The following is a 44,681-nucleotide window of genomic DNA, read 5'->3' as shown; positions in this document are numbered from 1 at the left end:
CGCGCCCGAGAGGAGTCGAACCCCTAACCTTTTGATCCGTAGTCAAACGCTCTATCCAATTGAGCTACGGGCGCAAGTCTTATTTAATATGCGGCCGAGAGGACTTGAACCTCCACGGGGTCTCCCCCACTAGGCCCTCAACCTAGCGCGTCTGCCATTCCGCCACGACCGCGCGATTAACACGACAGATTATTATTTTACTACTTTTTCTTAAATAAAGCAAGAGTTTTTTTAAAAATATTAATATCAGCAATCACTTTCATCTGACAACACAGCTACATCTTTAAGTGGTGAGCCATGAAGGACTCGAACCTTCGACCCTCTGATTAAAAGTCAGATGCTCTACCAACTGAGCTAATGGCTCGAAAAATGGCTGGGCTAGCTGGATTCGAACCAGCGCATGACGGAGTCAAAGTCCGTTGCCTTACCGCTTGGCTATAGCCCAATGATACTTTTTTGATAAAATTTATAAATGACCCGTACGGGATTCGAACCCGTGTTACCGCCGTGAAAGGGCGGTGTCTTAACCGCTTGACCAACGGGCCAATGTGGCGGAGAAGGAGGGATTTGAACCCTCGCGCCGGTTACCCGACCTACACCCTTAGCAGGGGCGCCTCTTCAGCCTCTTGAGTACTTCCCCAAATATATGGCTCCGCAGGCAAGATTCGAACTTGCGACCGATCGGTTAACAGCCGATTGCTCTACCACTGAGCTACTGCGGAATAATCAATTCGTCTTATCGACAATTTATATTTTATTCAAACTAACTGACAAAGTCAATATATTTTTTAAAGATAACAGAGATTTTTTAAAAATATGTTTTTCCGTCTATGTGCCAAATAAAGTTACCAATAAATAAATGGAATGTCAACTAGCAAATCATTTCTGTTCAGACTTTTCTCCTTTCAAAACGAGTGAACCTTTACATTTTCCACAAACGTAACGAGATGTATTCACTTGTCTAGCACGAATATAAATGAAAGAACAAACCGTACACTGATAAATTAACTGGCGGATTTTCCGTTTTGTTTTCTTGTTTGGTAATGGTGTACAGTATCTGGGAGCGTTTACTTCTTTCAGTAATCTCTTAAAATCTCGATCGCGATGCTTATAGCCTTTTCCAAGCAAATGCAAATGATAATGACATAGCTCATGTTTAATAATCCCGATCAGCTCCTCTTCTCCAAATACCTCTAAATACTGTTTATTGACTTCAATATTATGCGATTGCAGCAAGTATCTGCCCCCTGTTGTTTTCAGGCGATGATTGAACACCGCCTGGTGGAGAAAAGGGCGGCCGAAAACATCGCTTGAAACCTTCTCAACTAAGTTTTGTAGTTCTTCATTCGTCATTTTCTGCCACCCTGTTCTATTTATTCTTTCATATCAATCATCGTTAATGAAACTCGTCCTTTGTTTTGATCAATTTGCTCGACCCAAACGGTTACAACATCCCCTACTGCTACAACGTCAAGCGGATGTTTAACAAAGCCCTTTTTCAATTTGGAGATATGGACTAGCCCATCTTCTTTCACTCCAATATCAACAAATGCGCCAAAATCCACTACATTTCTCACTGTTCCTTGCAATTCCATTCCCGGCTGCAAATCTTCAAGTTTTAATACATCCGTTTTTAATAATGGCTTTGGCAGTTCATCACGCGGATCGCGTCCCGGTTTTTGTAACGCCTCTATAATATCTTTCATCGTCAAGATACCAAGCCCTAACGTTTCAGCCGTTTTCTCTATATCTAGTTCATTGAGAGCCGCACTCAGTTCATTTGTACCAACATCCGCTGTCGAAAATCCGATATTTTGAAGCAGTTTTCTCACTTGTGGATAATTTTCCGGATGAATAGCAGTTCGGTCAAGCTTTTCGCTTCCTGTTAGTATTCTTAAAAAGCCAATACTTTGTTCAAAGGTTTTCGCTCCAAGCCGCGGCACTTTTTTCACTTGAGAGCGCTGAGTGAATTTGCCGTTTTCCTCTCTAAATTTAACAATGTTAGTAGCTACTGTTTTATTGAGGCCTGCAACATATTGTAAAAGGGAAGCAGAAGCCGTATTTAAGTTCACTCCTACTTGGTTGACAGCCGTTTCCACCACAAAAGTTAATGAATCATTCAGTTTCTTTTGAGACACATCATGTTGGTATTGGCCGACACCTACGGATTTCGGATCAATCTTTACTAACTCAGCTAATGGGTCTTGTAGTCTGCGGGCAATAGAGACCGCACTTCTTTCTTCTACTTGAAAATCTGGAAATTCTTCACGCGCTACGTCTGACGCAGAATACACACTGGCCCCCGCTTCATTAACAATCATATAAGCGATCTGTTTTTTGCTTGATTTAATCATATCAGCAACAAATTGTTCCGTTTCCCTAGAAGCTGTCCCATTCCCAATGGCCACTAGCTCTATTTCATATCGATCCAATATTTGCTTAAATAATTTCTCTGCTTCTTCTCTTTTCGCTTTAGGCGGATGCGGGTAAATAACGCCGATATAGAGCACTTTGCCCGTTTCATCAACAGTTGCTAGCTTGCACCCTGTCCGATAAGCTGGATCGACTCCTAATACTGTTTTCCCTTTCAACGGCGGTTGAAGAAGCAGTTTTCTTAAGTTCTCTGAAAAAATATGAATTGCTTGATCTTCCGCTTTTTCTGTTAACTCATTTCTTACTTCCCGCTCAATCGAAGGCTGGATTAATCGTTTGTAAGCATCTTGCAACGCTTCTAATACAAAAGGAGCGGCAGGACTCTGTTCATTTTTAATGTAGTGTTTTGTTAAGTAACGGATGATTTTGTCGACATCCACTTGGATCGCAATTTTTAGTACCCCTTCTTTTTCTCCCCGATTGAGAGCAAGGGTGCGATGAGGAACGATCCGAGCAACCGGCTCTTCATACGAATAGTACATTTCAAAAATATTTTTTTCATCTTCTGCATCTTTTTTTAAAGAAGCTTGAATGACACCTGTACGAAATGTTTCTTTTCGAATCCATTCACGAATTTGTGCATCATCTGCTGCTACTTCTGCGATGATATCAGCAGCTCCTTGAATGGCTTCTTCTGCTGAAGCGACTTCCTTCTCTACCGAAATGTACGTTTTCGCTTCCTCCAAAGGAGAGGAAGCTGGCAACGACATCATCCATTCAGCGAACGGCTCTAGTCCTTTCTCTTTAGCAATAGACGCTTTTGTTCGTCGTTTTTGCTTGTAAGGGCGATATAAATCTTCGACTGCCTGCATTTTGTCAGCGGCTAAAATTTTATCCTTCAGTTCCTTCGTCAGTTTCCCTTGTTCTTCAATTGAACGAATCACTTCTTCTTTTCGCTGAACGAGATTTTGTAAATATGTATAACGGTTCATCAAGGTACGGATTTCCACTTCATCGAGCGCTCCCGTCATTTCTTTGCGGTAGCGTGCAATAAAAGGAACGGTACTCCCTTCTTCAATTAAAGAAATAACCGCGCGCACCCTCTTTAACTCAATATGTTCTTCTTGAGCGACTTTTTTTAAAATACTTTCGCGGTCATGGATTTTTTTTTCAGACATACTTTCGCCTCCAGTTCTTCCTTACTTTATTTTACCAAACCTCAAACATTCAACACATAAAAATGAAAAGAAAACAGCCTGCAATGACTAAAGCAGGCTGCCAACGATAAATGTACAGTCGTCATTTGATTGCATCGATTTCTCTTCAAGAGTATCTGCAATTTGCGCAAGATCTTTATGGCTTAACAACATTTTCACATTCATCAGGCTCAGACCATCGGAATGCAAAATAAATTTACAATTGGGTTCGTAGACAAATCTTTGAGTCCGATATCGTTGAACTCTTCCAGATAAAAACCCTCTGACTGGAAGAGGATACGTTAATTGCCCCTCTTTCGTGTATAAATAAAAGCGAATATTGCCTACACAGCTGTATTCAAACTCTAGCCTATCGAAATAAACCTTCAAAATGGCAACCGCCGCCCCTCGTTTGTTACGAAGAGACTCGTTGCTTAAACGCATTAATTCATCCACGTGCTCATGATGACTTCGAGCTACTGCTTCCGTCACCGCATCAGCCGATTCGTTAGCCCACTCACCGCTTCCTAATCCATCCGCCAACACACAAATGAAATAGTCCGTTGCTACATAGATAAAGTAACTATCACCGCACAATGGGTTACCACTTTTCGCGACTTGGTTTGCATATACTTGAAGCTGCTCACTGTGGTGATAAACCATTATGATAATCTCTCCGTTGAGAGAGAGTCCTTCTCAATCGCTTCTTTCAGTTTTTTTATCGCCTTTCTTTGCAAGCGAGATACATGCATTTGTGAAATACCGAGCTTTTCACCTGTATCCTTTTGACTCATATTATCTATGTACGTACATTGAATAATTTGCCGTTCTCGATCAGATAGCACATGAAGAACTTTATGGAGCACAAGACGCTGGTCCACTCTTTCATACCCTTCATCTTGATTGCCTACGATATCAAGAAGAGTAACTGTGCTTCCATCAGAATCAGCTTCAACCGAGTGATCGACAGATAAAGCTTGATAGCTTTTTCCCATTTCCATCGCTTCAAGCACTTCCTCTTCCGATATTTCAAGATGGCGAGCAATTTCCTCTACTTTTGGTGACCGTTGCAGCGTTGTCGTTAGCTCTTCTACTGTAGATTTAATTTTAGGACCAAGCTCTTTAATTCGTCTCGGGACGTGAACACTCCATGTTTTATCCCGCAAAAACCGTTTAATTTCTCCTACAATCGTAGGAACCGCAAACGCTTCGAAACTTTTTCCATATGAATCATCATATCTCCTAATTGCACCAAGCAGCCCTAGCATGCCCACTTGCACAATATCTTCATGATAGCTTCTTCCTTTTGAATACTTCCGCGCAATCGATTCTACAAGCCCCTGATAATGTTTCACTAGCTTTTCTTGTGCTTCCTCATCGTTATTTTGCTGATACGCTTGAATCCATTCAATTGCTTGCTGTTTTGATTGCGAGTTAGGTTGAGATGGCTTGAACATCCCTCTCCACCTGCTCTCCTTCAAGATACTTTGTCATCAGCAAAGTGATCCCTTCATTTTGCTGCACCTTCACCTCATCCATTAATGTTTCAATGAGAAATAACCCCAAGCCTCCTTCACGTAAAAATTCAACAGAATGATCCGTATATGGACCTAGAGACTGCTTAGTGTTTAGGAAGTTAAAGCTTTTGCCGTGGTCCGCTACCATGACTTCTAAGTGGTCGCTGTATAAAGCGAAGCCAACAATCACTTCCCCCTCTTCATCATCTTGGTAAGCATGCTGAACAGCATTCGTGATCGCTTCACTTGTCGCTATTTTTAAATCTTCAATGACATCATATGTAAAACCCATTCGGCTGGCGATCCCGGATAATGTCAGTCTAATCACTCCTACAAATTCTGGCTTGGCAGGGATTTTCATCTCGATGTATTCAAAATCTTTCATTGTTATACGCCACCTTCTACTTCAGAATGAATGTCCATAATGTCAGATAGCCCTGTAATATCAAACAATCGTTTCAACCTTCCAGATAATCCAACTAATCGAAGTGTTCCATTTTTGGCATTTAAACTTTTAAATAAGCCGACAAAAATCCCTAAACCCGTGCTATCTAAATAAGTAACTTCCGTTAAATCAATGATTAGCGTTTGATCAGGTTTCACATGCGGAAAAACAGTTTCTTGAAGTTTAGGTGCTGTATATACATCGAGCTCCCCCGCAATATAGATCTTCGTCAGTTGGTCTAATTCTTCTACATTAATCGTAATATTCACTTTATCCACCTCTTTTGGGACACATAATCGATGTCGCGTCTTAAGTTTCTACCCGATATTACTTGATCTAAACCTCTCTTTACTTGACTCGTTTTAAAATGATCAGTGTAAAATCATCACGTAATTGGAAGTCTTGCACATATTCTAAATCCCGATATACACGATTAGCTATTTCTTGTGCATCTAATTGAATGTACTTCTCGATGCATTCAATTAACGTTTCCATTTCAATGAAACCTTCTTTCGTCCGGCACTCAGTGACACCGTCAGACATCAGAAGAATAACATCCCCTACTTCCACTCGTTTTTCATACTGACGATATCTCGTTTTTTTATCAATACCGAGCACTAGACCTTTTGCGTATAATTCTTCAAATCTCTTTGTTTGATGATTGTAAAAGAACCCCGGCTCATGTCCTGCAGATGAATAGTAAAAGGTATGATTAAGCATATTGTACGTTCCGTAAAACATCGTAATAAACATCGTTGGGTCTACATTTTGTTCCACTACTCGATTCAGACTTTCTAACACAAGATTCGGCTCTAGACTACCTTCGGGCAAGCTATCCATCGCATATTTGATCATCGACATACATAACGCAGCTGGAATTCCCTTTCCAATGATATCTGCTATTGCTACACTGACTGTATGAGTTTCATCATGAACAAAATGATAGTAGTCTCCGCTCATTTGCCTAGCTGGTACACTAAGCGCACCAATATCTAAGGAAGGAACATCAGGAATTTTCGTACCTAATAATGTTTGCTGCATGCTAGCAGCCACTTCAATCTCACTCTGCAGCTCTTGCTGAAAGGTTCGCAAACTTTGATGTTCCCGATAAGCTAAACCATAGCTAATCATCACTTCTAATAAGATATCTAAGGAGAGAAGAACAGATTGAGGAATGTTAGATTCTAACTCCATTATGGCTGTCTTATGAATATTGATCATTTCTTCTGGGGATATTTTATGCTCGATGGCTTTTCTGCTGAATTTTTGACTGAAATATAGCGCATGTTCATCTTGTTCTTTTATATAGCTTTTCAAAAGCTCTTTATACTGTTCCTGAACACTTTCTTTAAATTCCATGTTTCCCCCTCCTAACGGAGCCACTTAATTGCCCTGATCACTGTTCCTTCTCCAGGATTTGACTCAATTGAAAATTCGTCCATTAACCGTTTCACACCTGGCAAACCAGCTCCAAGCCCTCCTGAGGTGGAAAAGCCATCCTCCATTACTTTTCGGATATCAATAATTCCAGGACCTTGATCTTTGGACAAAATAAGCAATCCAATCTTCCCCATATCCTCTGCCTTTTCTATTCCAATCTCTCCTTCTCCTGCGTACAAATAGATATTGCGGGCTAACTCACTAATTGCAGTCGTAATTCGAGCTTGATCTACTGTGCCAAAGCCAAGGTCTTTCGCCACATTTCGCCCAAGTTGCCTTGCCGCTACAATGTCCCATTCACTTATAATCTTGACGCTAGAATCCATAGATTAGTCCTCCAATTCCTGTTGAAGTTTCTCTAAACCTTTTTCTAAATCAAGAGCGGTCAAGACATCTTCGAGACGAATTCCCAATTCAATTAAGGTAATGGCAACGGCCGGCTGAATACCTGTTACAACTACTTTGGCGCCCATCAGTTTAGACATGCTAATAACATCTCCAAGAACTTTGGCAATGAAAGAATCAATAAAATCAATAGATGTAAAGTCGATGACAACGCCTCTAGCACTTGTTTCATGAATTTTCCGAAGAAGGTCCTCCTGAAATTGCAAAGCTGTTTGATCATCTAATTCCCATTGAATTGAAATCAACAGACAATCATATAACTTTAAGATAGGTATTCTCACATCCCTCCCTCCACTTCAATAATTTTTCTGTCTGTTAATGCTAATGCTTGCTCAATCCCTTTCTTCAGTGTGCTTGTTGTCAGTACCTGCTCTAAGCTAATACCTAAAGTAACGATCGTTTGGGCAATTTCCGGACGAATTCCAACAATCATACATTTGGCTCCTACTAAGTGAACAGCATCTGCCGCTTGAATAATATGATGAGCAACCATTGTATCAACAACGGGTACACCTGTAATATCAATTAACACCACTTCAGAACGGTATTTGACCACACCGTTCAGCAAGTTCTCCATAATTAGCTTAGCTCGTTCTGTATCAATAGTACCGACTAACGGCATGACTGAAATTTTTTCAAATACAGGAATTAACGGAGCCGATAGCTCTTGTAAAGCAATTTTTTGTAAAGATAATGTCCGTTCCCAAGAATCGGAATAGGCATCAATAATTTTATTATTCATGGGAAACATCCAGCGATTGAATTCTAATGAAAACTCAATATAGTTCTCTTTATCAATGATCCCTTGCTCTTTCATGCCGTTAGAGACAATTTGACTAAAAGTGTTCAAACCTAGGTTCACAACGGTTAAAGGCCAGCCTAAGTGGACAATCTTTCTAGCAAACTCCTCTACTCTCGATTGAAACTCTTGCTCCGTTTCCACAAAGTTAGAAATCAGTAATTCAATAAATTCTCTGCTCGTTTTTGTAAACATTCGATCCGACATCATCGTAACCGCTCGATCATCTGTTTCCTTTTTCATCCCAACGATCCATTGATCTAATATTTCACTTTTATTTAATTGTACATAGTTAAAAATCAGTTTACGCATACAAACATCTCCAATCTACCAGATTTAGCGCTTACCGAAGCGCTATATTCAAGGTCAAGACAACTGAGAGTATATATAATCTTCCTTTTTTATCACGTATTGCATGCTACATAATCATTATAATGTTTATCGGACTAATAAAAAAGCAGAATCCCTCTTTCTAACTGGCATCATCTATGGGAACAGCTCTGTTCAAGCATACAAAATGGCTATTTTGAACGAATGAATCAAAAATTATTCACACCAACACTATTGTTTAACAAGACCCATAAAAAAAAGACGTCTACTAGATTGTTCTAGTAAACGTCTTTCTAAAATTGAATAAGGCCTAAGCTAATTTGCAAGGCATCATCTACTTTTTCCATCATTTCTTCATCAAGCTGAGTGATTTTGTCCGTTAACCTTTGTTTATCAATTGTTCGAATCTGTTCAAGGAGAATAACGGAATCTCGTTCAAAACCATAACGCTTTGCGTCAATTTCAACATGTGTAGGCAACTTAGCTTTTTGAATTTGTGCTGTTATAGCAGCAACAATAATAGTGGGACTAAACCGATTCCCAATGTCGTTTTGAACCACTAGCACAGGCCGCATTCCGCCTTGCTCTGAACCGACAACAGGGGACAGGTCTGCGAAATATACGTCACCACGTTTAACTATCACACGGATTATCCTCCACTTACTAAACGTTCTACAGTATTACCTGCTTCATACTCCGCTTGCATCGCTTCAGAGGCAATAGCTAAATTGATCTTCGCCATTTCCATGTAACCGCGTCTCATTGATTCTGTAATCTGACGCTTCTTTCTCTCACGAAGATACATTTTGGTTGCTCTGTAGATAAATTCACTGCGGTTAATATTTTCTTGTTCTGCAAAACTGTCTAATTCTTTCACAAATTGCTGCGGTAAGCGAATAAACACCTCTGTTGTTGCGCTAGATTCAGACACGAACTACACCTCCACCAATCACTACACCCGTCTCCTTAACTGCCAACTTTATAATAACATCTTTTCACCCTCGATGGAAGATGAAATCCAAATTCCTGCTAATTTCTTAAAACAATTGCAGAAATTTTTCGAAATTTATCAATCATTCCATTAAATCCATACAGAATATTATCCAATTAGCGGATTAATAACTTGAACAATTTTCCCCTGTTGTCGATACACCCTTGGAACACGCGCAGTAATCACGCAAGGCACTTCATAATTAATTGTCTCCAATTGGTCAGCAACTTCATCCATGGAAATTTCTTCATTTCCTTGTCTGCCAATTAAAGTCACGACTGTACCTATAGGCTTTTCACTAGATAAGCGAATCATACATTGATCCATACACACTCGTCCGACAATCGGAGCCCGCTCTCCTTCCACCAGTACATGCTGACCTTGCAGTTTCCTGATCCAACCATCTGCATAACCGATCGGTAAAGTAGCAATCCATTCTTCCTCTTGTGCTTCATACGTAGCACCGTAGCTGACTTTTTCACCTTTTTGGATTTTTTTAACATTAACAATTTTAGTATGAAGAGAAAAAGCTTGCTTTAAAGGAAACGGCAAAATGGATTTCATCTCTTTAGAAGGTGCTAGTCCATACATAGAAATCCCTAAGCGAACCGTATTAAAATAGGCTTTTTCATGCCGTAACGTCGTAGCACTGTTGGCGCAGTGAATATAAGGCGGCTTGTCATCTAACGATTCAACCATAATATTAAACTGAGCCAATTGTTGCTCAAAATAGGTTGTATCCAACTCATCAGCTGTTGCGAAATGCGTAAACATACCTTCAAATATAAATTTAGACGATTGGCGAATGAAAGAGACGATCTCCTGCAACTCCTCGACTGTTTTCACCCCTAATCTCCCCATACCTGTATCACATTTAATATGAACATGTAATATTTGATCATTAGAGAGGTGCTTCTCTGCTTCTTGCAGCCATTCCAGCTGATAAACCGTTACTGAAATATGATGTTCAGCTGCCAAAGCGGCATCCGTTGGCCGGCTAGCCCCCAACACTAAAATCGGCACTTCCATCTTTGATTTTGTTAAAGATAAAGCCTCGTCTAAAAAAGCCACTGCCAAACCGTGAGCTCCTGCTCGAATCGCTGCCTCAGCTACCGGTACATCTCCATGGCCATATGCATTGGCCTTCACAACCGCGAATAACCGTTCATCAGCAGGAAGTAACTTTAACGTCTCTTTTACATTATAGTCAATATGATCCAAATTTATTTCTGCCCAAGTATCTCGATAAAAACCCCTATCTGTCCCCACTAGCTGTCTCCTTCTTTCCCATGTTTGTTCACAATTCCATACAATCCCTAATTTTAAACATAAACCCACCCATGTCAACAACGAAAAGCGGAAGGCACCTTTTAGCGACGTATGAACTGGAGCGAGCCGTATGAGATAAAGGAAACACGATGAACGTCAGTGAATCGATGTTGACTTATCGTAAGGAGGTTCGTGGAAGTTCACTAGTCGCTGGTGCCTGCAGCTGGACAACAACGAAAAGCGGAGACGACTGTTTAGACACGACAAGTTCACTCGGACAAAGAAAAAAGGAACGCTGACTCCGTTCCTTCACTCAAATAACTTTCTATACCTCCGCAGCACTCGTTACACTATTTATTTCTCCATCGCTACTTTCATAGAACGCGCCACTTCAATCATTTCAGCTTTAGAAAGATCTTTAGAAGCTATCATAAAGTCCACACCTTCATGCGACCAAGAAAGAGAATGCTCCGATATCACACCGAAAGAACCTCCGAGATCCGCTATTTCCCCGCTCACTTCATGAACCTGCATAGAAGCAGCTGGAAGAACTTCTGCCTTTTCTTGAACAATGGTGAACGATTTATCTCCCCCATACGTCAGAACCACTCTTGTACCATTGGCTGTTATAATCTCATTTTCTTCTGATAAGCTACTTCCTGTCATTTTTGTATCAGGGTATCGAACGGCCAACTCTTTGTCCTCCGGCTGAGCCATCACTGGCATTTCTAATTGCGCGCCTGTCATATTCTTCTTTACATCAAAGGACTCTTTATCGATTTTTGCATCAAATTCCATTTTGGAAAACTCCACTGTTACAAGCGGCTTATGATCAGGATCCATCACTTTGACCGAGACTGGAGTTAAATCTTTCTTTTTAAATCTGATTTCTTGGAACGGTAACATATGACTATTCGGGTATCTAGTTTTTGTTTCAAAGACGAAATGCTGATCTGTTTCTTTAAATGAAGCCTCTTTATCAGCCAAGATATCTTTTACTAAGGACTCGTACAAATAAGCTTGGCTGCTATTTCTCGGCCAATCACTTTGAAATTTGAAGCTTTTATTCAGTGCTGGAGTTAACACATAAACGCCCGTTTCATTTTTTAAAATCATTTGATTCTGATCTTTTTTATCAGTCGATAATGCCACTCTATAAAACTGGTGTTCCCGATTCCAAACATCTACATTGTAAATCTGTTTTTCTTCCCCCGCTTGCAAAGTCATCTTCGCTTTCGCTTTATAACCAATCACTTCTTCTGCTTTTTCACTTAAATCTGCCGTTACCTCCTCTTTTGATTTTGCCCCACAGGCCGAAAGAATGACTAAAGCACACAAACACATAAGCCAAACTAGCCTTCTATTCTTCATCGCTTCACAACCCCTTTCGCACTAAAATATATGAGACAACCATTCAGATTATGATTGTTGCAAAAGGAAGTGAAATTGTTTATGTTTCAATAGGACAAAGGAACAGAAATCAACATAGGCGGATTCAACTTGATTGTTTAACGCAGTTTTTCAATAATGACTTGGGCAGCAGCATATTCTTTGCTGTGGCTAATAGATAGATGGACACCTTCAGAAATAGGTGCCTTTATATAAGGCTTTCCTCGGTGGTCAGTAGCCGTTTCAATCTCTTGAAAAGACAGTTCTTTACCAATACCAGTCCCATATGCCTTAGCAAAAGCCTCTTTAGCAGCAAAGCGGCCAGCGGCGTATTCAAATTGACGTTGACCACTCCGATTGTGAAACACTTCCTGTTCAGCCGCCGTTAATATACGCTGAAGAAATTTTGGCTGCCTCTCGATAAGCTTTCGAATTCGCACAATCTCCACAATATCCATACCAATTCCTTGTATCATTGCTTCACCTGCATTTCGTGTTGATCTTCTCTTTCGTACCACCGATACACACAAGACGCATCTGTTAAAGATGCATCAATCACCTTCGCTTTCTTTCCTGCTGCTCCGCTTTTAATCACAGCAGAAAATGAAGCCAATCCCTTCTTTTTTTGCCAAGGAGCTTGCGTAAGCTCTACCGATTGTATATGCGATTTCTTCATCATGACTGTGCAGCGATCTAAGCGCCGATAGCGAATCGTTAACTGGTCGTCTATTACTATCCAGCCAGCTGACCGATAACAGCTGATCCCATAAACAGCAGCAAGCAATAATAGGACGAAAGACCACAAACCACTCGGCCACAAATACCAACTAATCCCAACAACCGGAATGATTACATAATATATTTTTCTGAAAATATACCTTCTCATAGCTTTTTTAGGCACTGAATGAAACTCCTTAGGAAAAGAATAATCCGGGAAAACTTCTTTCAGTAAAGTAAGAGCCGATTCTTTTTTGATCATCGGCAACATTACATTGCTCGCACCTCTCTCAGAAGGATCTGCTCCCCCGGCACTCTCTAGCTGAACAGAGCAGTAACCAGCAATCTGACGAAGCGGATTTTCTACAATGGTCATACCTTGAATCCTGCTAAAGGGAAGCATTATTTGTCTTTTCTCTAGCAACCCTCTTCGAATCACTAGATGTTCATCATTCATCTCTAACGTAAAATCATGGTACTTCAACAAAGTTAAAACAACAGAAATAATCCACGCAATACATAAAATAATAAAGACAACAAGCGAAACGATAATCACACCGTATTCAATAAAGCGGGAAACTTCTAGAAATACTTTTTCATAAGGGATGAGTTCATCAAATTGAGATAAAAAAGCGATGACGGCAGAAATCACTACCCCTATACCGCCCGATGTCGCTGCTAATAACAATAGCTCTGATAATTTCGCTTTGTAAATGACTGTGGCCGTTTCCTTTGCTTCCTCGTTGCCATCCATTTGTTCCATTTCTTCACTGAACCTGTTTTTTTCACGGCTAATCATCTCTTTCAGTGCATCAGCCTCTTCTTTCGTAATAGCTGTCAGTTCAGCTTCAGACTTCATCGGATCGCTAGAACCAGCCGTTTCAATTTTGACCTTTACTAAACTAAACATTTGCTGTAAAAGCCCTTCTGAAACATCTATACTTTGAATGCGTTCTATTGGTATATACCGCTTCTTTTTGACAAAAAGACCATGCTCGATTCTTAATTCGCTTTCTTCTACCCAATAAGTAAAACGGATCCATTTAACGACTCCGCTTATCAGTAAAAACAAAATTAAAACACCCATACCGATCATCGGCAAGTAATCCCAAACATCCACTTTTTCTTTATTATTTACAAAGAAAACCAAAACCAGCGGAAAAATCAGGTTTTTCAACTCCTGTAAAACATTCGATACAGCCGCGATCGGATGCAGTCGTTTCGGCTTAAACATCTTCTGTCGCCACCCTTGCTAAAGCAGAAATCATCTTCCGCATTTCTTCCGCTTCCTCCATCTCAACGGCAGGAATTTCATGAATAGTGGCAGCTGTTGAAACCTGAATAGCAGCTAAACCATATCTTCTTAAAAGAGGTCCTTGCTCTGTATCGACATGTTGTACACGAATCATCGGAATTAACGTCCGCCGAGTAATAATGACTCCATGCTGCAATTCAATTTCCTGTTCTCTCACCTCATATCGCCAACGGTTCCATCGCAGTTTTGGTAAAAGGTAAACAAAAAAATAGACTATCAGTATTCCCGTTAAAGCTAATATACCTATCACCCATAACGGTCCATCTTTTATAAGGGTGAATACTCCGCCTCCAATCAATAATAACCAAACAATGACGGTACTAATCATCCCCGATATTCTCCATACTGTCAGAGCTTTTTTCGAAATTCTCTTTCTCGGTTCTATCATTGGATGCTCACGACCTTTTTACTTTTTTACTGTTTAACGTTTAGGATGAACTAAAAGTTTCATTTATGGTAAAAAAAGCACAGGAGAATCCTGTGCTTTTTTCGAATTTATTGCGAAGAGTATTTTCTTCTTGTATTTTTGCGGTCTCTATTGTAAGAACGGTTTCCTTGACGGTTGTTGTTCTTTCTGCTGTTTCCATTTTTAGAGCGGAAGCTATCTCTCTTTTGCGGAAGAGATGCTTCACTTGAGATACGCACAGGTGTGCGATCTGGCTCTTTCGTAATCAATTTCAATGCAGCTGCTACTAATTCCTCTGCCTCATATTGATCAAGCAACTCTCGAGCAAATGTTTTGTATTGAGAAAGATCATTTTTCGCAACGCTGTCTTCCAATTCAGTTACGGCTGCACGTTGCTGACCGATCAGTGCATCATCCCATGTAGGCGCACTCATTGGTGTCATGCGTTTCTTTGTTGTTCTTTCTACTTCTTTTAAATAGCTCATTTCTCTTGGCTCAACAAAAGTAACGGCCATTCCTTCTTTTCCAGCACGTCCTGTACGGCCAATGCGGTGTACATAGCTTTCTGGATCTTGAGGGATATCATAGTTATATACATGTGTCACGCCAGAAATATCTAAACCACGAGCCGCTACATCTGTCGCTACAAGAACATCGATTTTCCCTTCTTTAAAACGTTTCAGCACAGTTAAACGCTTCGCTTGGCTTAAATCACCATGAATGCCTTCTGCTTGATAACCACGAAGGCTTAAAGCATTAGCCAATTCATCTACGCGTCGCTTTGTTCTTCCGAAAATGATGGCAAGTTCCGGAGAATGAACATCAATCAAACGAGAAAGCACATCAAATTTATCACGCTGCTGCACTTTCACAAAATATTGATCAATGTTTGAAACCGTCATTTCTTTCATTTTCACACGAATCGTTTCAGGTTCATTCATAAATCTTTCAGCTATCGCACGAATTTGCTTAGGCATTGTTGCTGAAAACAACAATGTTTGACGTTCAGCTGGCACGTGAGAAAGAATAGCTTCAATATCTTGAATAAAGCCCATATTTAACATTTCATCCGCTTCATCTAATACAAGAGTTTGCAGCTGATCTAACTTTAACGTCTTGCGATTAATATGATCTAAAATCCGTCCAGGTGTACCTACAATGATGTGTGGGCGTTTTTTCAACGCGCGGATTTGACGTTGAATGTCTTGTCCGCCGTAAACCGCTAAAATACCTACTCGTTTACCTCCGCCGATCTTGTATAGTTCTTCAGACACTTGGATCGCTAGTTCGCGTGTAGGAGCAATAATCAACCCTTGAATAGAGTGATCATGCGTATCAATTTTTTCGATCATCGGAATACCGAAAGCCGTTGTTTTACCTGTACCTGTTTGCGCCTGACCGATAATATCTCTGCCTTCAAGTCCTACTGGAATTGTTGCTGCTTGGATGGGTGTTGCTTCCTCAAACCCCATTTTATCAATAGCTTTTAAAGTGGCTTCACTTAAATTCAAATCTTTAAATTTCGTCAATAGTTTTCTTCTCCTTCTATTTCAGCTACCGTATCACACAAAAAATACTCTTCACAAGAAGAGTAAAAGTTATTGTTATCATACCATCTGCATTATTCAAATTCAATGGATATTTAAATAACTTTACTACTTCTATTTAAAAAAGTAAAGATCTTATTAAACAATTCTTCTTTATCGCCTGTGTGGCAAATATGATGCTTCGCTTCCTTTGAATAGTAAAGCTCTTTTTCCTTAGAAGAAATCTTTTGATAAATAAAATCAGCACTTTTTGGGGGTACAATGCCATCAGCCAGGCCTTGTGCGATGAAGGTAGGAATATTAATTTTTTCAATCAGCGGTGTAATCTGCTTCACCATTTTTCTAAATTGCTGCGTAGCTGATAATGGTGTAGACAACACTTTGTCTTTATAACGTACAAACAATTCATTTTCGAAAAGTTGTCCCGATCGGGCGTCTTTTAGCATTTCGCGTATATCTGTAAACAACTGTCCAACATTAATATATTTGGCAGCCGCACTCAATAATATAAGTTTTTCTACCGGATATTTTTCTGCTAAATACAAAGCAATCATCCCGCCCATCGAAAAACCAATCATGTATACATGCTCACATTCAGACAATAGCAGTTGGAGCTCTTTTTCTGCATGTTCAAGCCACTGCTGATACGTCACACCTTTTAAGCTCAGCTTCTCCCCATGCCCAGGTAAAGTAGGCACTACTACTTTCCAATCTGTTTTCTCTTTTAAATATTCCGCAAGCGGTTCTACTTCATAAGGAGCACCGGTAAAGCCATGAATACATAAACAACCGATCATACTCTCACCTGTTCTTTTTACTCATTCATCGTTAGTGTGGATAAATCATTAGCTATTATTCATGTCATGCTGCTTCATCAAGCGCGGGGAGTGTCCATTGAAATGGATGAATGAAAAACATCGAGGAAACTTTTTCACCTCGATGTTTTTCCATTCACTCACTAGCTAAAGCTTGAACAATTTCCTCTAGTCTCATTCCTCTTGAGGCCTTGATGGTAATTAATTCTCCGCCAGTAAGAATAGAGGATAATTTCTCCAGCAATTCTTGCTTGTCAGTAAAAGCAAAGATACGATCTTCGCCGAGCGAATTCTTTGCACCAGCGGCGATAAATTGACCGAGCCGTCCAAAAGTGAAAAGATAATTGATAGCCTCTCCATTTATCGTTTGTCCCACTTGATAGTGAAAAAGCTCCTCATCTAAACCAAGTTCTAGCATATCCCCAAGAACTAATATTTTCTTTTCAAATCCAGGCATTTGCGCTGTTAATTCAATAGCAGCCTTCATGGAAGTAGGACTGGCATTATACGTATCATTAATGATTTTTACTCCACGAACACCTTCTACCCATTCCATCCGCATCTTTGTTAATTCAACGGATGCTAAACCAGCTTTCATCTCTTTATACTCAATGCCCATTTCGTGAGCCACTAGCATCGCAGCCATCGCGTTCGATACATTATGACGACCGAGAACTGGCAAAGTAAAATCGATACCCGGAACTGCATTAACCGTAAAGCGGCTCCCCGTTTGTAACGCTTCAACTGTCAACGGATATAAATCATTATTTTCCTCAAAACCGAATGTCTTCGCTTGAAGCGTCTCCATGTTCTCCACACGCTCTCTTAATAGCGGTTCATCACCTTGGTAAATGAGACATCCCTCTTCAGATAACCCGTTAATAATCTCCATTTTAGCTTCAGAAATGGCTTCTCTTGAACCAAGATCTTGCAAATGAGACTCGCCAATATTTGTAATGACAGCAACATCCGGAGAAGCTAATTTCGTTAATAAGTCTATTTCACCTTTGCCGCTCATTCCCATCTCTAAAACGGCCACTTCTGTTTCTGAACACAAGGACAAAATCGTTAAAGGAAGACCAATATGATTGTTGTAATTGCCTTCTGTTTTTTGCACTTTATACTTTAATGACAACAGGCTCGTCACCATATCCTTTGTTGTCGTTTTCCCATTGCTTCCTGTCACGCCCACGACTTTAACGGAAAGTTCATTACGGTACGCTTTCGCTAGCTGTTGAAGAGCGATGAGCGTATCTTCTACAATCAGAATAGGTAAATCTTCAGGCGGATTAGGTACATCTTTTTGCCACAAAGCTGCACCTGCTCCTTGTTCAATGGCCTGCCTTACATAGATGTGACCGTCTGTGTGCTCACCTTTGAATGGTATAAACAACTGACCATTCGTTGCCTTTCTTGAGTCAATGGTCACACCTTCAATCACTCGATCTCTAAAAAATATAGGGTCATTTTCCACTTTCATCATATTTAACAGTTGCTCTATGGTCTTTCGAATCATGAAATGAATGTCCACCTTTAAAAAGTATATTTAATTTGTTGTTTCTCTGTATGTCGTTCAATCGCTAGTTCAATTAATTTTTCGATCAGCTGAGGGTACTCCACACCTGTATGTTTCCATAACAGCGGAAACATACTAAATGGAGTAAAACCTGGCATTGTATTGACTTCATTGATGAGCAATTCACCATTCTCCTTTAAGAAAAAGTCTGCCCTAACAAGACCAGAACAATCCAAGGAATGGAAGGAAGTGATCGCCATCTCTTTCATTTGTTTTTGAGTCGCTTCAGGCATTTCAGCCGGAATAATTAAAGCTGTATTTCCATCTTCATATTTCGCCTTGTAATCATAGAAATCTTTTTTCGGCACAATTTCTCCGATCACTGAGCATTGAGGATCATCATTACCGAGTACTCCTACTTCCACCTCGCGAGCTGTGACGCCTTCCTCAATAATAATTTTGCGGTCAAATTGGAACGCTTCCTCAAAAGCTTGATCGAGCTCATCACGATTGGTGCATTTGCTAATTCCAACACTTGATCCTAAATTAGCCGGTTTTACAAAGCATGGGTAACCAAGTTCTTGCTCGACTTTCTCATAAGCAGCCTCTTTATTCTGTTGCCATGCTTTACGAATAAACCATACATACTTGACTTGCGGAAGCCCTGCTTGTGCAAAGATGTTTTTCATAATCACTTTATCCATCCCTGCCGAAGAAGATAATACACCATTCCCAACGTAAGGAAGGTTCATCACTTCAAGCAAGCCCTGTATCGTTCCATCCTCGCCGTTTGGTCCATGCAAAAGTGGAAAGATTACGTCGTATTTCCCTGAAGAAAGACTTTCTGCTGCCACAGCGGATACCTCTCCCTTAGAGAACTGTAGATCAGCAATATCCTCCACTGGCGCTGTTAACGGCTCTCCTTCAATCCAATTACCGTCGATCGTAATATATATTGGGTAAATATCAAATTTATTTAAGTCGAGGGCACTTATTACCGCTTTTGCTGTATGCAGCGATACTTGATGCTCAGCAGATTTGCCCCCATATAATAAACATAGTTTTGTTGTCATAGTAACCTCCTGATAAATATATAAAAGAACTGCCTTATCTTCTATTTTACCATGCTTTCATTAAAGAAAAACAATAATTCCCTAATACTATTCTCTCGATTATCTTCCTATTCATTTCAAAAACGATAAGCTAGCAAGCATACACCGTATTTTTCTGAATTATCTTTTATATTTTTCACCTATTAACATTCTTTCCAAACACATGTATAATCCACTTATAAAAAACAAATGTATTCTTCGGGAGGACACAACATGAAACGTTTTGGTTTACTGCCTCAAATTATTTTAGCCATCACGGCAGGTATCATTACAGGCACCTTAGCTCCTGACTGGTTAATAAGAGTGTTCGCTACGTTCAACGGGTTATTCGGTAACTTCTTGAACTTCGTTATTCCACTCATTATCATCGGTTTTATCGCACCAGGAATCGGGGCAATCGGTAAAGGTGCTGGTAAATTACTAGGAATGACAACAACTATTGCTTATATTTCAACGATTGGAGCTGGATTACTTGCCTTTTTCACAGCTCAAACGATCTATCCTATGATTTTGGCCAATCAAGCATCAAAAGCCTTTGATGATCCATCAAAAGCCTTACTGGAAAGTTATTTCGTCGTAGAAATGCCTCCTGTTATGGATATTATGACTGCTCTTTTACTCGCTTTTCTACTGGGACTTGGTATAGCAACTATAAAAGGTAATACATTAGAACAAATGATGAATGAGTTTCGCTCCATTGTGGAATTAGTCATTGAAAAAGTCATTATTCCACTCTTACCTATTCATATTTTTGGTATCTTCGCTAATATGACACAAGGCGGACAAGTAAGTGCGATTATGAGCGTCTTCGCAAAAGTATTTATGATGATTATTATTCTTCATATCATTTATTTATTCGCTCAATACTCTGTTGCCGGTACATTAAGAAAGCAAAACCCGTTCAAAATGGTTAAAACGATGGCTCCTGCTTATTTTACGGCACTAGGAACGCAATCTTCCGCTTCCACCATCCCAGTTACACTCGATCGCTCGAAAAAACTTGGGGTGAAGGAGCGAATCTCAGACTTTTCTGTTCCGTTATTAGCGACCATCCATCTGTCTGGAAGCACGATTACTCTTGTTAGTTGCGCCATGGCTGTTATGCTCATTCAAGGACAAGCATATACATTCGGAAGTATGTTTCCTTTCATTTTAATGCTAGGTATTACAATGATTGCTGCTCCTGGTGTTCCAGGCGGTGCTGTTATGGCTGCTACTGGACTGCTTGGTACAATGCTTGGCTTTGATTCAACGATGATTTCTTTAATGATTGCTTTGTATCTTGCTCAAGATAGCTTTGGTACAGCTTGTAATGTCACTGGAGACGGTGCGATTACAGCTATTGTGGATAAATTGAATAAAAGCGCATAAACAAATCCCCGGATCCTAAGTGATCCGGGGATTTGTTTAGAAATGGCTACATTCCCTGTCTGCGTCCATAGAAATTATACCAAACGCTTTTCGGCTATGCCGAACCGACATGCCTCCCCTCCCTTCCGCTCCTTGAGGAAGGGAATTCTCTCGGATTACGTTAAAAATAAACGCTCCACTCATGTGCTTTTTTATCGAATTCAAAATGACCATCAGGCCCATTTCGAAAGTTAACTTTATAATCGTCAAACATCTCATCCATATTAATGTAGTCGCCAACGACCCACACTGGAATATCAATTTTTGTCCGACTTTGAATCGTCTTTGCTAACGATACAACCATTCCTTCTTTCATTTTCTCTCCAAAGGAGGCGATCATTTCTTTTGGAATAGGAGGAAAGGGAGTACCTTTTCTTAAAGCAAAGAACGAACGTTCACTTCTAAAATGACCTAGTTTTAAAGCAATCGCTCGGCCAAGCATAAAATAAAAGTCTGACATATTCCGATAATATGTTTTATTAAACCACTCGTCATCATGAGAAAGGTACACATAACGATTATCTAATTTACTATAAAAGGGCACACGCAGATGATCCTTACAATGACCTAAATAAAGCAACTCAGCAATTTCCTGACCTTCTAAATCGTTCAGCCCATCTATTTCTTCAAAGTCCACCCAACAAAAATCACCGTATTCTGCAATAGGCTCTTTTAATAGTTTGCTTACATCCTCTGCCTCTACAAAATCAAACCTCGAGTGCATATTAAAATCCGCTCCATCAAAGCGATGTTTTAATAGAAGAAGGTGATTTAGCTCCCTTGGAAGACTACGCGCAAATTCAATAAAATCAATCCCGTAAGAAATTGTATACTGATGCGATGTATTTAAGTGAACGTAGATCAACTCTTTCATATTCCCGTGGCTTTTCATATATATCATTACCTCCGCATCATCCCAAATTACATGACGGTCCCCACATCATTTTGTTATACTATCTATTTTAGCAAATTAAATCGAAAACACGAATCTAAAAATCAGATTATTTTCATATTCTTTTTCACTTTTTTTACATTTTCGTTTTATAATAGTACTGATTTGCTGTTTTCACCAAGGAGGGGATTCAGATGATGCAAAACTTAACTGAAGATCAAATGACTTTACTCATTATAAAAGCTTTGAAAGACGGGAAAAAAATCGAGTTACAAAAGTTATTAGATGAATTGCACCCATACGATATGGCAACGATATATACAAGCTTGCCTGAAAAACATCAAACTCGTTTCTTGCTGCAGCTTAGCATACCGGTTTTAACCGATATGATTCAGGAGCTAGACAATGAGGATCAGCTAGCTGTACTAAAAAAAGTAGGGAAAGAGCGTTCTCGAAAAATTCTAGATGATATGGACAATGATGACTTGGCTTCCCTGCTTGATGATATGTCCCCAGAAAATATTAAAACATTTCTTGCCGGAATGAAAAAAGAAGAATCAACCATCATCGAAAATATGATGACTTATCCACCTGAAACAGCTGGTCGCTTAATGACAAACCGTTTTGTCTGGATCAAGGACTATTTTACAGTTCGCGAAGCTGTAGATAAGCTGAAGTCCTTTGCTGAATACGCTGAAACGATCAATTATTTATACGTAACCAATGACCAAAATAAACTGGTTGGCGTTGTTTCTTACCGCGACTTGTTAATTGCCGATATTGATGAAAAAGTGCAGGATATCATGTACGCTCGGGTTATATCCGTTTCTGTCTATACAGATCAGGAAGAAATCGCGCGACTCATTGAGCGGTACGACTTTCTTGCTATTCCCGTAGTGGATGAAGAAGGCGTGTTAGTCGGGATCGTGACGTTTGATGATATTCTCGATGTTGTTATTCAAGAAGCCAACGAAGATATTGAAAAACTATCCGCTTCAGGTAAATCCATTGATTTCGACACAAAAGCAGGAGTGGCTGCTTTCCGCCGCCTTCCATGGCTGATTTTACTTTTATTTATCGGTCTTGTATCAGGCAGTATTATCTCGGGATATGAAGAAACGTTACAGCAAGTAGTCGCACTCACCTTTTTCATGCCCATGATTGCAGGAATGACGGGAAATACCGGCACTCAATCACTGGCTGTCGTCGTTCGAGGACTTGCTTCACGCGATATTGATATGAAAACCGTATTAAATCTTGTTGCTAGGGAATTTGGCGTTGGTTTAATTATTGGAACGATTTGCAGCGTCCTTATTTTCTTTATTGCCCTACTATGGCAAGGTAGTGCTACTTTAGGTATTGTTGTTGGCGCCTCTTTACTGCTTACATTAATTATTGGAACACTAGCTGGAACAGTGATTCCTTTGATCCTATATAAATTAAATATCGACCCTGCTGTAGCATCCGGTCCGCTTATTACAACGATTAATGATATTTTATCGCTCATCATTTATTTCACCATCGCTTCATGGTTTTTACAGCAGCTCATGTGATCGTTTCCTTAGAACATATCAGCTTTCAAGCCATCATATAATATAGCATTCTCTATTTGACTGAATAATCTGTCTTTAATATAATAAAGAGTATCAAGCTTACAAGCGATAAGGGGTGATTCGATGGGACAGTGATCGTTCAATATAACTTCTCCCATAACCCTTCTCTTCTTAACAAAGAACAGAAGGACAGTAAATGAAGATGGATTTACCCGATCAGGTAACTTTATTTTACAGGAGGTGACTCCTATTTCATTGCTTTAATGAGATAGGGAATTTACTTGGACATATTTAACCTGGTGCTCGTCGTCATCCTTATTGCTTTAACTGCGTTTTTTGTTGTTTCTGAGTTCGCTATTGTCAAAGTTCGCAGTTCTCGTATTAACCAGCTAATCGAAGAAGGACATCCGCGAGCCATAGCTGCTAAACAGGTGATCATGGGGCTTGATGAATATTTATCTGCTTGTCAACTCGGTATTACCATCACTGCTTTAGCCCTTGGCTGGATTGGAGAACCGGTCGTTGCTGGCCTCTTATATCCACTCATGGAAATGCTAAATATTCCAAACTCACTCTCTCACGTTATATCTGTTGGAGTTGCCTTTACAATCATTACTTTTCTTCATGTAGTGGTTGGGGAACTGGCTCCCAAAACATTAGCCATTCAAAAAGCGGAAACTATGACTTTAACCGTGGCAAAGCCGTTAATCTTCTTTTATAAAGCGATGTATCCTTTTATTTGGATGCTTAACAGCTCTGCTCGCGTCGTAACTGGTCTGTTCGGCTTAAAACCGGTTTCAGAAGGAGACATTGCCCATTCTGAAGAAGAACTGCGAATCATTTTATCAGAAAGCTTAAGAAGCGGAGAAATCAACCCTTCTGAATTTAAATACGTCAATAAAATCTTTGAGTTTGATGATCGAATTGCTAAGGAAATTATGGTTCCGCGCACAGAAATGGTGACTCTTTCTAAAGATGAAACCATTGATTCCTTTATAAATATCGTTTGTGAAGAAAGATTTACTCGTTATCCAATTATTGATGGAGATAAGGATCATATTATTGGATTAATTAATTTTAAAGAAGTTCTTACCGATTATGTCAAAAACAAAGAAACCGGACAGCTTCAACTGGAACAATACGTGCGACCAACGATTCGAGTAATTGACTCTATTCCCATTCATGAACTGCTCGTGAAACTGCAAAAAGAAAGAATCCATATGGCCATCTTAATGGATGAATATGGCGGAACGTCTGGGTTAGTCACAATAGAAGACATCCTTGAAGAGATCGTAGGAGAAATTCAAGATGAATTTGACCTCGATGAAGTGCCTCTCATTCGAAAGCTAACAGATTCTCATTTCATCGTTGATGGTAAAGTACTCATTTCTGAAATCAACAACCTCCTCAATCTCGACATGCAAGATGAAGACATTGATACAATTGGCGGATGGATGTTAACCGAAAATTATGAAGCGGCTCAAGGTGATATTATTGAATATAACGGCTATTTATTCCTTATTAAAGAAATGGAAGACCGTCAAGTTAAATATGTGGAGGTACGAAGAAAACCACAAGTAAGTGAAGGTTCACTATCCAAACCATCTTCGCTTCCATTGGCAGAATCAAAAGCATTATCTTGAAAACCACATAATACTTACTAATATCCACATGTGATCAAGAGGTCACATGTTTTCTTTTGTTCACTCATTCAAACGTATCAGGGCCCCCCCTCTTTCAAAACACCTCCAACATCCCACTCTTTTTTTCTTGTGATTCTTTTGTCCCTATGATTTAATAAGCGAGAAATAAAAAAAATTCTTTGACTTTCGCAATGAAAGAAAAGGAGTCAAAAAATGATTGCTATTCTTTGTCTTATCGGGGCTATATTGCTTTATACAGTGGGCCCAACTCTATTTATTCGTCTAACAGGAACAGGTATTTATCAACGCGGTCAAGGGCGTCAGATGGTTGCCTTAACCTTTGATGATGGACCCGATCCTATATATACGCCTAGGCTTTTGGATTTGCTTGAGAAATACGAAGTGAAAGCAACTTTCTTTGTCGTAGGAGCTAAGGCGCGTGTTTATCCGGAAATCATTCAAGATATGCATCGACGGGGGCATACTGTCGGTGTACATAATTATATTCATTTATCTAATTGGTTGCTTCCCCCCCTCTTGTTTCGCAAGCAACTAAGGAAAGCGGTCGAGGCAGTCGAAACCATTACAGGAGCAACAACTCAGTATTATCGGCCGCCATGGGGGCATTTTAATTTATTTTCCTTACCCGCATCAAAACCATTGCGCACGATCATGTGGACGGCGATCCCGGGCGATTGGAAAGAAAAGGTTCAACCAAAAACATTGGCTAAGCGCATTCAATCCGCTTGTTCAAGCGGAGCTATTATCACTCTTCATGACAGTGGCACTACGTTAGGTGCTGATTTACATGCACCAGCAAATACAATTGAAGCATTAGAGCTTTTTCTGTCCGACCCTGCATCTAAAGAATATCAATTCGTGACGATTCCTGTCCTTCTTCAAACGACAGTTAAAAGTGAGGGGTAAAATGGAAACACAAATACTTGAATACGTATCACAATACGGCTATATCCTTTTATTTATTGTCGGTTTTTTCGGAATTGTCGGAATACCTGTTCCAGAGGAGAGCCTGTTTGTCTATGTTGGTCTATTAGCTAAGCAAAGCGGAATTGCTTTTGTACCCGCTTGGCTGTCGATTGGTTGCGGTGCGTTTATGGGGATGATCACTAGTTATGTTCTGGGCCGGAAAATCGGTAAACCTCTTCTTGATCGATACGGCAAGTATATAGGGATGAACAATGGAAAGGTAAAAAAACTCATCCTTCATTGGGATATGAAGAACTCGCTAGTTGTTGGGTTTTTCATCCCTGGCATACGTCAATTCAATCCGTATTTTGCAGGGATATCCAAGTTTCCGTTTTTATTTTTTATTGTTCTTTCTGTTTTTGGCTCATTAATTTGGGTATTGATTTATATGCTGATCGGTTTTGTCATTAGTTCTTATATCGATATTCACCCTGTCTATTTAACTATAGCCGGAGCTGTTTTCTTTATTGGATTTATGGTCCATCTTCTGATCAAATCATTCCAATCAAAAAAAAGTTCCACTCATACTCAGCGCTAAAGGAGTTATATCTTATGAAGATTTTGTTACTTCCCTTATTTCGTATGCCTTCTGGGCACCATAAAGCGGCTGAAGCCATTATTGACCATTCAAGAACGATCGCAAATAATGTAGAAGTACAAACAGTCGATCTTTTAAGTCATTTTCATAGCGGGCTGGAATCCATCATTTCCGGCATCTACTTGAAGTGGATTAGTAAACAGCCCGCATCTTACAGCCGATTTTATCACTCGTTTATGTATACAAATAAGCAAAACTCAGCGTCTTGGTCCCCGATTGTCTTGTGGAATAAATATTTTGAATGGAGAATGAACCACTTTATCAAAGAAGAGAATCCTGATTTGATCATTTGCACTCATTGTTATCCTTCGAAGCTACTAAATAATTTAAAGCGACAAGGAAAAGTAACAACGCCTGTTATAAATGTTTACACTGACTTTTTCATTAATGATGTGTGGGGAAAAGAATATATTGATTATCATTTTGTTCCACATCAAGAAGCGAAAAAACAGCTTGTTGAGCAATTCCAATTGAAAACAGAGCAAATATTCGTCACAGGGATTCCTGTACACCCTTCTTTCTATGAACGTAAAGAATCATGCCAAAAACAGTATATTCTCATTGCTGGCGGAAATAGCGGTCTTGGGAATGTACAAACACTACTGAGCCAACTCATGACTGAGCGCAATCAATATTATTATAAAGTGTTATGCGGAAACAATCATAAACTGCATGAATGGATCTCATCATTAAATCACGATCATATTGAGCCCATTGGCTATACAAGCTGCCGCCAACAAATGAATCGTTACTATAATGAAGCCGCCGCCATTATTACTAAACCCGGAGGTATTACGATCACAGAAGTACTAGAGAAATCACTGCCTACTTTTATTTTAAGCGCCTTGCCGGGACAAGAAGAAATCAATATTCAATATTTGAAAGATAAACGCTTAATTTATGAACTAAACGTGTATCAAGCTATTGAACCGCAACTAAGCTACATTCTTAATAATAAAGTAGAATATAGCAAGTGGAAAAAACGCCTGATTCAGTATCACCAAGAAAAAGAAGATAGTATTAACAACTGCCTCATAAATATAATAGAGAAAAACATCGACTCGTTTATTCACTCATATAAAACATCAGCCCCTATGTAGGGCTGTTTTTTTGTTTCTATGCTCCCAGCTAGTGTGACTAAGTAAATAATGCTATAATTTCATGTGTGGATTTTAAAAATTAAAGGAGACTATTTGAACATGTCTGATTTAATTCATCAGTTCGAAATGTGGTTATTAGAATATGGAGTATGGGGATTGATTGTTGTCGCATTCACTGAATCATCATTCTTTCCCATTCCGCCAGATGTTATATTGTTACCCTTAGCGATTGCTGATCCAGACCGCGCTTTATTATTTGCTTTGTATACAACTATCGCTTCCGTTCTCGGAGCTATTCTTGGCTGGGTCATTGGCCGAAAGCTTGGACGACCCATTTTAAAAGCATTTATTTCTGAGGAAACTATTCTTAAAGTAGAAAACTATTTTAAAAAATATGGGGCGCTTGCCATTTTAATTGCAGGCTTTACACCAATTCCATTCAAAGTATTTACGATCTTTTCAGGAGTAGCTAGAATTCGACTAAACGTCTTAGTCATCTGGTCGTTAGTAGGCCGCGGACTTCGCTTCTTCCTTGAAGGTATGATTATTTTTTGGCTTGGCGATCAAGCAAAACCATTTATTGAACAAAATTTTGGTATTTTAACAGCGGTTGGAGGGCTTGTTATTATCATCGGCTATTTTATTTACCGGTCGATTCAAAAAAAGAAACAGCAAAGTGTAGTTTAACAATAGAATAGTTATCAGTGATGGTCTCATCCTTTCCTTTTAAGGATGAGCACTTGCTGTTTAGCTGGACAAACTCAAAACAGCTCTCCGTTTAAGGCTTCACGTAAATCACTTGTTTTAAAGAACGATATACTTCTAGACGGGACTTCGTTTTCGACACTTTTATCCCTAACATAGATAGACGATCAATTATTTTTAATACCCGTTGATTATTGCTCATTTTTCAACACTCCTTTAAAACTATTGTTCCCTTTTTTACGTTTAAACTAAACAAAAGGTTTCAATTTTTTAGATGAAACAACAACATTGCTTTCAACTGTTTTTGACCTATTCATGTAAAATAGCCAATTTTAAAAAATAGATCAAAAAAAGCCGGTCTCCCGGCTTTTTTTAATTATAAATAGTTTCATCTTGCGGCTGTTTATATATATCTGTATCTAACTCTTTCGTCACACGACTCGTTACAAGACCCGCTGTCATGCTTCCGCTCACATTGACCGCTGTACGCGCCATGTCAATAAGAGGTTCTACTGAAATCAATAACCCAGCTAATGCGACTGGAAGATTCATCGTTGATAAAACAAGAATGGCTGCGAATGTCGCTCCTCCACCTACACCCGCTACCCCAAATGAGCTGATCGCTACAACAACAATCAAGGTTGCGATAAAAGATGGTGAAAGCGGATCAATACCTGCAGTCGGAGCAATCATCACTGCCAGCATAGCTGGATACACCCCGGCACAGCCATTTTGTCCAATGGATAACCCAAATGATCCAGCAAAGTTGGCAATCCCTTCAGGAACACCCAATGCTTTTTTCTGAGCTTGAATATTTAATGGCAGCGTTCCTGCGCTTGAACGAGAGGTAAAAGCAAACGTCAACACAGGGAATGCCTTTTTCACATATGTCATCGGATTGAGCCCGACAAATGTTAAAATGACTAAATGAATCAAAAATACAATCGCTAATGCCACGTAAGAAGCAAGCACGAATTCTCCAAGCTTAGCGATCTCTGAAAAATTACTCATCGCTACCGTTTTAGCCATAATCGCTAAAATTCCATACGGTGTTAACCGAAGAACAATTGTTACAATACGCATCACAATGCTATATAAAGCATCTACCATTTTTTTGAAGAAATCCGCTTGTTCTGGCTCTTTTCTTTTCACTCCTAAGTAAGCCATCCCAACGAAAGCGGCAAAAATTACAACAGCAATCGTCGATGTTCCTCTTTGACCAGTAAAATCAAGGAATGGATTGGCTGGCAATAATTCCACGATTTTTTGCGGAAATGTCTGACCTTCAATTTCTGTATACTTCTGTTCAATTTCCAAACCGCGGGCTTGTTCTGCCTCGCCGCCTTCTATTTGTACAGCTTCTAAACCAAAGCCCAAAGAAGTGACGACTCCTACAGCCGCTGCGATAGCTGTTGTTCCAACTAAAAGTCCAATAATTAGCGCAGCAATCTTTCCTAAATTATTGGTAATCGTCAGCTTTGTAAACGCAGAAACAATGGAAATAAACACAAGCGGCATCACGACCATTTGAAGTAACTTCACATACCCCGTGCCGATAACACTAAACCATTCAGTAGATTGAAGTAGCACCTTCGACTCTAAACCGTATAGTAGCTGTAATAGGAAGCCAAAAGCAATCCCTAGTCCTAATGCAATAAAAACGCGTTTAGAAAATGAGATATGTTTTTTTTGCATAAAGTATAAAACGCCCACTAATATAAGCAGAGCCGTTACATTTAAAATAATTAAGGTCGAACTCATTCTTACCTTCCTCCTTTTGTCTATTGAAAAGACTATACCACAAATACCTATAAGTCAAGTAGGTTTTATTAGAAAAACGTTATTCTTTCTCAACTATATGGATCTCCTCTTTTCTACATAGTAAAATGGTTTGCAAATTGGTAAAATAAGATATGTTATGCTGGGCAAAACCCGACATTAAAATTTATGATTGAAAAGGTGGATACCATTATGGGCATGGATGTATGGGGGTGGTTAGCAACCGCTCTGTTATTGTTAAATATCGCTTTATCTTCTATTGTTATTTTTCTAGAAAGAAAAGATGCCTCTGCTACGTGGGCTTGGTTAATGGTATTATTCTTCATACCTATACTCGGATTTATTCTTTATTTAATTTTTGGACAAAATTTAAGCAGGCAGAGACTATTTGATTGGGATGATAAAAAGAAAGTCGGAATTGATACAACAATTAAGAGACAAATGGAAGAGATTCATCTCGGTCAATTTGACTTTCGCAATCCTCAAACCGAAGAACATGAAGATTTAGTATCCATGTTTTTAAGAAATAACGATGCGATTCTAACAGAGGATAATGATATTACGATCTATACAGATGGAAGGGAAAAATTTAACGCTTTAATGAATGATATGCAGCAAGCAACGGATCATATTCATCTGCAGTATTATATTTTACGGCTCGACAATCTCGGTTCTGAAATCCTCAAACTATTAATCGAGAAAGCTCGCCAAGGCGTTGCAGTAAAAATTCTATATGACGAAATGGGGTCACGAGGCGTTCGTAAAAAAGATTTTCAAGCATTAATGGATGCCGGCGGATGTGTCGAAGTCTTTTTCCCTTCCCGCGTTCCTTTAATTAATTTACGCTTAAATTATCGGAATCACCGCAAGCTTGTCATTATTGATGGAAAAATTGGTTATGTTGGCGGATTCAATGTCGGCGATGAATATCTTGGTTTAGACCCAAAATTCGGTTATTGGCGCGACACTCATTTGCGAATAGAAGGAAGCGCTGTTCATTCCATTCAAACGCGCTTTATTTTAGATTGGAATCAAGCATCTGAGACCCATGACATCGACTATTCGGACCGGCTCTTTCCTCACCACCCTAGCCAAAACGATATATCGATGCAAGTTGTCACAAGCGGCCCTGATTCAGAGTGGGAGCAAATTAAAAGCGGCTATATTAAAATGATCTCTTCCGCCAAAAAATCGATTTATATTCAATCACCTTACTTTATTCCTGATGCCAGCTTGCTTGACGCGCTACGAATTGCGGCTCTTTGCGGAGTTGATGTTCGCATCATGATCCCGAACAAACCTGACCATATGTTCGTTTATTGGGCTACTTATTCCAATGCAGGTGAACTCATTAAAGCGGGAGCAAAAATTTATATTTATGATAATGGATTTATTCATGCAAAAACAATCGTCGTTGACGAAAAGCTTAGTTCTGTTGGTACAGCTAATATTGATGTTCGCAGTTTTAAACTGAATTTTGAAGTTAATGCTTTTATTTATGATTATGACACCGGCAAAAAATTGGCCCATATATTTGAAGAAGACATGAAATTATCTTATGAGCTCACAGAAGAAAAGTATCAAAACCGATCCAATGTGATCAAGTTTAAAGAATCCATCTCGAGATTGCTTTCACCCATATTATAAGACAGCAGAAGGTATCCACTTAGGATGCCTTCTTTTTTGTGAAGCGAGATTTTGAACCATTTCAAGTACGACGTGGCTCATTGTTCTATTTATGCAACTCATTGAACGAGGTCGTTCACCCCATCTAGATAAACGCTAAAAAAAATGTAACAATTTATTAAAAATATTTTGAACTTTCTGTGACAATATTGTATAATCAGTTTACAAACAATTAACGAGGTGATAGATATGGATCGTGTACTAATGAAAAAGTTAAATAAACAAGGATTAATCTTCGCCGCTCTTCACTCTATTTTCTTCTTAAACTTAGCCTTCGAATTTATTCAATTTTATTAAATAGATAAAAAGATCAACCAGCAAATAGGTTGATCTTTTTTATATTTATCTCTTTATTTTGCGCAGACTGCCTTGCAATACTTCTCCTACTTCTTTTTCTATGAGTCTGATTAATTGTTCAGCTGTTTGCCGTTTACTTAACCGCGGACTTTGTCCAGACCAAAGTGATAAATAATCGGCTTTATTGAGCTTGGCTGCTTGTTTTCGAATTCCAGCAGTCAAAGTGTTTTGAACCGGGTAAGGAGGCAACTTCGCTTCGTGTGCCTGCATCTCTTGCAAAAATCGATTAGTAATGCCTCTTGCCGATTTGCCTGAAAAAGCTTTTGTCAGTACAGCGTCTGTTTCACTCGCCGTCAAAATCGCTTCCTTATGAAGCGGATGAGCGCCACTTTCTTCCGTAACTAAAAAAGCAGTCCCCATCTGTACCGCTGATGCTCCTAAACAAAGAGCAGCTGCTACCCCTTGACTATTCATAATTCCACCTGCTGCAATAACAGGAATTTGCACCTCCTGCACAACTTGTGGCAACAGTGACATCAAACCGATTAAACGTTCTGGTTTCTCAAAACTCCCGCGATGCCCTCCTGCTTCGCTTCCTTGCACAACTACTGCATCCATCCCTGCTTTCTCGACAGCTATCGCTTCTTCTACCGTCGTAGCCGTTCCGATAACAATTGTTCTATTTGCTTTTAAACGTTGAATCACTTCTTCTTCAGGTAATCCGAAAGTGAAAGAACAAATCGGTACTCTTTCTTTTAACACTACTTCAAGCTGCTCCAAGTATGTGGACGGAACGGTTATCTTTTCTGACGTATCTCGTTCCATCCCTAGCTCTTGTCGATAAGAAATAAGCAGACTTTGAGCATATTTTACTCTTTCTGTATCCTCTTCGATTGGCTCAGGTACGAAAAGATTGATGCCGAATGGAGCATCTGTTAACTTTTTTACTTGCTGAATAAATTGTTCTGTCTGTGCGCCCGATAAATAACCAGCTCCGATATTCCCAAGACCGCCTGCATTAGAAACAGCGGCTACTAACTCTGGCGTCGTCACACCAGCCATCGGTGCTTGCCATACAGATAAATAACTAGATGAACTAAACATAAAACACTCCCCTCCCTTTTTTTAGTTTAAAAGAATTTTTGTTTTATTGAAATGAAAAAAGGGGAAATTAGCCAAATTACATAGAATTCAAGGCGCAATTTGTATAAAATATTCTGTATACATAAATAGAAAGGAATCATGTGATTTTTATGAATATTTATGAGGAACTGCTAGAAAGATTCGGCAAAGAAAAGGTGTCGATCAATGAAACGATTTTAGAACATCATAGTAAGGATGAATCTTACTTTGAGCCTGCACTTCCCGATGTGGTCTTTTTCCCCACATCAAAAGAAGATGTACAAAGCTTGCTTGTTTATGCCAATGAAAAGCGGATTCCGGTCGTTCCATTTGGCGTTGGTTCAAGCCTTGAAGGTCATGTCATCCCGATTCACAAAGGGATTTCTGTTGATTTTTCTCAAATGAACCGCATCATCGAGTTACGGCCAGAAGATTTAATAGTCAAAGTACAGCCTGGAATCACTCGACTGCAATTAAATCAGGAATTAAATAAACACGGACTGTTTTTCCCTGTCGATCCCGGAGCGGATGCGACCATTGGCGGAATGACAGCGACAAATGCAAGCGGCACTCAAGCTGTCCGCTATGGTGTAATGAAAGATCAAATTTTAGATCTTGAAGTCGTGCTAGCGGATGGGCGCGTGCTGCATACAGGCAGTCTAGCCAAAAAATCTTCATCTGGTTACCATCTAAATAGCTTATTCGCAGGCTCAGAAGGAACACTTGGTCTGTTCACAGAAATCACATTAAAACTGCATGGAATTCCGGAATCTATTATGGCGGCTCGCGCTTGCTTTTCTTCCGTAAAGCAATGTGTAGAAACAGCGGTATCGATTTTAAGAGCAGGCATTCCAATCGCTCGCATGGAGCTTGTTGACGCACGTTCTATTTCCCAAGTGAACCATTATAGCGACACAAACTTTAAAGAAACACCTTCTTTATTTTTAGAGTTTCACGGCAATGAAGCAGGCAATCAAGAGGATGCTGAATTTGTACAAGCGCTTTGTGAAGAGCAACATTGTGAGGAATTTATTTTTGAAAAAGACAGCTTAAAAAGATCACAGTTATGGAAAGCACGGCATGATCTTTCTTATGCATTCCGACATAGCGATCCAAAACTGAAAACAATCGGAACCGATGTATGCGTGCCGATTTCTAAACTTCCGGAAATGGTGGAATATGCGCGAACTCGAATTGATGAACATGGACTAGATGGAGCGGTCCTCGGCCATATCGGCGATGGGAATTTCCATACACTCACTTTATTCAATCCAGAAGTTCTGGAACAGGTCACAAAAACTCATTTGTTAAACGAAGAAATTGTTGAGTTTGCCCTTTCCTTAGGCGGCAGCTGTTCAGGGGAGCATGGAGTCGGGATTGGAAAAATAAAATACCAGCAACAAGAACATGGGGAAGCCTTATCAATTATGACTGGTATTAAACAACTGCTTGATCCGAATCAGATTTTAAACCCTGGGAAACTGCTTCCTATGGAAACAAACAATTAGCGAAGAAGGAGGCTGTCTCGTATCGAGCTAGCCTCCTTTCATTAATAATATTTCCAAGATTTTTCGTATACTTCAATTAAGTTTGGACGAATTAATGTATTCGGTTCTATGGGTTGAACCGTTCCATCTTTCCCTTCTATTCGTGCATCTTCATCTTTTCCAAAGTAACTCAATGATGGCAATAAACCCGTTGTTAAATAACGGGTGTTGCTATGAATCTCCAGCGTTTTTAGGTCGATCGACTCTCGAGAAGCAAGAACAAATCCCCATCCCCCAAAGCTTGGAATATCTACATGCAAATTCTCCGTTTGTAACCCTGCAGCAGCGATCGTTCGATCAATCGTCCAATATACTTCAGGAGCAAATACCGGACTTGTTGCTTGCACGACTATTGCACCACTAGGCGATAAATGATTGCGCAGCAATGAATAAAACTCCAGCGTGTACAATTTATTTAAAGATTCATTATTAGGATCGGGCAAATCAACAATGATGACATCATAAAAACCTTTCGCTTGCTCCATAAATTGAAAGGCATCTTCATGCACGATGTTTACTCGGTTATTTTTAAGCGAACCTTCATTTAAATCGACTAAAAAATGATTCTCGTCTGCTAACTTTACCATTTGAGGATCGAGATCAACGAGCGTAATATCAGATACTTCCTTGTACTTCAGCAATTCTCGAACAGCTAATCCATCTCCGCCACCAAGTACTAAAATCCGCTCTTTTCGCTCAGCAGCTGCCATAACAGGATGCACTAATGTTTCATGATAGCGATGCTCATCTGCTGAACTAAATTGAAGCTGTCCATCTAAATAAAGCCTCGTATCTCCATCTTCTCTCGTTAAGATAATCTTTTGATAGGCAGTTTGTTCTGAATAAACGATAGGATCTTTATACAACTTCTGTTCAAAATGAAAGGCTGCTTCTTCTCCAAATAAGATCCCAGCCATAATAACTAAAAGAAACACGATTCCAGCTCCAAGATGAACCGTATACTTTGTTAGTTCACACCGGAATTTAACGGTGATCCAAATCGCTGTCAAAATATTAATAGCAGCTACAATAAAAGCGGTTTTCACAAGCCCGAAATAAGGACGGAGAAGAAATAAAAACAATAACCCGCCAATGAGCCCACCGGCATAATCAGAAAATAATACTTTTGCGGTGCTTTTATGTAAAGCAATGCCGATCTCATTCGCCTTACGAATTAATACTGGCAGTTCGACCCCTGTCAATGTTCCAACAATCAGCGTGATCCCATAAAGAAAGAGAGCATCTGTGCCTTCCGGTAAATAAGCGGTTACACCAAACAGCAAAAAGGCTGATAAACCACCTATTAATACAATACTATACTCAATCCAAATGAATGATAAAACAAGCTTTTTTGTAATTTTTTCACTAATAAAAGCCCCTATACCCATACCCGTTAAAAAAAGAGAGATGGTTAGTGTATACTGCTTAACCCCATCTCCTAAAATATAAGAGCCAAGAGCACCGAATAGCACTTCAAAGATAATGCCGCAAATAGACACAATTCCGGATGCCCAATAAATACTCTTGCTCTGACTTAATCGTTGTTCATCAACCATTTCTCTCACCTTTTCATTGCCTCTTGCTGTTATTAACTAATAGAAGCGCCGACCACACAAGCAAAGCCAACTGATACACAAAAAGAGATTAATCCTACAGCGATATTGCGATTCTTCAGTTGCTCTTCTACTGAAAAGCCTCGTGTCAATAAGTCAAACAATAGATAAGCAATCAGTTGCAAAGCAATGCCATAGGCTCCCCAAATCACCGTTTGGATAATCGTGTCATTATGAAAAATAGAGAACATTAAAATGATACAAATCCCTATAATTTTTCCACCAATCGACAGCGCGACAGCCGCATTTCCTTCGCGAATCTCTTCCCAATCTTTATATTTTTTCGTCATCATTTCAAATAAAACCAACCCTACAACTACCACACCAATGGCAATGGCAAAGTAAAGAAATGTTAATAAAAACGGATTCATTATTCTTCCCCTTTACTAAATAATCTCATTATTTCCCTTCTCCAGGGCCACCACCTCGGAACGTCGAACCTCTTCCAGAAGAACTGGAGCCCCAATTGCCATAATAGCCGCCCCCCGAAGAGCCATACCCCTCGTAACAATCTTCATTATGAGTCGGACCGCAACGATTTCGCTGTTTGTGATCCCAATCTTTCCCGAACATATTAGTAAGCACATGACCTATCAGCATCCCTTGGAAAAAGCTTGGACGGTAATAATCTCGAACAAAACCTTCTGTAGCAACCTCAATCAAGGTATCTGCTTCATTATCAGGATCTTTCGTTAAGATGATTAAATGATGATCATAAATAAGGACTTGTTTACCATTGACATACTTCCCCGTCTCTTCCGGCTTTTCCACCCCAATTAACTCTTTTGCCACATCAGGCACTGACTGATTTTCAGCTTGATAAACATAGGAATTGTCCTTGTCAGAAGACGGACTTTGAACGACATCAATCAGCATATACTGCTCAGAAATATATTCTTCCACTTTGCCGTTCCCGCAACCGGAAAGGATCGCTATGAGAGCAGCCAACAAAACGGGAATTAAACACATTCGCTTCTTCATGAGAAACACTCCAATAAAAACGGGAAAGAAATTATTCTTTCCCTAATTTTTTCTTTAACGCAGCCAACTCATCATCAACAGCACTTTTAGCTTTCAACGCTTCTAGTTCTTCATCAAGGCTTCGTGAGGAAGAACGCAAATCTTCCGACGTCTCCGCTTCCGCTTCATATTGTAGCACTTTCTCTTCCATCCGCTCAAACCCGCGTCTCGATTCATCGCTGCCAACAGAAGACATGGCACGATTCATCTTCGTTCTTGTTTTCGCCGATTCTGCCCTTGCTTTTAATGTATCCTTCTTCAACTTCATCTCTTGATACTCACGCTTCATCTCATCTAGCTTCTCTCGTAACACCTTCGCATCAGTAGCTGCCTGCTCATAAGCTGAACGCATCGCCTCCGCTTGGCCTTCATGAACTTTTTTGTCTTCAAGCGCCCGGCGAGCCAGATCCTCATTGCCTGCCTCTAGCGCCTCGATCGCTTGCTGCTGACGCTTTTCCGCCATTTGGGCAGCATCGTCAAATTTCTTCTTTAGCATTTTTTCATTAGCAATTTGCTTCGCGACAGCTGTTTCTGCTTCACGAATATCAGCTTCCATTTCACGCATAAATTGATCAAGCATTTTCACCGGATCTTCCGCTTTATCAAGTGCCGCATTTAACTCAGAACCTACATAAGTTTTTACTCGTTTAAAAAATTGAAACATGCTTGCTCCTCCTCAACTTCCCGCTAAAATTTTGATTTCATATTCATCAATGGCATAACCATAACTTACTTCTACTTCACTGCCCCAAACTTCCACAGATAAGAAATGTTCTTCAGACGCGTCTTCAAAGTCATAATACTTCATTTCTTTTCCATTCACATTTTGACTGCGACCTTCTCCAGTTACATAAGCTTTGCCATTCTCCTCTAATCTGTACTGCCGCCCCTCATAAGTGACTTTTTTCGGAATCGGTGACTCTAACGGCAACTTCACTGTTTGATATATGCCAAGCTCCAGTTCATCGTCCAGCTCAACGCTGAGCCAAACCGCTTTTCCATCTCCTTGCAATTGATACGCAGCCCACGTATACCCATGATCATTATAATGCAGTTTTCCAATCACTTGAAAATCTTGCAGATCATACGTAACAATGTCGCCTACTTGTAAATTGAATACTGTCCGTTCTTCTACTTTAGTTTCCGCTTTTCCGCGGTTAAATAGCCGGTTAAAGAAACCCAATTTAATCACCTCATCTTTCTTACTCAATTTTTCATACGCACCATTTAGGTAAAAGTTTCAATTTTTTATATTTTATTTAAACAGTTTGGTTAATTTCAATTGCCAACAAGTAAAAATCAAAAAGTATAGTCTTCTAATTTTTACACATAATAAGCTTGAATTCTTTTTGGAGGTGCAAGATGAAAGTACGTGAAATTATGTCTAGAGATGTAGCTTACTGTACAAGTCAAGATTCAATGGAAACTGCCGCAAGTAAAATGGAGTCCTTAAATGTCGGTGCGATTCCAGTAGTAAATAATGGGCAAGTCGTTGGAATGGTCACTGACCGCGATTTAGTCGTACGTGGATTAGCCAACCAGCAAAATAGCAAAGTTTCAGAGGTGATGTCCAATAATATCGTATCCATTTCTCCAGATGCCTCTCTAGAGGAAGCTGCTGCTCTTATGGCTCAACATCAGATCCGCCGATTGCCGGTCGTAGAGAACGGACAATTAGCTGGAATTGTCTCCCTAGGTGATCTATCTGTTAGAGAGCAAGCAAATGAAAGTGCTGGTTCTGCCCTAAGCGATATTTCTAAAAACTTTTAATCCCGAAAAGAAGACTGGCAATTACAGCCGTCTTCTTTTTTTACCTCAATCATCCTCCTCGACAAAACTATTAACTAATCAACAAAACTAGTGAAAGGAGCTTTCTATTAAGCATGGAATCTATTATCTATGGCAAAAAATACGGAGGGGATTTTCTAATGGGATAATCCTCTTACTGCGGAGGGATGAAAGATGGAACAGGCTTATTTCAGTTCAGAAGTTGCCAAAAGTCTTGGAGTCGGAGCTAGCACATTACGCAAATATTCACTGGCCCTAGAAGCAGCAGGCTACCATTTTGATAGAGGCATCAATAACTCCCGCGTTTTTTATCAAAAAGATATTATTGCAATGCAACGCATATTCAAAGCAGTTCAAGATCAAAACATGTCTATGGAAGCAGCGATTGAACTAGCTGTCAAGCAGCAGCAGGAGGACCTCCCTGCTCAAATAAATCATGAACCTGTCATACACGATGAGCCATTATTAAGCAAAATTGCCAAGCTTGAGGAGCAACAGCAAACATTAATCGAGGTCAATAAGGAATTAGTGAAAGAGCTAGCTCAATACCAACGATGGATGAGGGAAAAGATTGAAAGCATTGAACATAAAGACATCGAAATTCGCGATCGGCTGTTGTTAGCTAATCTGCAAAATAAGCAAGTAAAACGGGAAGTACCTGTTTACCACCTTTCGTCTTTCTTCGCCTGGTTTAAACGAAAAAAGAATGCAGCTTCTTTTAATTAATGCTCTCTTTACTTTCCCTCTTATCTCAGAAGGATTTTGTTTAGTTTTGTCGAATACATTCCTCATCACTATTAAATGAGGGAGTTTATCGAATGAAAAAAGCTGTATTTTTTGATTTAGACGACACATTATTAAATGACCGCAAAAGCATCCAAACTGCTTTTGATATCACATGCCAAGAGTTAGCAGAACAATACGGCATTGACGCAATAACAATTGAAGAACATGTAAGAGCAGCAGCTCGAGAACAATACGAAACCTATTCTTTTTTCCCAATCACCGTTCAAATTGGCATTAATCCATTTGAAGGACTTTGGGGAAACTTTGGGGATGTTCATCATCATCAGTTCAGGCAAATGGGCGAACAAATTAGCGACTACCAACTGAAATCGTGGGAAAACGGTTTAAAGAAATTAGGAATTGAAACAGCGGCTGCTTGGGCAAAAGAACGATTCCGCGAAGTTCGCCGACAATCCCCTTTCGTGTACGAGGAAACTTTCCAAGTACTTGATACATTAAAAGATAAAGGTTATCGCCTCTTACTTTTAACAAATGGTGCCCCATCTCTACAATTAGAGAAATTAACGATGACTCCTGAACTTGTTCCTTATTTTGAACACATTGTTATTTCCGGAAATGTCGGATTCGGCAAGCCAGATCCTGTTATTTTTGAACATGCTTTAAGATTAATGGACTTGTCACCGCAAGATGTGGTAATGGTTGGTGATAATTTAAGCACGGATATTTTAGGGGCAACACGAATGAAAATGGATTCTGTTTGGATCGACCATAAAGATGGAAAACACGTCGAGGAAGCCAAGCCTACTTATACAGTGAATAAACTGCAAGAATTGCTGGGTATTATTTAAGAAAATAGTCGATTAAACAAGCGTTCTTCCTATACAGAAGAACGCTTGTTGATTATTCTACTGGCCCTTCCCAACTCATCATACCGCCAAGTAAATTTGTCACTTGGAACCCTTTACTGGACAGCCATTCACAAGCTAGAGAGCTGCGATTACCGCTTCGACAAATGATCAAATATTCTTTGTCTGCCTGAAATTCATCCATTCGGGCTAACACTTGGCCTAACGGAATATTAATCGCTCCTGGAATCGTTCCGCCTGCCACCTCGCCAGCTTCTCTTACATCGACAACGACTAAGTTTTTCTTTTCCTGCAGCATTTGTTGAGCTTCAGTTGATAATACGTTAGAAAACATCATTTTAGCCTCCATATACCTATAAGGGTATTTTTATATATAATAATATACCCATAATGGTATGTCAATTGTTAAATTTTCATGATACGAATATTCGACATGTTTCACGTGTAACATTTTGTCGTAACAATTAGCAAAAAAGACTGACTCAAGCACTTGTTGAGACAGCCTTTACTTTCGCTTCTTCATTCTATATGGCAACAGTTGCAATAAACCGTTCTCTTTTTTATTGGTTGTTTCAAAATCACTATACTGATTTTGAAATAGTTGACAACTGAATGGTTCGCTAAGCCACTCTTTGACAATTTCTATGGAACAAAGAGGTGTATGCTCTTGAGATGATAGCACCTCACAATAAATATCCATCGCCATCTGTTCATTTAACCATGCAGCCATTTGTTTAACGGACATAAATGGTTGATAAGCTGTTCCGCAATATAATGAACATAATAACATTAGCTGATAGTCTGTTTTTAGCAATTCTGCACACCACTTCTTTTTTGTATCACTGGTACCATTCACGAGTTGATGATAAATCTTATTTGCATCTTCATATAGCCGTTTCATGCGATTTTCCATATACAAATAACTATCTTCAAAATATAGTTTCTGACCATATTGGTTTTCATTTACTTCAAACATATAATACCCTTTATAATCCTTATCAATCTCTCCTTGCTTATACATCCGATGCAGATCAATCGTTTGATATTGTCGATTTTGTCTCAACTTATGAATGGGCAAACAAAATATCTGTTGGACACCGCTCATCTTTACACCTGCTTTATCAATGATCTTCTTACTTGAATTATCGTATGAAAATAAAAAAATGCAAATTTCAATACGCTTTCAGGAACTTATTTCCTATCTCATTATATAAAACAGCCCTTGCTCTACGTTTAAGCAAGGGCTGTTTTACATCATTAATAATTATCAATTTGCGCTCTTTGAATTTTGCCGCTGTAATCTACATAAACAGACTTCCATTCTGTGTATACATCTAGCGAGGCTACCCCCGAATCTCGATGTCCATTTCCGGTTCCTTTCGTTCCTCCAAATGGCAAATGAATTTCCGCTCCCGTCGTACCGGCATTAATATAAACAATACCTGTATCTAAATCTCTCATCGCTTGGAAAGCTCGATTCACATTAGCGGTGAAAATGGAGCTAGATAGACCAAATTCCACGCTGTTATTCACTTCAATGGCTTCCTCTAAGCTTTTCACGGAAATAATGGAAGCCACCGGTCCGAAAATCTCCTCTTGCGCAATTCTCATATGCGATTGCACGTCGGTAAATAATGTCGGTGCATAGAAGTTTCCTTTGTCGAGACCATCCTTTGTGACAATCTCACCGCCGCAAAGCAATTTAGCTCCTTCTTGTTTGCCGATTTGGACATACTCATTTATTTTCTCTAAAGACGAACGATTGATGACTGGTCCCACATGAACTGATTCGTCAAGACCATCACCAAGCGTTAATGTTGCGATTTTCTCTAGCAGCTTCTTTTCCAGCTCTTCTTTCACCGCTTCATGAACAATAATGCGGCTGCAAGCAGTGCAGCGCTGTCCACTCGTTCCAAACGCACTCCAAACAATCCCGTCTACGGCAAGATCCAAATCAGCGTCTTCAAGCACCGTCACTGCATTTTTCCCACCCATTTCAAGAGAAGTCCGCTTTAACATGCCGCCTGCACGAGCATTGATCATCTTGCCGACTTCATTGGAGCCTGTAAAAGAAATCAGGTCAATATCCGGATGATCCACCATCGCGTTTCCTACAACACTACCAGATCCATGAACGAGATTAACTAACCCTTTTGGCAGGCCTGCTTCGTCATAAATTTTCACAAACTCTCCTGCTAATATCGGCGTTTCTGAGGCTGGTTTCCAAACGACTGCATTGCCAGACACAAGAGCCGGAAGTGATTTCCACGCGGCAATCGCAATGGGGAAATTCCATGGCGTAATCAGCCCAGCTACACCGACAGGCACACGGATACTCATCGCAAACTTATTACGAAGCTCCGATGGAACAGTATCACCGAATAAACGGCGTCCCTCTCCCGCCATATAATAGGCCATATCAATTGCTTCTTGAACTTCTCCTCGTGCTTCCGCAATCACCTTTCCCATTTCTTTCGTTAAGATCTGCGCGAGCTCTTCTTTACGCTCTTTTAATAAAAAAGCTACTTTATATAACACATCTGCACGCTCTGGAGCCGGTACATTGCGCCATTCCTTTTGCGCCCGCTTCGCTGCAGCCACCGCTTGATTGACATCCACTTTTGTAGATTGAGTCACTTCCCCAAGTACTTCTCCATTAACGGGATTCGTATTTGTTTTGAACTTTCCAGATTCGGACGCTACCCACACACCATCAATGAAATTGACATACTTCTTCACATGGATGCCGTCTTGCATATGTTCTGCCATTGTTTCGTTTTTCATATAAACATCTCCCTTCCGTTATTGGAAATCGTTCACTCAAAATGAAGGCCATGCATCGTTTCACTTTATCTGCTTTTCTTCTAATAAACTATGGTTTTATTGTACAAAAATTCTACCTATTTAACATGATCCGAGAGAAGTCCCCTTCCTCAAGGAGAGTGAAGGGCACAGCCGAAAAACGTTGTATGGAGGACCTTCCGAACTTTGTCGAAAGAAAAAAGGATGATCGTATCCATTTGCTCTTTNCGCACGTTGAAAACAAGCTTTACAGCGCCACGGTCTACGCTTCAAGAGTTATTTCACCTACGTCGGATTTGCGGAACGATTTGGAATGACTGCGTACAGCTGGCTCGGTATTACTACCGAATTCATGGCCAATGGATCAACAAAAGTGACCTTCAATCGGAACTCAAAGGCTTGTATCCGCTTCACAGTCAGACGATCCAAGCGGTGTGCCATAAGTTTTTGCATGCCCGGGAAGGCGTTCGCCAAGCGCGGAAAACGAACAAGTCTATCCGCTATCCATACAAAGAAAAGTTCGTGTTTCCTCCCAAATGGGTCGACCAATCCTTTGTACTTAAAGGACGCAAGTTGACACTCAGTCTAGGCCGGTGGAAAGGAAAACAACAGAAACCACTTGTGTTGAAACTCTCCTCGGCTCCAGCTAGTGGTGTGGTCAAAGAAGTGGAACTCATCTACGATGGTCGGTGGCATGCCTGTTTGTCGTATGAAGACGGCATCGAGCCCGTCCCCGTGTCAGACGGTCAGACAGCCGCGATCGATCCAGGAGAAATTCATACCATTGCCGCTGTTAGTACTCATGGACAAGCGCTAGTGATTTCGGGCAGAAAGATGCGCAGTGTTCACCGGTTGCGAAACAAAAAAGGGAGAGAACTGCAAATTCTCATGAGCCGGTGTCAAAAAGGGTCGAGGAAATGGCGTCAATACAATCGGGCAAAAAA

General features: G+C 39.9%; 46 protein-coding genes and 7 tRNA genes. 13 read left to right on the top strand and 40 right to left on the bottom strand.

Translation table 11 applies throughout. The features are described 5' to 3' along the window. The 20 genes from IRB43_RS16070 to alr all read right to left on the bottom strand — a co-directional run bounded on the left by IRB43_RS16070 (position 1) and on the right by alr (position 10,765). A tRNA-Arg gene (locus IRB43_RS16070) sits at positions 1–74 on the bottom strand. A gap of 15 nt (positions 75–89) precedes the next feature. After that, positions 90–172 (bottom strand) — tRNA-Leu (locus IRB43_RS16065). A 116-nt stretch (positions 173–288) separates the two neighbouring features. Then, a tRNA-Lys gene (locus tag IRB43_RS16060) sits at positions 289–364 on the bottom strand. A gap of 6 nt (positions 365–370) precedes the next feature. After that, positions 371–445 (bottom strand) — tRNA-Gln (locus IRB43_RS16055). Between the two features lie 28 nt (positions 446–473). Beyond that, positions 474–545, bottom strand: a tRNA-Glu gene (locus IRB43_RS16050). Positions 546–549: 4 nt separating this feature from the next. Further along, a tRNA-Ser gene (locus tag IRB43_RS16045) sits at positions 550–640 on the bottom strand. Positions 641–647: 7 nt separating this feature from the next. Next, positions 648–722, bottom strand: a tRNA-Asn gene (locus IRB43_RS16040). 157 nt (positions 723–879) lie between these two features. Further along, positions 880–1,353: a SprT family protein gene (locus IRB43_RS16035; RefSeq protein WP_203364489.1), complete on the bottom strand. Its 474-nt coding sequence runs from the start codon at positions 1,351–1,353 to the stop codon at positions 880–882. Positions 1,354–1,373: 20 nt separating this feature from the next. After that, positions 1,374–3,551: a Tex family protein gene (locus IRB43_RS16030; protein WP_203364488.1), complete on the bottom strand. Its 2,178-nt coding sequence runs from the start codon at positions 3,549–3,551 to the stop codon at positions 1,374–1,376. Positions 3,552–3,638: 87 nt separating this feature from the next. Beyond that, entirely contained in the window at positions 3,639–4,232 is a 594-nt protein-coding gene (locus IRB43_RS16025) for a PP2C family serine/threonine-protein phosphatase (protein WP_203364487.1), read from the bottom strand. Then, positions 4,232–5,026: an RNA polymerase sigma factor SigB gene (sigB, locus tag IRB43_RS16020; protein WP_203364486.1), complete on the bottom strand. Its 795-nt coding sequence runs from the start codon at positions 5,024–5,026 to the stop codon at positions 4,232–4,234. The genes IRB43_RS16025 and sigB overlap by 1 nt, the downstream gene beginning before the upstream one ends. Beyond that, the gene (gene rsbW / locus IRB43_RS16015; RefSeq protein ID WP_203364485.1) at positions 5,004–5,471 is read right to left on the bottom strand and encodes an anti-sigma B factor RsbW; all 468 of its coding nucleotides are present in this window, start codon (positions 5,469–5,471) and stop codon (positions 5,004–5,006) included. Before rsbW ends, sigB begins: the two co-directional genes overlap by 23 nt. A gap of 2 nt (positions 5,472–5,473) precedes the next feature. Next, the gene (locus IRB43_RS16010) at positions 5,474–5,800 is read right to left on the bottom strand and encodes an anti-sigma factor antagonist (protein WP_203364484.1); all 327 of its coding nucleotides are present in this window, start codon (positions 5,798–5,800) and stop codon (positions 5,474–5,476) included. A gap of 79 nt (positions 5,801–5,879) precedes the next feature. Continuing rightward, complete coding sequence (locus tag IRB43_RS16005) at positions 5,880–6,890, bottom strand: PP2C family protein-serine/threonine phosphatase (protein ID WP_203364483.1); 1,011 nt, start codon at positions 6,888–6,890, stop codon at positions 5,880–5,882. Positions 6,891–6,901: 11 nt separating this feature from the next. Further along, positions 6,902–7,297 carry an anti-sigma regulatory factor gene (locus IRB43_RS16000; protein ID WP_203364482.1) on the bottom strand — a complete coding sequence of 132 codons (396 nt, stop codon included), beginning with the start codon at positions 7,295–7,297 and terminating at the stop codon, positions 6,902–6,904. Positions 7,298–7,300: 3 nt separating this feature from the next. Then, positions 7,301–7,657, bottom strand: coding sequence for an STAS domain-containing protein (locus tag IRB43_RS15995; RefSeq protein WP_203364481.1), 357 nt, complete (start codon positions 7,655–7,657; stop codon positions 7,301–7,303). Beyond that, complete coding sequence (locus IRB43_RS15990; RefSeq protein ID WP_203364480.1) at positions 7,654–8,487, bottom strand: STAS domain-containing protein; 834 nt, start codon at positions 8,485–8,487, stop codon at positions 7,654–7,656. The genes IRB43_RS15995 and IRB43_RS15990 overlap by 4 nt, the downstream gene beginning before the upstream one ends. A gap of 311 nt (positions 8,488–8,798) precedes the next feature. Continuing rightward, positions 8,799–9,149: a type II toxin-antitoxin system PemK/MazF family toxin gene (locus tag IRB43_RS15985; RefSeq protein WP_094835974.1), complete on the bottom strand. Its 351-nt coding sequence runs from the start codon at positions 9,147–9,149 to the stop codon at positions 8,799–8,801. 5 nt (positions 9,150–9,154) lie between these two features. Further along, the gene (locus IRB43_RS15980) at positions 9,155–9,436 is read right to left on the bottom strand and encodes a CopG family ribbon-helix-helix protein (RefSeq protein WP_094835975.1); all 282 of its coding nucleotides are present in this window, start codon (positions 9,434–9,436) and stop codon (positions 9,155–9,157) included. 168 nt (positions 9,437–9,604) lie between these two features. Further along, complete coding sequence (alr, locus tag IRB43_RS15975) at positions 9,605–10,765, bottom strand: alanine racemase (protein ID WP_203364479.1); 1,161 nt, start codon at positions 10,763–10,765, stop codon at positions 9,605–9,607. A gap of 149 nt (positions 10,766–10,914) precedes the next feature. Between alr and IRB43_RS15970 the strand changes: the two genes are divergently transcribed. Continuing rightward, positions 10,915–11,064 carry a hypothetical protein gene (locus IRB43_RS15970; protein ID WP_203364478.1) on the top strand — a complete coding sequence of 50 codons (150 nt, stop codon included), beginning with the start codon at positions 10,915–10,917 and terminating at the stop codon, positions 11,062–11,064. Between the two features lie 55 nt (positions 11,065–11,119). Here the strand turns inward: IRB43_RS15970 and IRB43_RS15965 are convergent, their stop codons facing one another. The 8 genes from IRB43_RS15965 to IRB43_RS15930 form a co-directional block, all read right to left on the bottom strand. Then, on the bottom strand, positions 11,120–12,136 hold the full coding sequence (locus IRB43_RS15965; protein ID WP_203364477.1) for a LolA family protein: 1,017 nt from the start codon (positions 12,134–12,136) through the stop codon (positions 11,120–11,122). Positions 12,137–12,273: 137 nt separating this feature from the next. Beyond that, the gene (acpS, locus tag IRB43_RS15960; protein ID WP_203364476.1) at positions 12,274–12,630 is read right to left on the bottom strand and encodes a holo-ACP synthase; all 357 of its coding nucleotides are present in this window, start codon (positions 12,628–12,630) and stop codon (positions 12,274–12,276) included. After that, positions 12,627–14,105 carry a PH domain-containing protein gene (locus IRB43_RS15955; RefSeq protein ID WP_203364475.1) on the bottom strand — a complete coding sequence of 493 codons (1,479 nt, stop codon included), beginning with the start codon at positions 14,103–14,105 and terminating at the stop codon, positions 12,627–12,629. Before IRB43_RS15955 ends, acpS begins: the two co-directional genes overlap by 4 nt. After that, positions 14,098–14,514: a PH domain-containing protein gene (locus IRB43_RS15950; RefSeq protein ID WP_481748160.1), complete on the bottom strand. Its 417-nt coding sequence runs from the start codon at positions 14,512–14,514 to the stop codon at positions 14,098–14,100. The genes IRB43_RS15955 and IRB43_RS15950 overlap by 8 nt, the downstream gene beginning before the upstream one ends. 167 nt (positions 14,515–14,681) lie before the next feature. After that, the gene (cshA, locus tag IRB43_RS15945) at positions 14,682–16,121 is read right to left on the bottom strand and encodes a degradosome RNA helicase CshA (RefSeq protein ID WP_203364473.1); all 1,440 of its coding nucleotides are present in this window, start codon (positions 16,119–16,121) and stop codon (positions 14,682–14,684) included. Positions 16,122–16,234: 113 nt separating this feature from the next. Continuing rightward, entirely contained in the window at positions 16,235–16,936 is a 702-nt protein-coding gene (locus tag IRB43_RS15940) for an alpha/beta hydrolase (protein WP_203364472.1), read from the bottom strand. Positions 16,937–17,090: 154 nt separating this feature from the next. Beyond that, the gene (locus IRB43_RS15935; protein WP_203364471.1) at positions 17,091–18,470 is read right to left on the bottom strand and encodes a UDP-N-acetylmuramoyl-tripeptide--D-alanyl-D-alanine ligase; all 1,380 of its coding nucleotides are present in this window, start codon (positions 18,468–18,470) and stop codon (positions 17,091–17,093) included. 17 nt (positions 18,471–18,487) lie between these two features. Then, positions 18,488–19,543 (bottom strand): D-alanine--D-alanine ligase, encoded by a 1,056-nt coding sequence (locus tag IRB43_RS15930; RefSeq protein WP_203364470.1) that lies wholly within the window; start codon positions 19,541–19,543, stop codon positions 18,488–18,490. Positions 19,544–19,795: 252 nt separating this feature from the next. Here IRB43_RS15930 and IRB43_RS15925 point away from each other — a divergent pair, with 252 nt between their 5' ends. Further along, the gene (locus IRB43_RS15925) at positions 19,796–20,953 is read left to right on the top strand and encodes a dicarboxylate/amino acid:cation symporter (protein ID WP_203364469.1); all 1,158 of its coding nucleotides are present in this window, start codon (positions 19,796–19,798) and stop codon (positions 20,951–20,953) included. A 160-nt stretch (positions 20,954–21,113) separates the two neighbouring features. On the opposite strand, the gene IRB43_RS15920 is transcribed toward IRB43_RS15925, so the two are convergent. Continuing rightward, positions 21,114–21,884: a hypothetical protein gene (locus IRB43_RS15920; protein ID WP_203364468.1), complete on the bottom strand. Its 771-nt coding sequence runs from the start codon at positions 21,882–21,884 to the stop codon at positions 21,114–21,116. A gap of 194 nt (positions 21,885–22,078) precedes the next feature. On the opposite strand from IRB43_RS15920, the gene mgtE reads away from it, so the two are divergent. From mgtE to IRB43_RS15890, 6 genes are all read left to right on the top strand, one after another. Then, positions 22,079–23,437, top strand: coding sequence for a magnesium transporter (gene mgtE, locus IRB43_RS15915; protein ID WP_203364467.1), 1,359 nt, complete (start codon positions 22,079–22,081; stop codon positions 23,435–23,437). A gap of 281 nt (positions 23,438–23,718) precedes the next feature. Beyond that, entirely contained in the window at positions 23,719–25,080 is a 1,362-nt protein-coding gene (locus IRB43_RS15910; protein ID WP_203364466.1) for a hemolysin family protein, read from the top strand. A gap of 213 nt (positions 25,081–25,293) precedes the next feature. Continuing rightward, a complete protein-coding gene (locus IRB43_RS15905; RefSeq protein ID WP_203364465.1) occupies positions 25,294–26,007 on the top strand; it encodes a polysaccharide deacetylase family protein in 714 nt (237 codons plus the stop codon). 1 nt (position 26,008) lies between these two features. Further along, the gene (locus tag IRB43_RS15900) at positions 26,009–26,605 is read left to right on the top strand and encodes a DedA family protein (RefSeq protein WP_203364464.1); all 597 of its coding nucleotides are present in this window, start codon (positions 26,009–26,011) and stop codon (positions 26,603–26,605) included. Between the two features lie 14 nt (positions 26,606–26,619). Further along, on the top strand, positions 26,620–27,765 hold the full coding sequence (locus IRB43_RS15895; protein ID WP_203364463.1) for an MGDG synthase family glycosyltransferase: 1,146 nt from the start codon (positions 26,620–26,622) through the stop codon (positions 27,763–27,765). Positions 27,766–27,864: 99 nt separating this feature from the next. Continuing rightward, a complete protein-coding gene (locus tag IRB43_RS15890) occupies positions 27,865–28,452 on the top strand; it encodes a YqaA family protein (RefSeq protein WP_203364462.1) in 588 nt (195 codons plus the stop codon). A gap of 91 nt (positions 28,453–28,543) precedes the next feature. On the opposite strand, the gene IRB43_RS18015 is transcribed toward IRB43_RS15890, so the two are convergent. Both IRB43_RS18015 and IRB43_RS15885 read right to left on the bottom strand, forming a co-directional pair. Continuing rightward, positions 28,544–28,672 carry an Lmo0850 family protein gene (locus IRB43_RS18015; RefSeq protein ID WP_275296789.1) on the bottom strand — a complete coding sequence of 43 codons (129 nt, stop codon included), beginning with the start codon at positions 28,670–28,672 and terminating at the stop codon, positions 28,544–28,546. A gap of 170 nt (positions 28,673–28,842) precedes the next feature. Further along, complete coding sequence (locus tag IRB43_RS15885; protein ID WP_203364461.1) at positions 28,843–30,231, bottom strand: L-cystine transporter; 1,389 nt, start codon at positions 30,229–30,231, stop codon at positions 28,843–28,845. Between the two features lie 216 nt (positions 30,232–30,447). On the opposite strand from IRB43_RS15885, the gene cls reads away from it, so the two are divergent. Further along, positions 30,448–31,896: a cardiolipin synthase gene (gene cls / locus IRB43_RS15880; RefSeq protein WP_203364493.1), complete on the top strand. Its 1,449-nt coding sequence runs from the start codon at positions 30,448–30,450 to the stop codon at positions 31,894–31,896. Between the two features lie 381 nt (positions 31,897–32,277). Here the strand turns inward: cls and IRB43_RS15875 are convergent, their stop codons facing one another. Further along, on the bottom strand, positions 32,278–33,336 hold the full coding sequence (locus IRB43_RS15875) for an NAD(P)H-dependent flavin oxidoreductase (RefSeq protein ID WP_203364460.1): 1,059 nt from the start codon (positions 33,334–33,336) through the stop codon (positions 32,278–32,280). Positions 33,337–33,485: 149 nt separating this feature from the next. Here IRB43_RS15875 and IRB43_RS15870 point away from each other — a divergent pair, with 149 nt between their 5' ends. After that, complete coding sequence (locus IRB43_RS15870) at positions 33,486–34,862, top strand: FAD-binding oxidoreductase (protein ID WP_203364459.1); 1,377 nt, start codon at positions 33,486–33,488, stop codon at positions 34,860–34,862. Between the two features lie 41 nt (positions 34,863–34,903). Here IRB43_RS15870 and IRB43_RS15865 read toward each other — a convergent pair whose 3' ends face one another. The 5 genes from IRB43_RS15865 to IRB43_RS15845 are packed head-to-tail and all read right to left on the bottom strand — an operon-like array spanning position 34,904 to position 38,744. Beyond that, on the bottom strand, positions 34,904–36,457 hold the full coding sequence (locus tag IRB43_RS15865; protein ID WP_203364492.1) for a polyamine aminopropyltransferase: 1,554 nt from the start codon (positions 36,455–36,457) through the stop codon (positions 34,904–34,906). A gap of 32 nt (positions 36,458–36,489) precedes the next feature. Next, a complete protein-coding gene (locus tag IRB43_RS15860) occupies positions 36,490–36,885 on the bottom strand; it encodes a DUF350 domain-containing protein (RefSeq protein WP_203364458.1) in 396 nt (131 codons plus the stop codon). Between the two features lie 28 nt (positions 36,886–36,913). Continuing rightward, complete coding sequence (locus tag IRB43_RS15855) at positions 36,914–37,495, bottom strand: DUF4247 domain-containing protein (protein ID WP_203364457.1); 582 nt, start codon at positions 37,493–37,495, stop codon at positions 36,914–36,916. A gap of 31 nt (positions 37,496–37,526) precedes the next feature. Then, complete coding sequence (locus IRB43_RS15850) at positions 37,527–38,198, bottom strand: PspA/IM30 family protein (RefSeq protein ID WP_203364456.1); 672 nt, start codon at positions 38,196–38,198, stop codon at positions 37,527–37,529. Positions 38,199–38,210: 12 nt separating this feature from the next. Next, the gene (locus tag IRB43_RS15845) at positions 38,211–38,744 is read right to left on the bottom strand and encodes a DUF4178 domain-containing protein (RefSeq protein WP_343070898.1); all 534 of its coding nucleotides are present in this window, start codon (positions 38,742–38,744) and stop codon (positions 38,211–38,213) included. A 152-nt stretch (positions 38,745–38,896) separates the two neighbouring features. Here IRB43_RS15845 and IRB43_RS15840 point away from each other — a divergent pair, with 152 nt between their 5' ends. The 3 genes from IRB43_RS15840 to IRB43_RS15830 all read left to right on the top strand — a co-directional run bounded on the left by IRB43_RS15840 (position 38,897) and on the right by IRB43_RS15830 (position 40,917). Next, entirely contained in the window at positions 38,897–39,304 is a 408-nt protein-coding gene (locus IRB43_RS15840) for a CBS domain-containing protein (RefSeq protein WP_203364455.1), read from the top strand. Between the two features lie 192 nt (positions 39,305–39,496). Then, positions 39,497–40,048 carry a helix-turn-helix domain-containing protein gene (locus IRB43_RS15835; protein ID WP_203364454.1) on the top strand — a complete coding sequence of 184 codons (552 nt, stop codon included), beginning with the start codon at positions 39,497–39,499 and terminating at the stop codon, positions 40,046–40,048. Positions 40,049–40,140: 92 nt separating this feature from the next. Further along, the gene (locus IRB43_RS15830) at positions 40,141–40,917 is read left to right on the top strand and encodes an HAD family hydrolase (protein WP_203364453.1); all 777 of its coding nucleotides are present in this window, start codon (positions 40,141–40,143) and stop codon (positions 40,915–40,917) included. Between the two features lie 52 nt (positions 40,918–40,969). On the opposite strand, the gene IRB43_RS15825 is transcribed toward IRB43_RS15830, so the two are convergent. The 3 genes from IRB43_RS15825 to IRB43_RS15815 all read right to left on the bottom strand — a co-directional run bounded on the left by IRB43_RS15825 (position 40,970) and on the right by IRB43_RS15815 (position 43,674). Further along, positions 40,970–41,269, bottom strand: coding sequence for a rhodanese-like domain-containing protein (locus IRB43_RS15825; RefSeq protein WP_203364452.1), 300 nt, complete (start codon positions 41,267–41,269; stop codon positions 40,970–40,972). A 171-nt stretch (positions 41,270–41,440) separates the two neighbouring features. Next, a complete protein-coding gene (locus tag IRB43_RS15820) occupies positions 41,441–42,040 on the bottom strand; it encodes a hypothetical protein (RefSeq protein WP_203364451.1) in 600 nt (199 codons plus the stop codon). Positions 42,041–42,192: 152 nt separating this feature from the next. Further along, positions 42,193–43,674, bottom strand: a complete 1,482-nt coding sequence (locus IRB43_RS15815; RefSeq protein WP_203364490.1) for an aldehyde dehydrogenase family protein — start codon at positions 43,672–43,674, stop codon at positions 42,193–42,195. Positions 43,675–44,681 lie beyond the last annotated feature (1,007 nt).

Origin of the sequence: Bacillus sp. REN10, assembly GCF_016820555.1 — a bacterium.
GTDB lineage: Bacteria > Bacillota > Bacilli > Bacillales > Domibacillaceae > Bacillus_CE.
Note: the sequence above shows the minus strand (reverse complement) of the source record. Positions and strands in the feature narration are given on the sequence as shown.

What these genes read in the sequence shown, in the direction of transcription:
- IRB43_RS16025 (WP_203364487.1), bottom strand. Translation starts at nt 4,232, where the DNA reads ATGGTTTATCACCACAGTGAGCAGCTTCAAGTATATGCAAACCAAGTC.
- IRB43_RS18015 (WP_275296789.1), bottom strand. Translation starts at nt 28,672, where the DNA reads ATGAGCAATAATCAACGGGTATTAAAAATAATTGATCGTCTATCTATG.
- IRB43_RS15965 (WP_203364477.1), bottom strand. Translation starts at nt 12,136, where the DNA reads ATGAAGAATAGAAGGCTAGTTTGGCTTATGTGTTTGTGTGCTTTAGTC.
- mgtE (WP_203364467.1), top strand. Translation starts at nt 22,079, where the DNA reads ATGATGCAAAACTTAACTGAAGATCAAATGACTTTACTCATTATAAAA.
- IRB43_RS15895 (WP_203364463.1), top strand. Translation starts at nt 26,620, where the DNA reads ATGAAGATTTTGTTACTTCCCTTATTTCGTATGCCTTCTGGGCACCAT.
- IRB43_RS15930 (WP_203364470.1), bottom strand. Translation starts at nt 19,543, where the DNA reads ATGACAACAAAACTATGTTTATTATATGGGGGCAAATCTGCTGAGCAT.
- IRB43_RS15860 (WP_203364458.1), bottom strand. Translation starts at nt 36,885, where the DNA reads ATGAATCCGTTTTTATTAACATTTCTTTACTTTGCCATTGCCATTGGT.
- IRB43_RS15990 (WP_203364480.1), bottom strand. Translation starts at nt 8,487, where the DNA reads ATGCGTAAACTGATTTTTAACTATGTACAATTAAATAAAAGTGAAATA.
- IRB43_RS15830 (WP_203364453.1), top strand. Translation starts at nt 40,141, where the DNA reads ATGAAAAAAGCTGTATTTTTTGATTTAGACGACACATTATTAAATGAC.
- cls (WP_203364493.1), top strand. Translation starts at nt 30,448, where the DNA reads ATGGATGTATGGGGGTGGTTAGCAACCGCTCTGTTATTGTTAAATATC.
- IRB43_RS15905 (WP_203364465.1), top strand. Translation starts at nt 25,294, where the DNA reads ATGATTGCTATTCTTTGTCTTATCGGGGCTATATTGCTTTATACAGTG.
- IRB43_RS15890 (WP_203364462.1), top strand. Translation starts at nt 27,865, where the DNA reads ATGTCTGATTTAATTCATCAGTTCGAAATGTGGTTATTAGAATATGGA.
- IRB43_RS15865 (WP_203364492.1), bottom strand. Translation starts at nt 36,457, where the DNA reads ATGGTTGATGAACAACGATTAAGTCAGAGCAAGAGTATTTATTGGGCA.
- IRB43_RS16005 (WP_203364483.1), bottom strand. Translation starts at nt 6,890, where the DNA reads ATGGAATTTAAAGAAAGTGTTCAGGAACAGTATAAAGAGCTTTTGAAA.
- IRB43_RS16000 (WP_203364482.1), bottom strand. Translation starts at nt 7,297, where the DNA reads ATGGATTCTAGCGTCAAGATTATAAGTGAATGGGACATTGTAGCGGCA.
- IRB43_RS15925 (WP_203364469.1), top strand. Translation starts at nt 19,796, where the DNA reads ATGAAACGTTTTGGTTTACTGCCTCAAATTATTTTAGCCATCACGGCA.
- IRB43_RS15940 (WP_203364472.1), bottom strand. Translation starts at nt 16,936, where the DNA reads ATGATCGGTTGTTTATGTATTCATGGCTTTACCGGTGCTCCTTATGAA.
- IRB43_RS15870 (WP_203364459.1), top strand. Translation starts at nt 33,486, where the DNA reads ATGAATATTTATGAGGAACTGCTAGAAAGATTCGGCAAAGAAAAGGTG.
- IRB43_RS15825 (WP_203364452.1), bottom strand. Translation starts at nt 41,269, where the DNA reads ATGTTTTCTAACGTATTATCAACTGAAGCTCAACAAATGCTGCAGGAA.
- sigB (WP_203364486.1), bottom strand. Translation starts at nt 5,026, where the DNA reads ATGTTCAAGCCATCTCAACCTAACTCGCAATCAAAACAGCAAGCAATT.
- IRB43_RS16035 (WP_203364489.1), bottom strand. Translation starts at nt 1,353, where the DNA reads ATGACGAATGAAGAACTACAAAACTTAGTTGAGAAGGTTTCAAGCGAT.
- IRB43_RS15920 (WP_203364468.1), bottom strand. Translation starts at nt 21,884, where the DNA reads ATGAAAAGCCACGGGAATATGAAAGAGTTGATCTACGTTCACTTAAAT.
- IRB43_RS15840 (WP_203364455.1), top strand. Translation starts at nt 38,897, where the DNA reads ATGAAAGTACGTGAAATTATGTCTAGAGATGTAGCTTACTGTACAAGT.
- IRB43_RS15855 (WP_203364457.1), bottom strand. Translation starts at nt 37,495, where the DNA reads ATGAAGAAGCGAATGTGTTTAATTCCCGTTTTGTTGGCTGCTCTCATA.
- IRB43_RS15950 (WP_481748160.1), bottom strand. Translation starts at nt 14,514, where the DNA reads ATGATTAGTACCGTCATTGTTTGGTTATTATTGATTGGAGGCGGAGTA.
- acpS (WP_203364476.1), bottom strand. Translation starts at nt 12,630, where the DNA reads ATGATACAAGGAATTGGTATGGATATTGTGGAGATTGTGCGAATTCGA.
- IRB43_RS15820 (WP_203364451.1), bottom strand. Translation starts at nt 42,040, where the DNA reads ATGAGCGGTGTCCAACAGATATTTTGTTTGCCCATTCATAAGTTGAGA.
- rsbW (WP_203364485.1), bottom strand. Translation starts at nt 5,471, where the DNA reads ATGAAAGATTTTGAATACATCGAGATGAAAATCCCTGCCAAGCCAGAA.
- IRB43_RS15850 (WP_203364456.1), bottom strand. Translation starts at nt 38,198, where the DNA reads ATGTTTCAATTTTTTAAACGAGTAAAAACTTATGTAGGTTCTGAGTTA.
- IRB43_RS15875 (WP_203364460.1), bottom strand. Translation starts at nt 33,336, where the DNA reads ATGTTTAGTTCATCTAGTTATTTATCTGTATGGCAAGCACCGATGGCT.
- IRB43_RS15835 (WP_203364454.1), top strand. Translation starts at nt 39,497, where the DNA reads ATGGAACAGGCTTATTTCAGTTCAGAAGTTGCCAAAAGTCTTGGAGTC.
- IRB43_RS15885 (WP_203364461.1), bottom strand. Translation starts at nt 30,231, where the DNA reads ATGAGTTCGACCTTAATTATTTTAAATGTAACGGCTCTGCTTATATTA.
- IRB43_RS15970 (WP_203364478.1), top strand. Translation starts at nt 10,915, where the DNA reads ATGAACGTCAGTGAATCGATGTTGACTTATCGTAAGGAGGTTCGTGGA.
- IRB43_RS15900 (WP_203364464.1), top strand. Translation starts at nt 26,009, where the DNA reads ATGGAAACACAAATACTTGAATACGTATCACAATACGGCTATATCCTT.
- IRB43_RS15935 (WP_203364471.1), bottom strand. Translation starts at nt 18,470, where the DNA reads ATGATTCGAAAGACCATAGAGCAACTGTTAAATATGATGAAAGTGGAA.
- IRB43_RS15955 (WP_203364475.1), bottom strand. Translation starts at nt 14,105, where the DNA reads ATGTTTAAGCCGAAACGACTGCATCCGATCGCGGCTGTATCGAATGTT.
- IRB43_RS16030 (WP_203364488.1), bottom strand. Translation starts at nt 3,551, where the DNA reads ATGTCTGAAAAAAAAATCCATGACCGCGAAAGTATTTTAAAAAAAGTC.